We start from the raw sequence: 50,376 nt of genomic DNA, 5'->3' as shown, positions 1-50,376 counted from the left end.
CAACATCGGAAGGTACAGAGGAACCGGGAACCGCCAGAGAAACAGAGGTGATCCGCATTCCTCCTCTGTTCCTCTGGCTGTTCTCTGTTCCTCTGTACCCTGACCTCTGTTTTCGGTAGCCCGACGTGAGGTGAGGTGGTTTGCCGGATTTGGTATGAGATGTAGTTGTAAAGGCCAGAATGCACAGAGAATTAGCAGAAAAAATATGACTCTGCGTACCTTCCGCCGCGCCGGGTTGTGGAGACTAAATGGCACGCCAGTGGGTTGCGCTGGCGTGCCATTCTCGCGTTCCCGCCGGCTGGCATTGCCCGGCGGCTCAGATCGATTGCCGCCAGACGCGGACGCGGTAGGTCGCGGCGGGCGGATCGGCGCTGGCGGCGCTGATGTTCTGCACCCGCACGCGCACCGTGTTCGCCGCGCTGACGCTCGCCGACACTTCGAACGCCTGGCCCAGGTCGGTGCCCCCTGCGGTAGCGGCAGAGACGCTCTCCACGTAGTCACCCGCCGTCACGCCGGTGACCGTGATGTCGAAGTGGCCGGACGCGCCGGCGGCGAGGGTGCCAACATCCGACGACGCGCTCCCTTCCAGGACCGACTCCGACACATTGTGGAAAACGGCCCTTCCATCAAGGAACTTGCCGCCCTGATTCGTGTGGTCGTAGAAGATGTTGCCGGCCGTAAACAACCAGTAGACATTCGCCACGCCCTGGATGAGTGCGGCGGACGAGCCCATGTTCGAGAAGCCGTTGGCGATGAGCGTCAGCCCGGCGCAGTAGGATTGCACCTGGATGGCCGCCGTTCCCCCAGGCTGCGTGAAGTCGTTGCCCTGCAAGCAGATCGACCCGGGCTGGCCTACGCCGCGCCCGGAGAGTGTCAGGTACGTGGTGATGACGTTGATCGGTGCCGCTTCCCACTCGCCTCCCTGTACCAGCAGCTTCGTGACGCCCGCGACCCGAAGGTGGGCAACGCTCGCGTAGTTGTAGTTGTTGTCACGGATCACGTGATCGACGCCGCCGTCGTCCAGAATCGAGTACTGGCCGCAGCCGTTGAACTGGCATTCGCGGATTGTGATCCGGTTGGTGTAGCCTCCGCCGGCGGTCGAGTTCAGGTCCGGTCCGTTCACCAGCCAGATGCCCGCCGTGATGCACGTCGTGATGTCGCAATTCGCGACGGTGATGATCTCGGACTGGTCCATGACGACCCCATACTTCCAGCCGTCGATGAAGCAGTCGCGCAGAACCCACTCGGTGCCTCCCTGGTCGTAGACGCCGAAGCCCGTTGAGCCGGACCCTGGCCCTGAGACGCGCAGCCCCTCAATTCGGCAGAATGTCTGCGTGCTCGAGTTGATGGGATGAATCATCGTGATCCCGTGCGTGCCGGCTCCCCCGGTAAACACGAGCCGCGTGTTCACCATCCCATCCCCCTTGATGTCCACCGCTCTTGGCAAGGGAAGCGCCTGCGAAAGCTTGTACGTCCCGTGCGGAACGTACAGGGTTCCTCCGCCAAGGGTGGATGTGACGCGCGACGCCAGGTAGTTGAACGCGCTGGTAAACGCGGCGGTGTCGTCCGTCACTCCGTCGCCGACGGCTCCGTAATCCTTGACGGAAACCGTTTCACGCAGCCGGCTTTCTACCGTACGTGTCACTGCTCCGTTGCCGGCCTGGATGTACGTAGACATGGTTCCCTCCTTGCTTTGGAGTACCGTTCCGCGGTGAATCGTACCACGATCCCCGTTTTCAATCTCATGTCCTGAAACAAACGCGTCAACGGAAATTTTGTGCTAATTATCCGCTCTATAAGAGATCTTTCATGTGCCGAAAAGGTCTCTGCAGGTGTCGAGGAGTGGGGATCGACCCGTCGAAGGGCGGATATTCTTCGCTCTCCCTTGCGCCGGCCCAGCCCGGCGGCGTAGTTCTCGCGATGAGAACGTCCGGCACCCATCCCCCTGCGCCGCGCGCCGTGAGCGACGAGATCAAGGTCCCTGTAGACGAGCCGGTGCCCGACTGGGCGTCGAGCTACAACGCCAAGGAGTATCCGCGGCAGTCCGTTACGGGCGACGCGGTGGCGCTGGCGCTGGATACCTGCGGCGCGCGCGGTACCGTGCGCGCGCTGCTGGTGGAGCGCGGCGGCGTGCCGTACCAGGGGCTGGACGCGTGGCCCGGCGGCTTTATGGACTGGGATGGCGACGAGGACACGCGCCAGGCCGCCATCCGCGAGCTGCACGAGGAAACGGGGCTGCAGGCGCCGGAGTTCGTGGAGGCGCTGGGCAGCTACAGCCGCAACGGCCGCGACCCGCGCCAGTTCGCCGGCTACCGCGACGAGGCGACGGGGGAGTGGATTGCCCGCGGCGCGCGTGTGACCACGGCGGCGTACCTGATGCTCACCGCCCGCGCCGTGGAGCCCCAGCCCGCCGACGACGCGGCCCGCGCGCACTGGGCCGACGTCTACGACTACCTGCCGTGGGAAGACCTGCGCGACGAGCGCCGCCAGGCGAGCCTCGGGTCCATCGTACAGGCGCTGGACGGCTGGGCGCACACGGCGCCGGACGGCGTGGAGCGCGTACGCGAGCTGTTTGGCCTGCGCGACTGGAACGAGGAGCGCACGGCGGAGCGGTGGGCGCTGCTGATGGAAGCGGAGCTGGTGCCCGAAGCGCGGCGCGACGTGTGGGGCAGGGCCCAGCGGCGCGAGGACGACGGGCTCTTTGGGCGCGAGATGGCGTTCGACCACCGGCAGATCCTGGCCGACGCGCTGGGCCGGGTGCGCGGCAAGATCAAGTACACGCCCGCCGCACTGATGGCGCTTACCGGACCGGAGGCCACGCTTGACGAGCTGCAGGCCGCCTGCGAGGCCGTCGCCGGGCGGCCGCTGCACCGGTCGAATTTCCGCCGTGCGGTGGCGCCCGCGGAGCACGGCAAGTCGCGCGCGCCCCGCATCGTTGCGCGCACGGGCCGGCGGCGCCCGCGCGAAGGAAAGGGGCCCGGCGTGGCGCCGGAGCTGTACGCCTTTCTTCCCGACGCCGTCCGCGCGCGGCTGGACACGTCGATTCGCTTTCCCTGGCTGCACCTGGCGCCGGAAGACGAGGGGAGTGCGTGAGAAGTGCGAAAGTACGAAAGTACGAAAGTACGAAAGTACGAAAGTACGTGAGCATGTGATGGCCTGCATCCGTGCAGGCTGTTCCCTATTCCCTGTTCCCTGATCCCCATGACCGGGACTCCCAGCGACCCGACGCAGCGTAGCCAGCAGCTGCACCAGGGCCTTCGCGGCTATCCGTGCGAGATCTTTCAGTTCGATCCGCGGATCAAGACCGGGTGGCTCTCGGACCGCTACTTTGTGCGTACGGCAAACACGCTGCGCCACGCGGGGCGTGACCCCGTCATCACCATGCAGGTGTTCGCCAAGCACCGCGGCGTGCTGGCCGGCGTGTACGAGGCGCTGCGCTTGCTGCAGACGCAGCTGGCGCCCGGCTTCGACTTCGCCGAGCTGCGGGTGGAGACGCTGCTGGAGGGCGACGACATCAATACGGGCGGCGAGGACGACTGGGAGCCGGTGATGCACGTCACCGGGCGCTACGGCGGCTTTGCGCACCTGGAAACGCCGCTGCTGGGCGTCCTGGCGCGGCGCAGCCTGGTCGCCAGCAACACGCGCACGGTGGTGGACGCGGCGCGCGGCAAGCCCATCATCTTCATGGCGCCGCGGCACGACGACTGGCGCGTGCAGACGCCGGACGGCTACGCGGCGCAGGTGGGCGGCGCCGCCAGTGTGAGCAGCGACGCGGCGGGTGCGTGGTGGGGACAGCGCGGTGTGGGCACCATGCCGCACGCCATGATCGCCGCCTTTGCGGGCGACACGGTTGAGGCGACGCTCGCCTTTGCGCGCTACCTGCGCGACGAGGAGCCCGACGTGCAGGTGATGAGCCTGGTGGATTACGACAACAACGCCGTCGAAACCTCGCTGGCCGTCGCGCGGGCCATGCGCGCGGAGTTTGGCGACGGCGTGCTGACCGGTGTGCGCGTGGACACCAGCGAGCGGCTGATCGACGATTCGCTCATCGGCGACCCGGAGGTGTGGGGGCGCGCCAAGCTCACGGGCGTCAACGCTTACCTTGTGCGGAAGATGCGGGCGGCGCTGGACGCGGAGGGCTTCACCTACGTCGGCATCGTGGTCAGCGGCGGATTCACGCCCGACAAGATCGGCCACTTCGAAAAGGAAGGCGTCCCCACCGCGGCGTACGGCGTAGGGAGCAGCCTTCTGGGCCACAGCCGCGGCGACCACGGCCTGCTCACCGACTTCGACTTTACCGCCGACCTCGTCCAGGTCGACGGCAAGCCCGAGGGCAAAGTCGGCCGGACGATGCGTGACAACCCGCGGTTCGTGACGCTGGATTGGGGGCAGGTGGATGGGGAGGGAAGTGCGTGAGTGCGGAAGTGCGAAAGGTACGAAGGTACGAAGGTACGAAAGTACGAAAGTACGAAAGTACGAAAGTACGAAAGTACGAAAGTGACCTGTAATCTCGTCGTTTGCAGGCTATTCCCTATTCCCTGTTCCCTATTCCCTCAAGGGTTCAGCACATGACCGACCGAACCGCGAGGACGTCCGCCCCCGCCGCCCCCGCCCGCATCGGCTGGATCGTCGACGTGCAGAACGACTTCATGCTGCCGCCGGAGCAGGGCGGACGGCTGTACGTGCACGACCTGTTCGACGGCGGCGTGGACCGCGGCGCAATCCAGATCGTGCCCCAGCTGGTCCACGCCGCCGATTGGATGCGCGCCCACTGCGCCGCCGTCGTCTACACGGGCGACTGGCACGCGCACGACGACGCGGAGATCGATCCCGTGGCGCCGGACGCGTCCAGGGGTACCTATCCGCCGCACTGCATGGGGCTTTCGGAAGATGCGGACGAGCGCGAGGGCGCCCTCATCATCCCCCAGATCCGCCCTACCGATCCCGTCATCCTTCCGCGCGACGCGACGGACGAGGACGCAGATGACGCCGCCCGCGCCGCCGTGGACGAGCGGCGGCCGGTGTTCATCCAGAAAAGCCGGTTCAGCGTCTTCGAAGGCAATCCCGCGACGGATGCGCTGCTCGGCGCGTTCCGCGACAGGCTCGATGCCCCGCTGGAGGTGTGGATGATCGGCGTGGCGCGCGACGTGTGTGTGAAGGGCGCGATGGAGGGGATGCTGGATCGCCGCATCCCCGTCACCCTGGTCACCGACGCCACCTGGGGGCTGGGCCTCGAAAGCGAGGCCGAAAGCCTGGCGCGGTGGATGGACGGCGGTGCCGCGCTGGTCACCACGCGCGGGCTGGAACTGCGGCGCTGAGGATGCGGAGCGGCGGGTGCGTGGCCGTGGCCGAAATCCGCCCTCGTGGGCGGCAAAGCCGCGGCTCGAAGGGCCATAAACGCCGTCTTTGCTCGTTCCTCGCAAACGGGGCTTCAACCGGGCTACGCGTACCAGAGAATCGGACTCGGCCAAGCGCTCATGGGATTGAAGCCCGGTCTGGCGACGCTTCCGGCGAGCCAGGACCGGGCTTGTGGCCGTTGGAGCCGCGGCTTTAGCCGCCCACGAGCAGGCGTGCACATCCATCCACCCCACTCCGTCCTTGTCCCATGACTACACCGCTCTCCCACCGCATCGAGGTCGTGCAGGGTGACATCACGAAGCTGGACGTGGACGCCATCGTGAACGCGGCCAACTCGTCGCTGCTGGGCGGCGGCGGGGTTGACGGGGCCATTCACCGCGCCGCCGGCCCGGAGCTGGTGATGGAGTGCCGGATGCTGAACGGATGCAAGACCGGACAGGCCAAGATCACCGGCGGCTACCGGCTCCCCGCGCGATGGGTAATCCATACCGTGGGACCGGTATGGCAGGGCGGACAAGAAGGGGAGGACGCCCTGCTGGAAAGCTGCTATCGCGAGTCGCTCAAGATCGCCCGCGACAAGGGGTTGCGCACGGTCGCCATACCGGCGATCAGCACGGGAGTTTACCGGTTTCCGGTGCATCGCGCCGCGCGCATTGCGGCCCGCCAGACGGCGGACTTTCTTGGCGCAAACGCCCTTCCGGAGCGGGTGATCCTCGTCTGCTTCGGCACCGACTCTTACACAGAATACTTGACGGCGGTGCAAGAAGCCGTTTAAATGTCTCCCACACGGCAACATTGCACACCCTCCGGCCCTCGACGCCCGTCGCACGGCCATGCTCGCCGGGTATATCCGCTCGCCAGGGAGACACCAGATGGAAGACCTCAGCGGGGTCAAAGAGCTGCTGGACGAGATCAACGCCGCAATATCGAGCTACGACCCGGTGCTCAAGGAGCGGGCGCGCGACATCCTGCTGGAGCGAGCCTTCGGCACCGCTTCCGGCCCGCGCCCCCGCCGCGCCGCCGCGGCCCCGGCCTCCGCCGGCCGCGACGAAGCTGAGGCGGAGGGCGAGGAGAGCGGTGAAGAAGCGCCGCGCCGCCGTCCCGGCCGCCCCAAGGGGAGCGGCACCGGGCGCCGCGGCCCGCGCGGCGGGATGGCCATGCCGGCCCTGCTGGGGCAGTGGACGCCGGAAACCATGGCCGAGCGCGCGCTGATGGGCGCGTACACGCTGTCGCGCGGCAAGGCCGACAAGACGGTCACCAGCCAGGCCATCAACGCCGAGCTCAAGCGCGCCGGCATCCCCGTGCCCAACATCACCCGCGCCATCGAATCCAACCTGCGCGCCAAGCCGCCGCTGATGGTGCAGAAAAAGAAGATGGGCACCACCCGCCAGGCCCGTAAACAGTACGCCATCACCCCCGAAGGCGTGGAGTTCGTGGAGAACAAGCTGCAGGGCGCCGGCGGCGAAGCGTAGCAGCGCGCCTTCTTGCGACGTACTTTGTGCGCCCCCGCCGGAGCCTCCGGCGGGGGCGCGTCACGTCCCGTTGAGTACGAAGTTTGCTTGTACGGGTCTTCATGGTCCCCCCTATCCCGCCGCACCCGCGACCGGGTGACGTCGGCTTGACATTGTAGAATGTTTGCATAAACTGCCCGGGTTTTTCCCGATCCGGACGCTTTTGCCGTGTACCCAGTTTCTTCCGTCGGAGGGGGATGAGCAGTTCCGCCGTGTCGGGCCGGTCCGGCCGCTTTCTGTTTACCTTCGCCATCCTGCTGGCCCTGGTGGTGGTGCTGGTGGTGCTGGCGCAGTCTGCCTTTCGGGGGCTGTCCAGCGCCAACCGCTGGAGCCTGCACACCTACGAGGTGCTCACCAGCACGGGCGCCGTGCGCGAGGGACTCGCCGAGATGGAGTCGGGGTTCCGCGGCTACGCGCTCACCCGCGATCCCCGCTTTCTGCAGCAGTGGCGTCACGGCGTCACCATGCTGCGCCGCGAGGAATCCGTCATCCGCCGCCTTACGCGCGACCATCCCCTCCAGCAGGCGCGCCTGGACACCGCCGAGGCCGCGGTCCGCGCGTGGATGACGCTGCAGGTGCGTTCCGGCGTGCTTCGGCCGCAGACCACGCGCGAGGCGGCGCTGGCGGCCGGGGCCGACCCGGCGGGCACCGCCGCGCGCAGCCAGGCGGTGGAGCGGGCGCGCCGTGCGCTGGACGCGCTGCAGGACACCGAGAGCGCCCTGCTGCGGGAGCGCGCCGCCCGCGCCCGCGCGCTGGAGCGGCGCAGCAGCGTGCTGCTGCTGTCGGGCTCCCTGCTGGCCGTGGTTCTGGCCCTGTCCACCGCGGGGATGGTGCAGCGCCGCACCCGCCGCCTGGCCGAGGTGAACCGCGAACTGGAGGCGCAGGTGCACGAGCGGGCGCTGGCCCGCGACGCCCTGGCCCGGCTGAGCCGCCAGAACGAGCTGATCCTTGAATCCGCGGCCGAGGGGATCTACGGTGTCGATCCCCACGGCTACACGCTGTTCCTGAACCCCGCCGCCGCACGGATGCTGGGCACCGACGCGTCCGAGGTCATCGGGCGGCCGTTCGAGGCGGTGCTGGGGATGGGCGCGGGCGAGGCCGGGGGCGAAGGGGTGAACGCCGTGCGCGCCACCCTGTCCACCGGCACCCCGCGCGAGGTCAAGGACGCCCACTTTCGCCGCACGGACGGCTCATCGTTCCCGGTGGAGTACGCCAGCACGCCGATCGTGGAGGACGGGCAGATCACCGGCGCCGTGGTGACTTTCCGCGACGTGACGGAGCGGCGCGAGGTGGACCGGCTCAAGGACGAGTTCGTTTCCATCGTCAGCCACGAGCTGCGCACGCCGCTCACCTCCATCCGTGGCTCACTGGGGCTGCTGGCCGCCGGCAAGCTGGGCGAGGTGCCGGAGAAGGGGAGGCGGATGCTGGAGATCGCCGTGCAGAACACCGACCGGCTGGTGCGGCTGATCAACGACATTCTGGACATCGAGCGCATCGAGTCCGGCCGGGTGACGATGGAGCTGGGCCGCACCGACGCGGCTGAGCTGGCGCACCAGGCCGTGGACGTGATGGGGGCGATGGCCGAAAAGGCGGGGGTGCAGCTGTACGCCTGGGCCGACCGCCAGCCCATGGAGGCCGACGCCGACCGCATCCTGCAGGTGCTCACCAACCTGCTTTCCAACGCCATCAAGTTCTCACCGCCGGGGGGCGAGGTGAGCGTGAGCGTGCAGCGCGAGGGGCCCGAGGTGGTGTTCCGCGTGCGCGACCAGGGGCGCGGCATCCCCCAGGACCGGCTGGAAAGCATCTTCGAGCGCTTTCAGCAGGTGGACAGCTCCGACGCGCGCGAAAAGGGCGGCACGGGGCTGGGGCTGGCCATCTGCCGCAGCATCGTCCAGCAGCACGGCGGGCGCATCTGGGTGGAAAGCGTGCCGGGGGAGGGAAGCACCTTCACCTTTACCCTTCCCGGCGCCGTGGAGCCGCTGGCCGTGACGGCCGCGGCGGGCGGTGACGGGCCGCTGGTGCTGGTGTGCGATGACGATCCGTCCATCGTGATCGTCGTAGAAGAGATCCTCCAGGGGTGGGGATATCGTACCGTGGGGGTGACGGACGGAGACAGCGCCGTGCGCGAGGCCACCCGCCTGCACCCCGACGCCATCCTGCTGGACATGATGATGCCGGGGATGACGGGAAGCGATACGCTCAAGGCGCTGCGGCAGCGGGCCGACACCCGCTCCATCCCCGTCGTCATCCTCAGCGCGCTCAAACCCATGCCGCGGGTGCAGGCCACGCGCGAGGTGGTGGACTGGGTGGAGAAGCCGTTCCAGGAGGAGTCGCTGCTCCATGCGCTGGAAGAGGCGGTGAGCGTGCGCTGGAAGCCGCGCCGGGTGCTGCTGGTGGAGGACGACCCGGACCTGGCGCGGGTGCTGATGGAGGTGTTTTCGCGCCACGGCATCGAGGCGCTGCACGCGTCCACGGGGGTGGAGGCGGTGGACGCCGGCCGCCGCGCCTCGCCGGACCTGATCGTGCTGGACCTGGGGCTTCCGCACGGCGACGGATACTGGGTGGTAGAGGCGCTCAAGGGCGAGAACGGCCTGGGCGCCATTCCGCTCGTGGTCTACACGGCGCGCGAGCTGGACGAGCAGGACCGCGAGCGGCTGCGGCTGGGGCACACGGAGTTTCTTACCAAGGGGCGGGTTTCGCCGGACGAGTTCGAGAAGCGCGTGGTTTCTCTGCTCAACCGCATCGCGCCCGCGCGGCACACGACGAACGCATCATGAGCCGAAAGATCCTGCTGGTGGACGACGAGGACGACATCCGCGAGGTCGCGCAGATGTCGCTGGAGATGACGGCGGGGTGGGACGTGGCCACCGCCTCGTCCGGTGCCGACGCGCTGCGGATGGTGGCGGAGGACCGCCCCGACGCCATCCTGCTGGACGTGATGATGCCGGGGATGGACGGCCCCGCCACCGCCCGCGCGCTCAAGGCGTTGGAGGACACGGCCGACATCCCCATCATCCTGCTCACCGCCAAGGTGCAGGCGGCCGACCGGCGCCGCTTCGACGACCTGGGGATCGCCGGGATGCTCTCCAAGCCGTTCGATCCCATGGAGCTGGCGGCACAGGTGTCCGGCGTGCTGGGGTGGACGGAATGACGGTGGGCGTGCGAAACGTGCTGGTGGCCGGCCTGCCCCCCGACGTCCCCGGCTGGCTGGCCCGCCGGCTTCCCGGGGCCACGGTCGAGGAGCAGGCCTCGCCCGCCGACACGGCGGAGGCGCTGCGCACGGGCGACTGGGCGCTGGCGGTGCTGGACGCGTCGTGGCTGGAGCCGTCCGTCATCGAGGCGCTGGAGGCGGGGCGCGAGTCCGGCTCGGCGCCCCCCGTGCTGCTGTCCGCCCCGGCGGACCGCCGCGGGGGCGATGCGCCGCCGGTGGAGGTGGTGCGCGTGTTCGTGCAGCCGCTGGACCGCGAGGCGCTGGTGCGCGAGGCGGCGGAGCGGCTGGGGATCGGCGGCGACGCGGCCGCTTCGCCGGCGCCTTCCGCCGCCCCCGCCGCATCCGGCCGCGGCGCGGCGGCGGGGCTGCCGGCGGCGGTGACGGCGGTGTGGCTCAAGTACCGCGACCAGGTGCTGGCGCGGGTGGACGTGCTGGAGGCGGCCGCGCTGCGGATCATGGAGGGGCGGCTGGACCGCGAGGGGCGCCGCGAAGCGGAGCGCGAGGCGCACAAGCTGGCCGGCTCGGTGGGCACCTTCGGCTTTGCGGAAGGCTCCCGGCTGGCGCGCGAGGCGGAGACGATGCTGGCCGGGCCCCATGCGCCCGGGCAGGGGGACGCGCTGCGCCTTGCGGACCTTGCGGTGGCCCTGCGCCGCGAGCTGACCGCCCCCCCGTCGCCGGCCCCCGCGTCGTACGTGCCGGCGCCGCCGGTGGACGGGGCGGGCGCGCCCGGCGGGACCGGTTCGCCTTCGGCTGCGGGCCGCTCCGCCGCGTCGGCGCCGTCGGACGGCGACGGGCCCACGCTGCTGATCGTGGACGAGGACGGCGACACGGCGGAGCGGCTGGCGATGGAAGCGTCGGCGCGGGGGATGAACCCCGTGCTGGCGCGCGGGGTGGAGGACGCGCGCGCCGCGCTGGAGCGCACCCGGCCCGACGCGGCGCTGCTGGACATCTCCGTGCCGGGGGGAATGGAGCTGCTGCGCGCGCTCTCGCTGCGCTTTCCCCCCGTTCCCGCCGTCGTCTTTACCCGCAGCGACGCCTTTACCGACCGGGTAGAGGTGGCGCGCCTGGGCGGGCGCGGGTTTCTGCGCAAGCCGCTGGCGCCCGCGCGGGCCGTCGACGCGGTAGAGCCGCTGCTGCGCTCCGACACGCGGCGCGAGGCCGTGGTGCTGGCGGTGGACGACGATGCCGCGGTGCTCGAGGCCGTGCGCTTTGTCCTGGAGCCGCACGGGGTGCGGGTGGACACGGTGAACGACACCGAGGCCTTCTGGACGGCGCTGGAGGCATCGGCGCCCGACGTGGTGCTGCTGGACGTGGACATGCCCAGCGTGAACGGCCTGGAGCTGTGCCGCGTGCTGCGCAACGACCCGCGCTGGAAGTCCGTCCCCATCATCTTCCTCACCTCGCGGGTGGACCCCAGCACGGTGCAGGAGGTGTTCGCCGCCGGGGCCGACGACTTTGTGGGCAAGCCGTTCGTGGGGCCCGAGCTGGGGGCGCGCATCCAGAACCGGCTGGAGCGGGTGCGGATGCAGCGCTCGCTGGCCGAGACCGACGCGCTTACCGGCGTGCTGAACCGCCGCGGCAGCGAGGAGGTGCTGGAGCGCTTCCTTCGCCTGGCGGCGGGGCAGGGGGACCCGCTGGCCATGGGCGTCGTCGACATCGACTCCTTCAAGGGCGTCAACGACCGCTGCGGCCACGCGGTGGGCGACGAGGTGCTGGCGCGCGTAGCCCGGGTGCTGCACAAGCGCTTCCGGGCGGAGGACGTGGTGGCGCGCTGGGGGGGCGAGGAGTTCGTGGTGGGGATGTACGGGATGGACAAGTCCGACGGCGTGCAGCGGCTGGCCGAGGCGCTGGAGGTGCTGCGCGACGAGGCGTTCACCGCGCCGGACGGAGAAACCTTCCACGTCACCTTCAGCGCCGGCGTGTCGGAGTTCGACACGGACGGGCGCGACCTGCAGTCGCTGTACCGGGCCGCGGACGCGGCGATGTACGCGGCCAAGGAGGCCGGCCGCGACCGCGTGCTCCCCGCCGGGTGGACCACCGCGCACGGCGAAGGCCCGCGCACCGTGGACGTGCTGGTGGTGGAGGACGACCCCGCCATCGCCCGGCTGCTGCAGCACGCGCTGGAAACGCGCGGTCTGCGCCACGAGTGGGTGAGCAGCGGCGAGCGCGCCGCGTCGCTGCTGACGGGCGCCGCGCCGGAGCTGCGCGCGCGGGTGGTGCTGCTGGACGTGGACCTTCCCGGGCTGGACGGGCTGGGCGTGCTGCAGCTGATGGCGCGCGAGCGGATGCTGGAGCGCACGCGGGTGATCATGCTCACGGTGCGCACGCACGAGGCCGAGGTGGTGCGCGCGCTGGAGATGGGCGCCTTTGACCACGTCTCCAAGCCGTTCAGCGTCCCCGTGCTCCTGCAGCGCATCCGCCGCGCGCTCAAGGTCTGATGATTCTTCTGATGATGAAGATGAACGGCAACTGCATTGTCTCACGCAGAGTTACCAGAGTTAGCAGAGTTAGCAGAGTTTGTTCTGCGCGATTTCCTCTGCTTTCACTGCGTAGCCCATTCTTCGTCGATCTGGATGGACGCAAAGGGTTTCGGGTGGCGGTAGAAACAACTCTGCTAACTCTGGTAACTCTGCGTGAGACCATTCTGGTAAAGGCGGCCCACGCATGACACCCCGCGACGTGGTGGAGGCCGCGCTGATCGGCGAAGGGGTGATCCTGTTTCTTTCGCTGCTGATCCTGTTTGGCCACGCGTGGACCGCGGCGCGCCGTGAAGAGCGGTGGCGGGTGCCGCTGGAGCGTGGGCGGATGGCGATTCTGGACGTGGTGCGCACCGGCCGGCCCACCAAGGCCGACGAGCAGCTGCTGCGCGGCCTTCCCGTGCGGCTGCAGGTGCGGTTGTTCACCGAGATCGTACCCAGCATCACCGGGCAGAGCCGCGACCACCTGGCCCGGCTGGCGCAGCAGATCGGGCTGGTGCCCGTGGCGGAGCGGATGGCGGCGGCGCGCGACTGGCGCGACCGGCTGCACGGCGTGCGCCTGCTGGCCGCGGTGGGCGGCGGCGCGCACGTGGTCCCCGCGCTGCTGGACGATCCCGACCCCGCCGTCCGCGCCGAAGCGGTGGAGTGGGCGGGTTCGCACCCCACCCCCGAGCTGATCGAGCGGCTGGTGCGGCTGCTGCCGCGCACCGACCGCTACGGCAGCTTCGTGGTGCGCGACTCGCTGCTGCGGGTGGGGGTGGAGGTGGTGCCGCCGCTGGCGCGCTACCTGGAAAAGCACAACGGCCGCAACGCCGAGCCCGCGCTGGACGTGGCCGCCGGCATCCCCGACGTGCGCTTTGCCCCCGCCGCGCTGCGCCTGTGCCGCGACCCGCTGCCGCACGTGCGCGCCCGCGCCGCCGCCCTGGCCGGCGCCGTGGGGAGCGAAGAGGCCGTGGGCGTGCTGCAGACGCTGGTGGCCGACGACGACGCCGAGGTGCGCGCCGCCGCCGCCGCCGCGCTGGGGCGGCTGGGGCACTGGCCCTCCGCCACCGTCATCGCGCCGCTGCTGCGCGACCGTGCCTGGATCGTCCGCAGCCAGAGCGCGCTGGCGCTGCGGGCGCTGGGAAGCCCCGGGCTGCTGTACCTGCGCAAGGGCCTGTCGGACGAGGACGCCTTTGCCGCCGACATTGCGCGGCAGGTGCTGGACCTTCCCGACACGTCCGCCGAACGGGAGCGGTGGACGTGAGCACCGTGGAGATCGCGTCGCTCATCCTGGTGCGCCTGGAGTGGGCGATCCTCGTCTACTTTCTGGTGGTGAACGGCTGGTACGCCCTGCTGCTGATGAGCGCGGGGATCGAGATGCGCGAGTACGTGATGCTGGCCCGCGGCCGCGCCCGCTGGCGGCTGATGGGCTCGCGCGTGGCGCCCAGCATCAGCATGCTGGCCCCCGCGTACAACGAAGCCGCCACCATCGCCGAGAGCGTGCGGGCGCTGCTGGCGCTGTTCTATCCCAACCTCGAGGTGGTGGTCGTCAACGACGGGTCCAAGGACGAGACCATGCGCGTCCTGGTGGAAACCTTCGACCTGTCGCCGATCCACCCCATCTACCAGAAGCGCATCCCGTCCAAGGACGTGGTGGGCCTGTACCGCTCGCGCCTGTACCCCAACCTGGTCGTCATCGACAAGGCCAACGGGGGCAAGGCCGATGCGCTGAACGCGGGGCTCAACTTCGCCACGGGCGAGCTGGTGTGCGCCATCGACGCCGACACGCTGATCGAGCCGGACTCGCTGCAGCGCATGGTGCGCCCGTTCCTGGAGCGCGACGACGTGGTGGCGGCCGGCGGCACCATCCGCATCGCCAACGGCTCCATCGTGGAGAACGGCAAGGTGAAGCGGGCGCGCGCACCGCGCCAGCTGCTGCCGGGGTGCCAGGTGGTGGAATACCTGCGCGCGTTCCTGTTCGGCCGGCTGGGGTGGAACCGGATGGGCGGCAACCTGATCATCTCCGGCGCATTCGGCCTCTTTCGCCGCGCGTCCATGCTTGCGGCGGGCGGCTACGAGCACTCCACGGTGGGCGAAGACATGGAGCTGGCGCTGCGGCTGCGGCGCCTGGGCTACGAGCAGAAGGGTCCGCACGTGATCGCCTTCGTTCCCGACCCCGTGGCGTGGACGGAGGCGCCCGAGACCGCGCGCGTGCTGGGCCGCCAGCGTGATCGCTGGCACCGCGGCCTGGCCGACGTGCTGTGGCGCCACAAGAAGGTGATGTTCAACCCGCGCTACGGGGCCATGGGGATGGTCGTGTTCCCCTACTTCGTGATCGTGGAGCTGCTGGCGCCGGTGGTGGAGATCGTGGGGCTGCTGGGACTGGTGCTGGGGATGATGATCGGCGCCATCGACATCCCCTTCGCCATCCTGTTCTTCCTCATGGCGTACGGCCTGGGCTCGGTGCTCACGGTGATGACGCTGGTGATGGAAGAAGCGTCGTTCCACCGCTACGACAGCTTTCGCGACCGGCTGATCCTGGTGCTGTGGGCGTTCGTGGAAAACCTGGGATACCGCCAGCTCACGGTGATCTGGCGGCTGCAGGGGATCTGGAAGTACCTGCGCGGCAGCAAGAGCTGGGGCGCCATGGAGCGGAAGGGCTTTACCGTGCAGCCCGCCGCGGGCTCGGGCGAGGCGGTGGGGAAGGGGCGGTAGCGATTCGGAGGGTTCGAGGCGGGCGCCCCCTCCGGGCGGGCACCACCCGCCCACCTCCCCCAAAAAAGACTGGGGGAGGTTGGGGTGTGGGGCAGGGGCTGGGGTGTCTTCGGAGAGGGTGGTGCGGGATGGTGGGCCGCCCCCCTCCCCCGCAAACTGCGCGGGGGAGGGCGGTGCGACGCACCTTTTGGAAACGGGATCGAAGTTCTCCTCTCCCCCCTGCAGTTCGGGGGGGAGAGGCCGGGAGAGGGGGGGGCGCCCGCGGACGAAGTTCGATGCCGGTCGTCGCTCACTGAAGTTCTCCCCTCTCCGTGAGGAACGAACGGGGAGGGGCCGGGGGAGGGGCACCCCGGCGGGCGCCAGCGTAATGCTTTCGCAGCGCCGAGGTCTCCGCCTCACCCCAACCTCCCCCAGGGTTTTTTGGGGGAGGTGGGCGAGGTTTACGAGCCCGGAGGGGGCGCCGGCGGACGCAGCTGGATGCTCTTCGCCGAGCTTCGAACCGGGACGCAATCGGACGCAGCGTGATGCCAGTGGAAGTACGCGTGAACGTGAAGGGAATGGGAATGCAAGGGATGGGGATGAACCGCAGGACGAAGCTCGCGACGCTCGCCTTTGTGCTCGGCGGCGCGCTGATGGCCGCGACGATGGACCCGCGAGGCGCGGAGGCGGCGCCGTCCGGGGCGCAGGAGTGCCCGGCCGCCGGGAATCCCGCGGCGGACCGCGGCTGGACGGCGTACCGCGCCGGCGACATGGCCGCCGCGCGCACCGCCTTCGAGGCCGCCCTGCGCGCCTGCCCGCGCCACGAGGGCGCCCGCACCGGCCTGGGCTACGTTGCGCTGCGCCAGGACCGCACCGCCGAGGCCCGCGGCCTGTTCGACGCCGTGGTGGCGGACGCGCCGCGCAACGTGGACGCGCTGGTAGGGCTGGGCATCGCCGCGTGGCGGGCGCAGGACCGCGAGGCGGCCCGCTCCGCGTTCACCCGCGCGCAGGCGATCGACCCGGCCAACGCCGAGGCGCGCGACTTCCTCGCCCGCCTGGGGGCTGCGCCGCCGGCGCGGCCCGACCGCCCGCCGCTGGTGCTGCCCAGCGAGCTGGCGTATCCCGCGCGGACGGTCCGCGACCGTTTCGAGGTGCGCACGGCGCGGGGGTGGGAGCCGTTCTACATCAAGGGCGTGAACCTGGGCGCCGCGCTCCCCGGCAAGCACCCCAGCCAGTTTCCCGATTCGGCCACGTACGTCCGCTGGATCGAGCAGATGGCGGGGATGGGGACCAACACCATCCGCGTCTACACCATCCATCCGCCCCACTTCTACGGCGCCCTGTACGACTGGAACCGCCGCCATCCCGACGCGCCGCTGTGGATCATCCACGGCGTGTGGGCGGAGCTGCCGCCGGAGAACGATTTCGCCAACCCGCAGTGGGAGGGCGAGTTCTTCGCCGACATGCGGCGCGTGGTGGACCTTCTGCACGGCCGCGCCGACATCCCCGAGGGCGCGGGGCACGCGGGCGGCGCCTATACGGCCAACGTGTCGCCGTGGGTGCTGGCGTACATCGTCGGGCGCGAGTGGGAATCGTACTCGGTGGTCACCTTCAACCGGCTGCACCCGGAGCTGCAGGGGTTTCGCGGCCGCTTCCTTACGGTGCGGGGCGGCACGCCGATGGATGCGTGGCTGGGCAAGGCCAGCGAGCACATCGTGGCGTACGAAACGGACACCTACCGCGCCCAGCGGCCCGTCGCCTACACCAACTGGCCCACGCTGGACCCGCTGAGGCATCCCACCGAATCCACCGTGGCGGAGGAGTCGGAGATCCGCCGGTCGCTGGGCGAGCAGGTGCCCGCGCAGCCCGCGGCCGAGGACAACGACGACGCGGGGCTGGACGCCAACCTGGTCACGCCCACGGACGCGTTCCCGGCCGGCTACTTTGCCTCGTATCACGCGTATCCGTACTACCCGGACTTCATGGTGCTGGACCCGGGCTACAACCGGGCCGCGTCGTCGGAGGGGCCGTCCAACTACTTCGGCTACCTGGTGGAGCTCAAGCGGCACCACGACCACATGCCGGTGGTGATCAGCGAGTACGGGGTGCCGGCCAGCATCGGCAGCGCGCACCTGCAGCCGCAGGGGTGGCACCACGGCGGCCACACCGAGCCGCGGATGGCGGCGATCAACGCCCGCATGACGCGCGAGATCGCCGAGGCCGGGATGGCGGGCGGGGTCATCTTTGCCTGGATCGACGAGTGGTTCAAGAAGAACTGGATCGTCATGGACTTCGAGATCCCGCTGGAGCGCACCCGCCTGTGGCACAACCGCCTGGACGCGGAGCAGCACTACGGGATGCTGGCGATGGATCCGGGCGAGGTGGTGGCCGGCGCCACGCTGCGCGACCGCATCGGGTCGTGGCGGGCCAGGCCGGCGCTGTACCGCACGCCGCAGGGGACGCTGCGCGCCGCGGCGGACGAGTCGTACCTCTGGCTCTTCTTTGAAGGATCGGGCGGCCGGCTGCCGGAGGAGCTGATGCTGGGCTTCGACGTCGTGAAGCCGCAGGCGGGCGACTTCCGCTGGCCGGGGCGCGTGGGCAACCGCCTCCCCGTGGGGCTGGAGTTCGCGCTGCGCGTGGACGGGGACGAGGTGCGGCTGATGGCGGACCCTTCGTCCAACCCGCTCCGGACGGACGAGAACCAGTCCATCCCGGGCCGGCCTTCCGCGGCGCCGCCGATCGCCGATCCGCTTCCGGGATACTTCGAGGGGCGCTTTCAGCGGCGCTTCAACCGGCCGTACCGCAGCCAGGCCAACGAGGACGGCGTCTACGATTCGCTGCGCGTGGTCACCAACAACCGCCGCTTTGCGCGCGACCGCACGGAATTTCCGGGGTTGGGCTACGACCGCGGCATCCTGCGCGGCGGCGGCCCGCCCGACGGCCTGTGGGAGCGGCTGGACGACGCGGGGGTGATGGAGATCCGCATCCCCTGGATGCTGCTCAACGTTACCGATCCCAGCCAGCGCCGCGTGCTGCAGGACCCCGACGGCGCCATCCCCCAGCAGTTCGGGACGGTGACGGTGGACGGCATCCGCATCCTGGCGGCGGCGCGCACGGGGCCGGCGTGGCGCCAGTGGCCCGCGTCCGGCAGGGAAGCCGACGTCGCGTTCTTTACCTGGGACACGTGGGAGCAGCCGCGCTGGCGCGAGCGCGTGCGCCCCGTCTACGACGCCATGCGCGAAGTGTATCGCACTGTACAGCCCGCCGTCCTGCGCGGAGGAAACCGATGATCCGGGCGCTGGTGATCTCCATCCTCCTCCTGTTCGCCGCCCTCCCCGCGGCGGCGCAGGACGAGGCCGACCGCGCTTGGGCCGCGGGCGACATCCCCGCCGCGGAAAGGCTGTACGAGGCGCGCCTGGCGGCCAACCAGGCCGACGCCACGGCGCTGCACCGCCTGGGGCTGATCCGCGCCTGGGCCGAGCGCTACGACGAGGCGCTGGCGCTGTTCGACCGGGCGCTGGCGGCGGATCCGAAGAACCGTGAGGCGCGGGTGGACCGGGCGCGGGTGCTGGCGTGGCGCGGCGACCCGGTGGCGGCGTCGGCGGCGCTGGACCCGCTGCTGGCGGAGGACCCCGGCTTTCTGCCCGCGCTGCAGGCGCGGGCGCAGTTCGAGTCCTGGGCCGGCAACTACGACGAGTCGCTGGCCACCTACGGCCGCCTGCAGGAGATCACGCCCGACGACCGCAGCATCGGGCTTAGCCGGGCGCGCGTGCTGTCGTGGGCGTCGCGCTTTGACGCGGCGGTGGCGGCGTACGACAGCCTGCTGCGCGAGAACCCGCGCGACGTGGAGGCGCTGGTGGGGCTGGGGACGGTGCTGGCCTGGGCGTCGGAGCTGGATTCGGCGGAGGCGGTGTACGCGCGGGTGCTGGAGCTGGAGCCCACCAACGCCGAGGCGCAGCGGGGGCTGGCGCGGGCGGCGGGGTGGGGCGGGCGGCTGGTGCCCGCCGAGCGCCGCTGGCGCGCCGTGATCGCGCAGAACCCCAACGACGCGGCGGCGTGGGTGGGCCTTTCGCAGACGCTGCGCTGGCAGGGGCGCGACGCGGCGGCGCTGGAGGCCGCGCGCCGCGCGCTCGCCATCACCCCCACGGACAAGGACGCGCGCGAGGCGCTGCGCTGGGCGCGCATGGCGGTGGCCCCGCGCACCAGCGCCAGCTACGTGAACGAGTGGGATTCCGACGGCAGCGACATCCACACCACCTCGGCCAGCGCCGGCGTGCGCCCGCTGCCCAGCGTGGACGTGCGGATGGACCTGTACCACCGCATCGCCGGCTACGCCCCCGAGGGCGGCACGGACAGCGAGAGCGCGTCCAGCGGCGGCGCGTTGACGCTGTGGACGCTGCTGGAGCCCGGCTGGGCACTCAGCGGCACCCTGGGCGCCAGCGTCCCCGACGTGGACGGCGCCGAGGCCATCCCCACCTGGCGCGCGGGGCTCTCCTCGCCCGGACGGTACCCGGTGCGGGCGAGCGTGTCGTACGCGCACTACGCGCTGGACTACACCACGCTGCTCATCGACCGCGAGGTGTACCTGGACGAGTTTGCCGCCTCGGCCAACTGGATTCCGGCGCGCGGGTGGACAGTGGGCGGAACCGGGGGGACGGCGCTGTTCACCGGCCGCGTGTCGGGCGAGGAGAACCGCCGCGTGAACGGCACGCTTAACGTGGCGCGCCGCATCAGCCGGCCCATTACGCTGGGCGTGGGGGCCCGCTTCTTCGGCTTTGACCGCGACCTGAACGACGGCTACTTCGATCCCGACTTCTACGGCCTGGCGGAGGTGACGGCGCGCTGGCTGCGCGAGTGGCGGCACTGGAGCCTGGACGCGGAACTCGCGCCCGGGATGCAGCAGGTGCGCAGCGACGGCGAGCCCGCCGGCTCGTTCCGTGGGCAGGGAAGCGTGGCGTACATGCTGTCGCCGGGCCGGCGCATCGTGCTCACCGGCACCTTTGCCAACACGGGGCTGAACCAGATCGCCCCCGGCGCCGGCGCGGACTACCGCTACCGCGCCGTGGCCATCGCGGGGCAGTGGACGTTCTGACTTTGGTGTAACTGCCGATCCTTCAGCTCAGCTGTACGGCAAACAGAGGTCAGGGTACAGAGGAACAGAGAACAGCCAGAGGAACAGAGGAGGAATGCGGATCACCTCTGTTCCTCTGGCTATTCTCGGTCCCTCTGTACCTTCCGATGTTGTTTTCCCGGATTCGGTATGATCATGATGGGAACGGGGAGCCGCTCCCGTACGTAATCTTCGCGAACCACGCTCGATTTCTCCGCTGTCCGCCGTGGTTTGCCGGGTGTGGGGAAGCGACGGGGTATCGCGGCCGCGAGGGAAACTGATATACTCCCTCGCTCCGCCGCGCCCGGCGCCCTTTCTCGCCCTCGCTTGCACGCTCCCGCATGGCTGACCAGGAACACGACGCGCAGATTCACCTGGAACGCGCCGCCGAGATGGTCTGGGACGCCATCCAGCGGCTGGAAGAAGCACAGCGCGTGCTGTTCAAGGCCGGCGACTGCTACGTGGGCCAGGTCTATGGCGACGGCGTGCGCGCGGTGATCGAGGTCACCGAAGACATGGCCGACGCCGTGGGCGACCTTACCCAGGCCCACATCGAGATCGGCAAGATCGGCAAGCGCGACAAGGGCCGCCCCGCTGGCGGCGGCTGGAAAGACTCGTAGCCAGGACGCGGATCAACGAGAAAGGGCGGGCACCTGCGCAAGGTGCCCGCCCTTTTTCCATCTCGGCGTCCTGTCGTTGACTTTTTGAAGGAGGCGCCGCGCTACACCCTCGGCTGGCTGGATCCATGCGCGCCGACTGAAGGACCTGTCTGCCTGGCTGAGGGACTTGAACGGCTCCTGAGGGCTGGGTCTCTAGCAACCCGACAGAGATCCTTCGGTCGCGCGCAAGCGTTTGTGGTGATGAGAATTACGGGGTGCGCTCCCTCAGGATGACAGTGGGGCCCCTTCGGAGCAGGTGTGGTGGCAGAGATACTGTGGGCTCAGGTAATCCACACTTCCTGGGGCGATCTACCCGTCGCCACCGCCATCGAACCAGATGGAGATCTCGTCCAGTGGTTTGCGTTGCAGGTCGGGGACGCGCGCGTCGGGGGCGGGGTAGCCGACGGGCATCAGCAAGAACGGCTTTTCGTTCTCGGGACGCTGCAGCAGCTTCGTAAGGAAGCCCATCGGCGAGGGCGTATGGGTGAGCGTCGCCAGCCCCATCTGGTGGATGGCGGCGATGAACAGCCCCGCCGCGATGCCGCAGCTTTCCGTGGTGTAGTAGTGCGTGCGGCGGCTGCCGTCCGGACGCAGGCCGTACACCTGCCGGAAGAGAATCACCACGTACGGCGCCGTGGTGATGTGCTCCTTGACCGCGTCCGTTCCGAGCGGCGCCAGCGCCTCCAGCCACTCCGGCGGCATCCGCCCGTCGTAGTTCACCCGCTCCTCCTCTTCGGCCGCCTCGCGCATCAGCCGCTTGATGCGCGGATCGCTGATGACGACGAACGTCCACGGCTGCTGGTGCGCGCCGGACGGCGCCGTCCCCGCGGTGCGGATGGCGTGCTCGATCAACTCGCGCGGCACCGGCGTATCGGAGAAGTGCCGCGTCGTCCGCCGCCGCTCCATCTCCGCGTAGAACCGCTGGGCGCGCCGCAGCATCTCGTCTTCCGGAAGATGCTGAAAGGCGAGGGGGACGAACGGCCTGGCGGTGGTGCTCATCGGCGGCGGCGGCAGAGGGGAATGCGGGTTCGGTGGATGGGTAACACGCATGGCCGCGGCGGCGCAACCGGGAATCCTCCGGCCTATCGGCGGCGATGCCGATCCGCTTACCTTGCACACGCTCGCCGATCTCTCCCTACTCCGTTCTGCCCGCGTGATGGAAGCACTCTCCGTACGGTTCACGAATCGTGGCTGGACCCCGTCGTACGAGGGGTCGATCACCGTTCACGGCGTGCTGCGCACGGAGGCGGACGGCCTGGTGCTGGAGTTCAGCGCGACGGAGAACTACTGGGGCGTAAAACCGACGGTGGAGACCGGCATCCGCACGAATAGCATTCCGTGGACGGACCTGCAGTCGATCACCTACCAGCCGCGGCTCCTGGGGTGGGGTGGATCGCTGTTCCTGCGCACGCGCAGCCTGCGCGCGCTGGACGGCCTTCCCACCGCGCGCGGCAGCGAAATCCGGCTGTCCATCCCCCGTGCCGAACGCCTGGACGCCCGTGACCTTGCCGCGACGGTGGAGATGGTGCTCGCCGACCGCCGCCTGGCCGCCCTGGAAGCCCCGTACTCCCCGCCCGCGCTCCCGCCGTCCTGAAAAATCCCACCGTTCAACGTTCTTTGCCGGCACATCCATGGAATTGCTCACCATCCCGTATACGAACACGTCTCGCAACGTCAACGAGGCTGGGTACGTCCAGGTCCGTGGCGTGTTGCGCACCGAGGGGGAGGGGGTGGTGCTGGAGTTCACCCGGGCCCGGCACCTCTACGGCCAGTCAGAGCTGCTGGACGACATCCGCACGGCCGTCATTCCGTGGTTCGACATCCAGTCGCTGGAGTTTCGCCGCCGGTTTCCGCTTCGCGGCGTGCTGATCCTGCGTACGCGCAGCCTGCGGACGCTGCGGGACGTGCCGCACACGCGCGGAAACGAGGCGGTGCTGTACGTTGCCCGCGGCGACCGCCTGGCCGCGCGCGAGCTGGCCGCCAGCGTGGAGCTTGCCCTGGCCGACCATCGCCTGGCAGCGCTCCAGGCTCCGTACTCCCCGCCCGCGCTCCCGCCCCGTTGATCCCCGGCCGAGCTTCAGCCGTCTTCCCGCTATTCCCTATTCCTTATTCCCTGCCGTTTTCCCTGCTGTTCTTTGACACGCCCCGCCGCCCCGTCTAGATTGCCCGCCTCTTTTTCCCGGCAAGGGGCACGACACGGATGGAGCGTCTGACACGCGCGCGGCTGGACGAGATTCTGGAGCGGTGCAGGGGGCTGCGCGTGGCGGTGGTGGGCGACCTGATGCTGGACGTCTACCTGGTGGGCGCCGTATCGCGCATCTCGCCCGAGGCGCCGGTGCCCGTGGTGGCGGTCGCGGAGGAGCGGGTCGCGCTGGGCGGCGCCGCCAACGTGGCCGCCAACGTGGTCGCCCTTGGCGCCGACTGCGAGCTGGTGGGGTGCGTGGGGGCAGATGCCGCCGGCGCGCAGATCCGCGACGCACTGGCGAAGCTGGACGGCGGCTCGGTGCACGCGCGGCTGGTGGAGGATGCCGGCCGGCCCACGACGACCAAGACGCGCGTGGTGGCCCGCCACCAGCAGGTGGTGCGCTTTGACCGCGAGCGCGACGACGACGTGGCCGCGGCGTGCGCGGCGGAGCTGGTGGAGGCGGTGCGCGCGGCGGTTGCGGCGTCGGACGCGCTGGTGCTGGAGGACTACAACAAGGGCGTGCTGGTGCCAGCCGTGATCCGCGCCGCCATCGACGCGGCGCGGGAGGCCGGCATCCCCAGCGTGGTGGATCCCAAGTTCCGCAACTTCTTCGAGTTCGCGGGCGCAACCGTCTTTAAGCCCAACGCCGCGGAGCTGAGCGCCGCGCTGGGCCAGCCGCTGGCCGCGGACGACGACGGATGGCTGGAGGATGCGCGCCGCCGCGTGGACGCCAGCTATCTTCTGCTGACGCTGGGGGAGAACGGGATGGCGCTCAAGGGCGCGGACGGCCCCGCCTTTCGCATCCCCACCGTGGCGCGCGAGGTCTACGACGTCAGCGGCGCCGGCGACACCGTAACCGCCTACGTCGCTGTGGCGCTGGCCGCCGGCGCCACGATGGAGGAGGCCGCGGTGGTGGCGAACCTGGCCGCGGGGATCGAGGTGGGCAAACCCGGCGTCGCCACCGTCACGCCGGACGAGCTGCGGGCGATGGTGGGGCCCGCCGTTGGGCCCTCCCCCGGCGGCGCCTGAGAGCGCGCCACCCCCTCCCGCAAACAGCGCGAGAGGGGGGATACACGGCACGGGTTTCGGAGCGCTTAGGTTGGGGTGGCGCGAGGGGCAGGCGCCCCCCTCCCCGGCCCTCCCCCGCAAACTGCGCGGGGGAGGGAGGTGCGACGCACCTTGTCGAAGCGGCATCGAAGTTCTCCCCTCTCCGTGAGGAACGAACGGGGTGGGGCGGGGGGAGGGGCACCGCGTCGGACGCAGCCGAATCCGTTCGAAGCATCCCGATCTGTCGGCCACACCCAACCTCCCCCGGGGGGTTTTTGGGGGAGGTGGGCGAGGTTTACGAGCCCGGAGGGGGCGCTCCGCGGAGCTGTCCGGAGCGCACAGAGCGTCAACGCAACCCGGAAACCGCGATGAAGCGCACCGCCATCGCCACCATCGTGACGGCCGCCGTGATGCTGGCCACGACGACGTCCTGTACTTTTCGCCAGGTGAGACCGACCATGCAGACCGTGCACACGCAGAACGCCCCCGCCGCCATCGGCCCGTACAGCCAGGCCATCGTGGCCAACGGCTTTGTCTTTACCGCCGGCCAGGTGCCGTTCAACCCCCAGACCATGGAGCTGGTGGAGGGCGACATCGCCGCGCAGACGGAGCAGGTGATGCAGAACGTGGCCGCCATCCTGCGGCAGGCCGGCGCCGACCTGTCCACCGTGGTCAAGACCACCGTGTTCCTGCGCGACATGAACGACTTTGCGGGGATGAACGAGGTGTACGCGCGCCACTTTGGCGAGCACAAGCCGGCGCGCAGCACGGTGCAGGTGGCCCGTCTGCCGCGCGACGTGGCGGTGGAGATCGAGGCCGTGGCGGTTCTGCTGGACCGCTAATTGTAGCAGGGCCCGGGCGCCTTCCGCGCGGTGCGGGGGGCGCCCGTTCTTTTCTGTCAACCGACGACGATCTGGCGCGAGCGAGCGATGCTGAATCCGCACATCTTCCGGCAGTACGACATCCGCGGCGTGGTGGGCCCCGACGTGACGGCAGAGGTGGCCGAGGGCATCGGCCGCGCCTACGCCTCGCTGGCCCGCCGCCGGCTCAAGAAGGACGCGCCCGTGCTGGCGCTGGGGCGCGACAACCGCCTTACCAGCGACGAGCTGGCCGACGGCGTGCGCCGCGGAATGATGGCCGCCGGCGCGCGCGTCGTCGACGTGGGGCTCGTCCCCACGCCGGCGCACAGCTTCGCCGTCTCGCACTTCAAGCTCGATGGCGGGCTGCAGGTGACCGGGTCGCACAACCCGCCGCAGTACAACGGGTTCAAGATGACGCTGGCCGGCCGCTCCATCTACGGCGACTCCATCCAGGAGATCCGCCGGATGATGCAGGAGCAGGACTTCGAGAGCGGTGAGGGCGCGGTGGAGAACCGCGAGGTGCTGGAGACCTACATCAAGGTCCTCGCCGGCAAATTCGACATCAACCGGCCCATCAAGGTGGTCGTCGACTGCGGCAACGGCACCGGCAGCATCGTGGCGGTGGAGCTGATTCGCGCGCTGGGGCCCAACGTGGAAGTAACGCCCATCTTCTGCGAGTCCGACGGAACCTTCCCCAACCACCACCCGGACCCGGTGGTGGACAAGAACCTGGTCGACATCATCGCCAAGGTAAAGGAGATCGGCGCGGATCTGGGCGTGGCGTTCGATGGCGACGCCGACCGCATCGGCGCCATCGACGACCAGGGCGGCATCGTCCGGGGCGACACGCTGCTCCTTCTTTACGGGCTGGACCTGATCCAGAAGCACGGGCCGGGGCAGAAGGTGGTGCTGGACGTAAAGTGCTCGCAGCAGCTTACGGACGTGCTCGAGGCCAACGGCGGCGTGCCGATCATGAACGCCACCGGCCACTCGCTCATCAAGGAGCGGATGAAGGAGGAGCACGCGCTGCTGGCCGGCGAGCTGAGCGGCCACATCATGTTCGGCGACAACTACTACGGCTTCGACGACGCGCTGTACGGCGCCATGCTGCTGATCGACATCGTGGCGCGCAGCGGGCGGCCGCTGAGCGAGTGGCTGGCCGAGTTCCCGCAGTTCGTCTCCACCGCCGAGCTGCGCTACCCGGCCACGGAAGAGACCAAGTTCGAGATCGTGGGCCGCGCCACCGAGCACTTTCGCGAGGACCACGAGGTGATCGACGTGGACGGCGCCCGCGTGCTCTTTGGCGACGGCTGGGGGCTGATCCGCGCGTCGAACACCGAGCCGGTGCTGGTCGCGCGCTACGAGGCGCGCACGCCCGAGCGCCTGGCGGAGATCCGCGGGCTGATGGAGGGGTGGCTGAGGGGTGAGGGGATCGGCGGGGCCAGCGACGGGCACTGAGGGGGGAAAGTTGGGGAAGTGCGTGAGTGCGGAAGGAGTGGGGCAGTGTGCGGTGTGCTTCGGATGACTCCGCGCAGGCCCCCTCCGGGCCGGCACCACCGGCCCACCTCCCCCGAAACTGCCGGGGGAGGTTGGGGTGGGGCAGGGGGACGGAGGTTCGGCGGATAAGGTGGTGCGGGATGGTGGGCCGCCCCCCTCCCCGGCCCTCCCCCGCAACCTGCGCGGGGGAGGGAGGTGCGACGCACCTAGTCGAAGCGGGATCGAAGTCCACCTCCCCCAGGGGTTTTTGGGGGAGGTGCGAGCCTAAGCGAGCAAGGGGGCGCCCCGCCGGTGCAGTCCGAAGCTGTTCGAAGCGCCCCTGAAGTTCTCCCCTCTCCGTAAGGAACGAACGGGGAGGGGCCGGGGGCGGGGCCGGGGGAGGGGCACCCCGCGGGCGCCGTTCGATGCTTTCGAAGCGCCTTGCCGCCCGAAGTCGTTGACGCGGAACGCGCTTGCCGCCCCTGTGCGGCCCGCGTAGAATGTCGCCCGCAACAGAGGGTTTGTGCAGAGCAAGACCGTCGTGATCGCGCTGGGGGGCAACGCCCTGGCGCAACCGGGTGAAGAAGGCACCATCACCCAGCAGTTCAAGCACACGCGGGAGTCGCTGGGCGCGGTGGTGGAGCTGGCGCGCGAGGGGTGGCAGATCGCCATCGTGCACGGCAACGGGCCGCAGGTGGGGAACGAGCTCATCCGCAACGAGCAGTCGCGGCATCTGCTTCCCCCGCTTCCGCTGGGCGTGCTGGTCGCGTCGACGGAGGGGTGGATCGGGTACATGATCCAGCAGTCGCTGCAGAACGCCCTGCGCAGGGGCGGCGTGCGGCGGCAGGTGGTGACGATGGTCACCCAGGTGCTGGTGGATCCGGACGACCCCGAGCTGCAGCGGCCCACCAAGCCGATCGGCCGCACGATGGACGAGGAAACCGCGCGCTCGCTGGCGGCCGAGCTGGGCGGATCGATCGCGGAGACCAAGGGCGGCTGGCGGCGCGTGGTCCCCAGTCCGCGCCCCACGCGCATCGTGGAGTGCGAGATGATCCGCTCCCTGGTCCGCGAAGGCCACCTGGTCGTGGCGGCGGGCGGCGGCGGATGCCCCGTCTACGAGCACGAGCGGTGGGGGCTGGAGGGGATCGACGCCGTCATCGACAAGGACCGCGCCGCCGCCATCCTGGGCCGCGACATCGGTGCCGACGTGCTGGTGATCCTGACGGACGTGGACCGCGTCTACACGGACTTCGGCACGCCCGCGCAGCGCGCCATCGAGCGGCTGACGCTGGCGGAGGCCGACGCGCTGCTGGCGTCCGGGCAGCTGGGCACCGGCAGCATGGCGCCCAAGGTGGAAGCCGCGGCCGACTTTGTGCGCGGCGGCGGCACCCGCGCCATCATCGCGCGGCTGGAGCAGGGGAGGGAAGCCGTCGCGGGTACGGCGGGCACCGAGATCGTCAGGGAGTAGCGGCCGCGACGGCGGTACGAAGGTACGAAGGTACGAAGGTACGAAGGTACGAAGGTACGAAGGTACGAAGGGCTTCCGCGGGATCACCGGTTGCGGACGCGCAGGTGCGTGGGACACTGCACGCACCCGGGCCGCCGAGTCCGCGCAGGCGGACTTCGTGCCGTTGTAGCGGCGAATGTATTCGCTCCCGCGGGCGGAACGGCACGTTGCAGGAGGGTCCGGAACGTACCTTCGTACCCCGTACCTTCGTACGTTTTCGCAGGGCAGGACAATCACTCGAACCGGAATCGTCCGTGAACATCCACGAATACCAGGCGAAAGAGCTGCTCGCCGCGCAGGGGATCCCGGTCCCCATGGGCGAGGTGGCGACGACGCCCGAGCAGGCCGAAGCGATCGCCCGCAAGCTGGGCGGCGCCGTGGTGGTAAAGGCGCAGGTGCACGCCGGCGGCCGCGGCAAGGCCGGCGGCGTAAAGCTGGCCAGCACGCCCGAAGAGGCCCGCGAAAAGGCCCAGGCCATCCTGGGGCTGCAGATCAAGGGCCTGACGGTGGAGAAGGTGCTCATCGCCCCGGCCGAGGACATCGCCAGCGAGGCGTACGTGGGCATCATCATGGACCGCGCGAGCAAGGCGCCGGTCTGGATGGTGAGCGCCGCCGGCGGCATCGACATCGAGGAAGTGGCCCACACCAACCCCGAAAAGATCACCAAGCTCCCCGTCGACACGCGCTACGGGTTTCTGCCGCACCAGGCGTACTTCCTGGCCACGAAGCTGTACAGCGACGTGAAGCAGCAGCGCGCGGCGGCGAAGATCCTGGAGCAGCTGTACAGGGCGTTCGTGGAAGCCGGCGCGTCGCTGGCGGAGATCAATCCGCTCATCACCACGCCCGACGGCGCGGTCAAGGCGATCGACGCCAAGTTCAACATCGACGACAACGAGCTGTTCCGCCGCCCGGCCATCGAGGGCCTGCGCGACACGTCGTCGGAGGAGCCGGCCGAGGTCACGGCGCGCGAGGCCAACCTCACCTTCATCAAGCTGGACGGCGACGTGGGCTGCGTCGTCAACGGCGCCGGGCTGGCGATGGCCACGATGGACCTGGTGAAGTACTACGGGGGCGAGCCCGCCAACTTCCTGGACATCGGCGGCTCGTCCAATCCCGAAAAGGTGGTGAACGCGCTCAAGATCATCACGAGCGACGAGAACGTAAAGGCGATCCTGTTCAACATCTTCGGCGGCATCACCCGCACCGACGACGTGGCGAACGGCATCGTGACGGCGACCAAGCAGATCGACATCCAGGTGCCCATCGTCATCCGCCTGACCGGTACCAACGAAGAGATCGCGGTGAAGATCCTGGCCGATGCCGGCTTCAGCGCCATGACCGACATGGACGAGGCCGTAAAGAAGGCCGTCGCGCTGGCAAAGGGGGAGGCCCAGTGAGCATCTTCATCGATCAGAGCACCAAGCTCATCGTGCAGGGGATCACGGGCCGCGACGGCTCGTTCCACGCAAAGCAGATGATGGAGTACGGCACGAACGTCGTCGCCGGCGTGACCCCGGGGAAGGGCGGGCAGACGTTCGAAGGCTCCGTGCCCATCTTCAACACGGTGCAGGAGGCGATGGACGCCACCGGCGCCAACTCGTCCGTCATCTACGTGCCGCCCGCGTTCGCCGCGGACGCCATGTTCGAGGCGGCCGATGCCGGCGTGGGCTTCATCGTCTGCATCACCGAAGGCGTGCCGGTGCTGGACATGACCCGCGTCTATCCGTACGTCAAGGAAAAGGGCGCCCGTCTCCTCGGCGCCAACTGCCCCGGCCTCCTTTCCGCGGGCAAGAGCAAGGTCGGCATCATTCCCGGCCACATCACGCAGCCCGGCAACGTGGGCCTCGTCTCCAAGTCCGGCACGCTGACGTACGAGGTGGTCTACAAGCTCAAGGGCGCGGGGATCGGCACCACGACGTGCGTGGGGATCGGCGGCGACCCGGTGAGCGGCACCAGCTTCATCGACTGCCTGGCCGCGTTCGAGGCCGATCCGGAGACCAAGGCGATCGTGATGCTGGGCGAGATCGGCGGCACGGACGAGCAGGAGGCGGCCGAATACATCAAGGCCAACGTCACCAAGCCCGTCGTCGGCTTTATCGCCGGCCAGACGGCGCCTCCGGGGCGGCGGATGGGGCACGCGGGCGCCATCATCAGCGGCAGCGCGGGCACGGCCGAGGAGAAGATCCAGGCGTTCCGCGACAACGGCATCGGCGTGGCGCAGCGCCCGCTGGACGTGGTGGGCCTGATCCAGGAAGCGCTTTGACCGAGAGCAGTCGCGCGGGCCGCGAGGTGCGCCTGACGGAGATCCTTCGTCCGGAGCACGTCGTGGCCCCGCTCTCCGCGGCCTCGGTGTACGAGGCCGTGATGCACCTGGCGCAGACGCTGGTGGGCACCGGCGACATCGCCGATCCCGATACGCTGCGCCGCAAGTTCAGCGAAAGCCGGGTGCGCGACCTGATTCACGTGGGCGACCGCGTGCTGCTGCCGCACCTGCGGACGGACGCGGTGGATACGCTGCAGGTGGCGCTGGGCATTGCCCCCGCGCCGCTGCGCGAGTCGGCGGACCACGTGGGCGCGGTGGCGCAGGTCGTCGTCCTGGTCCTGGCGCCGCTTTCCGCCGCGGACCTGTACCTGCAGACGGTGGCGGCGCTGGCGCGCGTGCTTCGGCACGACCGCGTGGTGGACCGGCTGGTGGCGGCCCGCTCGCCCGCGGACGTAATGGCGATCCCCGAGATCCGGGAGATCATCATCGAGCCGCGGCTGCGGGTGCGCGACGTGATGACGCAGCGCGTCTTTCGCACCACGCCCGATTCGCCGGTGCAGGAGGTGCTGGACCTGATCGCCGAGCACCGGCTGCGCGCCATCCCCGTGGTGGGCGAAGACCGGCAGGTGCTGGGGATGGTGACGGACCGCGACCTGCTGCGCCACTTTCTTCCGGGCGTGCAGCGCCCGGCCGATGCCAGCGCCGCGGCCTGGAGCGAGACGCGGGTGCGCGACGTGATGTCGCGCAGCGTGATCTGCGTGTCCGAGGACCAGGCGCTGGCCGAAGTGACTTCCATGCTGGTGAGCAAGGACATCGAGCGCCTGCCGGTGGTGCACGAAGGGCTGCTTACCGGCTTTCTTACCCGCGGCGACATCCTGCGCAAGGTGTTCGGGTTCGCCGCCTCCCCCGTAGAACCCGTTGACGAGGAATAGATCCCGATGAGCCGTACCTTTGCCATGATCAAGCCCGACGCCGTGCAGAGCGGCCACGCCGGAAAGATCATCGCCCACATCCAGCAGGCCGGCTTCCGCATCCTGGGGATGAAGCTGACGCAGATCAGCCTTCCGCAGGCGCAGAAGTTCTACGAGGTTCACAAGGAGCGCGGCTTCTACGGCGAGCTGGTGGAGTTCATGTCCAGCGGCCCCTCGGTCGTGCTGGCGCTGGAGGCCGAGAACGCCGTCAGCCTGTGGCGCGAGACCATCGGCAGCACCGACCCGGCCGAGGCCGCCGAGGGCACCATCCGCAAGCTGTACGCGGAGAACAAGGGCCGCAACGCCGTCCACGGCAGCGACGCCGACGAGACCGCCGCGCAGGAGATCGCCTTCTTCTTCAGCGGCACCGAACTGGTGGGCTGAGCCGAAGCGGGTTTTGGTGGATGGATGACGAAGGGCCGCCCTCGCGGTGAGGGCGGCCCTTCGTGCATCGATGGCCGGCATCGTTCCGGGGCGGGTAAACCTGCGGCTATGACGGCCATAAGCCCGCCCAGGGGCTCGCAACAACATCGGAAGGTACAGAGGGACCGAGAACAGCCAGAGGAACAGAGGTGATCCGCATTCCGTCCTCTGTTCCTCTGGCTGTTGCCTGTTCCTCTGTACCCTGACGTCTGTTTCCCATAGGCCGACGTGAGGTAAGGTGTTTCTCCGGATTTGGTATTAAGATTACTCCTCGCGATAAGTGCGGCCCTTCGCGCATTGGTGGCCGACTTCGTCCGGGGCGGGTAAACCCGCGGCTACGAAGGCCACAAGCCCCGCCCAAGGCTCGCAAAGCTCGCCAGGCGGGGCTTCACCTGCTCGTGTCCCACGCTCCACATTGTTGTTTCGAGCGAGCGCCGCGCGGAACCATCTGCCCCACCGCACCTGGGCGCGGCCGAGAAATCTACCGTCAGGATTTCTGGGGGCTTGACCACCGGACGATGCCAGCGGAACGGACCGGCGGGACGCCGCCGGACAGGGTAGGTCGCCGTAAAGCGCGCGGTAGCCGATCGTGGATTTCTCGGTCGCGCCAGAGTGCGGCGCAATCAGCGGAAGTCGATGCGGCGCTCCTCGAACAACAGACGGGGCTGCGATCGCGGTCCTGCCACGCCCACCAAACCCTCTCCCTCACCGACGCCGCCAGTCCGCGAAGGCGGACTTCGTGTAGTTGTTGCCGCGAATTGATTCGCCCTTCCCGGCCTTGCCTCACACCTCGACTGGCTCTCGCGCAGCCTTAAGCCAGGGCTGCCGCACCAGGGTGATGGCGGCGGCCAGGCTAAGCGGCGGGCCGGCCAGGCTGATGATGGGCCGGGCCACGTTCCCCCCGCCCGCCATGGCGTACACTCCCAGCGCCAGCGCCACCCCCGCCGCCGCGAACGCGGAGATCACCCACTCGCGCGGCAGCCGCCGCAGGCTCCACGCGCCCAGAGGCAGCAGCCACACCAGCCCGTACCAGAAGTCCGGATCCAGCAGGTGAAAGCCGATCCGCGCCAGCACCCCGGACGACGCGGCGGCGAAACCAACCGCGAACGCCACCGGTCCTACCAGCGCGCCCGTCACCATCAGCCGCACCAGGACGACGGTCGCCAGCCCCGCGGCCACCATCGCGACGATCCACAGCGCTCCGCGAAGCGCGGCGGGTGAGCGGCGCCACACCATCCACCACCACACCGCCGCGATCACCCCGCCGAACACCACGAACGTCTCCTTTCCCAGCGCCGCCGCCACGCCAATGGGCACCAGCGCCCACCACCGCCCTTCGCGCAGCGCCCACGCCAGCAGCACGGCGGCGCACAGCTCCGCGGAATCCACCATCCCCGTGAGGTGCGCGTTCACCACCGTGTGGTTTACCGCCAGCAGCAGCCCCGCCAGGATCCCCACCGGGTGCTCCAGCCCCAGCCCCCCGGCGATGACGGCCAGCATGAGCGCCGCCGTGGCCACAAGCGCCGCGTTCACGGCCAGCAGGCCCAGGAACACCGGGCTCCACGTCCCCACGCGCCCGTTCGCCAGGTGGTAGACGGGCCGCGCCATGAACGGCACCAGCACCCGCAATGACCGGTGGTAGCGGATGTCCGGCCCCGGATTCTCGACGACCAGCTGTGCGTACTGCCGCGCATCAGCGAGGGCGAGCGTGCGGGCGGGGTCGAAGCGGTTCAGGGTGCCGTACCCCAGCCCCGCGCAGATCGCGAAGAAGAGCGCCCACACGATGATGGCCGAGCGCCACGGAAGTGCGGACGCGCGGCCGCCGGTGGAGAGAAAGGTCATGATCGGCTGATGGAGTCGGCGGGCTGCCCACGGGGCGGGGCAGGGAGGACGAGACGCGGCCAAGATGCACGCGAGCCGTCCCATCGTGCAATCTTGCCACGAGGATTCCGGCCGGGGAGTTCCGCTCAGGATGCGGCGCTCCCCGTGATTTCCGGGGCGGGATCGAAAGCTCTGCGCGTTTCTTGCAGCGGGGGCAGGATGAACGAAGATTGAACAGCGGCGGCGCGCGCGGAGCGGGATTCCGGCGTGCGCCGCACGGACCGGTCACGATCCACCCATCCAGACGAAGCCATGCGCAGAACCAGCGGCGTGCTCGCCGTAACCATCCTCGCGTCCGCCGTGCTGGCGGGCTGCACGCCCAAGAACGGGGAGTCGGCCGAGGCCGCGCCCGTGCAGGCCGGAACCGATCAGCCCGCGGCGGGCGGAAGCGCGTCGCAGCCGTGCACCCCGCTGGAGACGCGCAACGCCAACGGCGCCGACCAGCGCCCGGCGTTCGTGGGGCAGACGCGCACCTGCGGCGTGCGCTCCAACGTGGCGTTCGACGTACAGGTGGTGGCGCGCGGGCTGGCGAAGCCGTGGGCCGTGGAGCCGCTCCCCGACGGCGCGCTTCTGGTGAGCGAAAAGGGCGGCAACCTGCGCATCGTTTCCGCCAACGGGCAGATCGGCCAGCCGATCGCCGGCGTGACGCCGGTGGACGCGCGCGGGCAGGGCGGGCTGCTGGACGTGGCGCTCAGCCCCAGCTTCGCCACGGACCGAACCGTCTTCTGGAGCTTTACCGAGCCGCGCGACGGCGGCAACGGCACCAGCGTCGCGCGCGGCGTGCTGTCGGCGGACCGCTCGCGGCTGGAGCAGGTGCGGGTGATCCTGCACACGCGGCCCACGTACAACAACAACATGCACTTTGGCTCGCGGCTGGCGTTTGGGCCGGACGGCATGCTGTACGTGACGATGGGCGAGCGCTCGGCGCGCGAGACGCGGCCGCAGGCGCAGGAGCCGGGAAGCCACCTGGGCAAAACGCTGCGCATCAACCCCGCCGACGGATCGGCGCCGCGCGACAACCCCATGGTGGGCACGGCCGGCGCGCTTCCGGAAATCTGGTCCACGGGCCACCGCAACATCCAGGCGGCCGCGTTCGACGCGCAGGGGCGGTTCTGGACCATCGAGCACGGCACGCGCGGCGGTGACGAGCTGAACCTGGTGCAGCCGGGGAAGAACTACGGCTGGCCGATCGTGGCGTACGGCGTGGAGTACCAGGGTGGGCAGATCACCTCGGCGCTGGGCGCCGCGACCACGGCGCGCGCGGGGACGGAGCAGCCGGTGTACTACTGGGACCCGGTGATCGCCCCGTCGGGCGCGCAGTTCTACACGGGGAGCGCGTTCCCGGCGTGGCGCAACAGCCTGTTCATCGGCGGGCTGGCGTCCATGCGGCTGGTGCGGCTGACCATCGAGAACGACCGCGTAACCGGCGAGGAGCACCTGCTCACCGACCGCAACAAGCGCATCCGCGACGTGCGCCAGGGCCCCGACGGCGCCCTGTACCTGGTCACCGACGAGGACAACGCCGAACTCTGGCGGATCGCGCCGCGCCGGTAACGGCAGGTTTCACGCGGAGACGCGGAGGTCGCGGAGACGCAGAGGGGTGTCGCCCTCTGCGTCTCCGCGTTTCCAGGGGTAGAGGTGCGCTGTCATCCTGAGGGAACGCACACCACAGCTTGCATAACCACAGAAGCCTGGGCGCGACCGAAGGATCTTTGTCGGGTCGCGCGAGGCCCAGCCATCGGGGAGCCGTTCAAGTCCCTGAGCCGGGCTGCGCGTCCCGCGCGCCGGGGATGAAGCCGAAGAAGACGTCGATGGAGCGGATGCGGCCGTCCTGAAAGCGGAAGAGCTCAGCGTTGTGGAAGGTGCCGCCGGGCTTGCCCTCCGTCTCGTAGACGATGACGGCTTCATCGCCCTGGACAAAGATCTTGAGCGGAAAGCGGAAGCGGAACTCGCCGGCGTGCGGAAAGCAGTGGCTGAAGTACCGGGCCCGGTCAATGTGGTCGTCCCACGGGCTGGTAAAGACGAAGTCGTCCGCGAGCAGCGCTTCCAGCGCCTCACGGTCCGCCTCCTGGTAGACCTCGAAGTAGCGGCGCGCCAGCTCCGCGTTCTGCGTTTCAGGCATCGGTAGCTTTCGGATGGGAGTGGCGGGAGAGAAAATCCTTGACCAGCGCCCAAAAGATGGGCTTTTCGCCAGCGCCGTGGCCGGCTTTGGGGACCACGGCCAGCTCGCCCCTGGGCAGCAGGCGGTACAGCCGCAGTGAATCGTCCAGCGACGGGTCGTCGCGGTCGCCCGCGATCACCAGCGCGGGTTCGGTGATGGAGGACAGCTGCGCGTCAGTGTAGTCCGGCACGCTGTACCACAGCTCCGAGATCGCCTCGAGGTACGCGCGAAACGCATCGTCGCCCTGGGCGTGGTGATGCGCGGCGCGCAGGGTGAGCCACCAGTCCCCCATCGCGCGCTCCACCTCGTCCAGGTCCGCCTTGCCGCGCTGGGGAAAGCCCAGCTCGCCCACCATCCGCAGGTACGCCTCGCTGGGGCTGATGACCACGCCGCCGATGACCATGGCGCGCGCGAGGCCGGGATGCCGCAGCCCCAACTCCAGCGCGATCTGCGCCCCGTCGCTGTAGCCAAGCACCAGCGGCCGCTCCAGCCCCAGCGCCGCGGCTAAGGCGGCCACGTCGTCGGCCATCTGGCCGTAAGCCAGGGTGCCCGCGGGGTTAGCTGTGCGCCCGTGGCCGCGCGAGTCGGGGAGCAGCACCCGGTAGTCGCGCGCCAGGTCCTCCACCGCGGGCTCGCTCCACATCCCGCCCGTCGCCAGGCCGCCGTGCAGCAGAATGAGTGGCGGTCCCTGGCCCCGCTCCGTGTACCAGACGTGCAGCCCGCCCGCGTCCACGTACGCGCCGCCGGCGGCGATCCCCTCCGCAAGCTCCGTCATACGCCTTCCTTGCGTGGTGCGCAGGAAAGGACGACGATGCCCGAGGCAAACGTCCGCGTTCCCAACAGCTCCAGGTCCAGCCGTGCTTCGCCGGGTGCGAAAAAGGGTCGCCCGACGCCCAGGAACACCGGGTTGATGCCGAGCAGGTACTCGTCGATCAGCCGCTCGCGGGTGAGGGTGGCGGCGAAGTCCGCACTGCCGAAGATCAGCAGGTTCTTTCCATCCTCCGCCTTCATCCGCGCGACCTCTTCGGCCGCGTTCTGGCGCACCAGCCGCGAGTTGTTCCACTCCGCCCGCTCCAGCGTGGTGGAAAAGACGACTTTGGGAATGTCGTTCAGCAGGCGGGCCAGCTCGCCGGTCTGCGCGGACCAGAACTCGGCGAATCCCTCGTACGTCCGGCGCCCCAGCAGCAGCGCGTCGGCGGCGCGGAGCAGTTCGATGCCGTACGCCTCCCACGCGTCGTCGGCGCGATGCCAGTCCAGCGCCTGCCATCCCTCGCCCGGCCCCTCGTAGCAGCCATCCAGCGAGATCATGTCGCAGAGCACGACCTTTCTCATCCATCCCCCTTCGTCAGGTGGACATCCATCCACGGGAGCCATTCGTCGCCCTCGCGCCGCTCCCAGCGTCCGGTGAGCGTGTCCCCACCGTCGCTGAACACGCCGGTGAAGCGCTCCGTGTCGCCCGCGAACCGCCAGGTCCCGTCGGCGTGCACGCGCGCCTGCATCTCGCCCGCGTTGCCCTGGTCGTCGAACGAGCGCATGAAGTACGTCCCGCGCCCGGCATCCCAGCCGATGATCTCCAGCGCCCGCGCCGGCTCTCCGCCGATGCGCACGTCCACACGGTGCAGCAGAAAGAAGCCGCCGGGAAGCCATTCGTACTCGTCCACGCCCGCGATCTCCAGCGCCGGGGCGGATCCGCTCGCCAGCACCTGGCCCGACGTGCGCCACCTCCCGATGAACGGCGCCAGCGCGGCGTGCTCCGGACCGGGCCGCGGCGGCTGCGCTGCGTTCAAATCGCTCTCCATGTCGTCAGCTTTCCCGGGTGATCGTGCGGATGCGGTTGGCGATCTCCGCGCTGGACATGACCGCCGCATCCAGCGCCAGATACTCGCTCAGGGCCGCGGGCAGCGCTACGGGTGCCGCGATCACCGGAACCAGGGTGGCGCCTTCTCGTGCACGCGCGAGGGCGGCTCCCATCTCGACCATGGACCAGTTGGAGGTGAGATAGTCCGGCGAGACGACGAGCACGAACACCTTCGCCTCGGCGAGCGCGGCACTTACCTGTTCTTCCCACACCTGGCCAAATCGGAGCTCCCGATCGCTCCAGACATCCACGCCCGCGCGGTCCAGCTCGAAAACGAGGGCTTCCGCAAAGGAGCGGTCCGGCTGCGCGTAGGATACGAACACCTTCGTCGGCTCAGCCATGGTTCGCCTCCCAGGCGGCAACCCGGCCGCGCAACTGCGTGAAGTACGAGTCCAGGTCGTCGATCAGCACCGAATCGAGGCCCTTGATCGTAACGGGCGTAAGGCGGTCCGTCGCCAGCTCGTCAGGCGTTACGCCGTAGAGGACGGCAACGATCCGCTTCTCGGCCACCATGAACATCCCGATCTCTGTCCAGATGTATCTCCGCTCGCGCGCCGCCGGCGTGAACAGCACCAGCATCTCCGTCGAATCACGGGCTGCCTCGATGATCCTGGCATCAAAGGCGTCGCCGTGGTGGATGTGAACCGCATCCAGAAAGGTTTCGGCGCCGCAGCGCTGGATGTGGCCCTCGATCTGCGCCGCGACCCAGGTGTCCGTGCTCGCGTGCGAGATGAAGACTTTGGGTCGGCGCTCCATGTGCGTCATCCAGCCGCCCGGGATCCATGCGAATCGTCGTGCGCTCCGGGGGCCGCGCGGCCGTTCCACGCCTCGCGCAGCTCACCGGCGTAGCGCACCAGCAGGTACTCGGTGTGCGGCTGCACGCGGCACGCTTCGTTGCCGCAGGCCACGCGGACGCTCTCCGCCAGCCAGGGTGACGGCTCCACGGTGGCCGCTTCGCCACAGAAGGGGCAGGGGCGCAGCGTTCCGACCACGGCCCGCTGCAGGGGAACGGTGCTCTCGTCCACCATCATGCGCGTTCACTCCGGTTGTGGGGCACCGTCTCAGCTGGCAAAGTCGGGCGTGGCGCCGCGAACGGCATGGGCGCGGCCCTTCGGCTCCTCCCACTCCTCCTGCCGGCCCAGCGCGGTTTCGTCGAGCATGTAGTACGACCCGCCGATGGTTTCCAGGCCACGGGCGTAGATCGAGTAGGTGTGGTACACGTCGTCGCCCACGCGAAGAAAGCTGCTGCGCCCGGGGCGCTCCAGCGCCTCGCCGCTGTCGGGCCAGGGCTGGCCCATGGCCTCGTATTCCTCCTTCGTGCGGAAGTTGTAGACGATGGGCTTTACCGACTCGTCCAGCGTGACGCCGAAGTCGTAGTTGAAGTCGCTTCCGAACGACGAGTACCAGGGAAACGTCCACCCTTTCTTGGCCTTGTACGGCTGGATCTTCTCGATCGGGGCGCGGGACACGTAGACGAAGGTGGTGTCGCGCGTGTTCACGTGCCGCAGGTGCCCATCCGACATCTCGTCGGCGCCGGCGGAGCAGCTGGGGCAGCCGTCTTCCCAGTCGGGATGGAACATGAAGTGGCCCACCATCAGCTGGCTGCGGCCATGGAACAGGTCCAGCAGCGAGGCCTTTCCGTCCGGCCCGTGAAAGACGTACTCCTTGTCGATGCGCACCATCGGCAGCCGGCGGCGGTCGGCGACCAGGGCGTCCCGCTGGCGCGTAAGCTCCTTTTCCCGCGCCAGAAGCTCCTTGCGCGCGGCCAGCCACTCCTCGCGCGACACCACCCGCGGCAGGTTTTCGGCAATCTCCGTCATCGTACAGAACGCTCCGTGCGGGAGTGGGCCAGCCTTCAACGATCTTCGGTGTTTCTTCGCGCCGACATGTATACGTTCGCGGTGTCGTCCACGCAACAAAACATCTGGCGGGGAGGTGGATCAGGCGACGACGGTGCGCAGAGGCGTGGCGCGGCGGGTCCCGCGGGACCGCGCGATCACGCCGTCCAGGCTCCACGCGCCCGGTCCGGCGGCGACCAGGTACAGGTAGAAGAAGCAGTAGAGCACGGCGGGAGTGCCGCCGTTGGTGGCCGGCCAGAACGCCGACGGCTGATGGAACTGGAAGTACGCCACGGCCATCATCCCCGCGAGGATGAACGCGGTGGGCCGGGTGAGCAGGCCCAGGACGATCAGCATGCCGCCCACCAGCTCCAGCACCCCGCCGATCCCCACCTGCGACCACAGCTCGATCGGCGGCTGGTTCGGCATGGGGTTGGCGGGGTAGCCGAACAGCTTCATGGTGCCAAAGGTGATGAACATTCCGCCGGCGACGATGCGGAAGATGGCCAGCATGCGGGCGGCCCAGGGCGACGGGGCGGGATCGTAGATGGACATGGTTCGCTCCTCGATTGGGTGGTCGGTCGTGGCGCGCGACGGGTCAGCGCTTTTCCTGCTTCTACCCGTGCGACGAACGGCGCGCGGGGAAATCGACATCTCCGGCGGAGTCGGCGTTTTGGAACGTGAGGGCGTGAAGGATGCGGTTGGGGTGATCGATTGTCCAGACTGGATCCTGCGCGCCGGGGGCGTCCTCCGCTCGCATGACTCGCCCACCTCCCCAAAAAACCCCTGGGGGAGGTGGGGTTGCCGCGAGATCGGGGCGCTTCGAACAGCATCGGGCTGCGCCCGACCCGGTGCCCCTCCCCCGGCCCCTCCCCGTTCGTTCCTCACGGAGAGGGGAGAACTTCGGTCCCGCTTCGAACGGCTTCGGAGGGGCGTCCGCGCGGATTACATCGTCTGAAGGTGGGCGGCCAGCTTGTCCAGCGTCTGCTTGCCCAGCTCCACGGCGCCAAACTGCTCCACGCCCTGCTTCTGCGCGGCGGTGGCGAACAGCATGCGCTGCGTGACGCGCGTGCGGCCGTGTACGTCGTCGAGGGTCACGGTTACGTGAAAGGCGCCGGGATCGTCGTCCACGTCGTCGCCGTGCAGGTACACCAGGCGCTCGGGCTGCACGACCTCGTGGTAGACGATGCGGTTGGGCCAGTCCTTCCCGTCAGGTCCGTGCATGGTGAACCGCCACCGCCCGCCCGCGCGCACGTCAATCTCGTGCACGGTGTTGGTAAAGCCGTTGGGGCCCCACCAGACGGGCAGGTGCGCGGGATCGGTGTACGCGCGCCACACCAGCTCCCGCGGCGCGTCGTACTCGCGGCTCAGCACGATCTCGCGGTCGGCCGTGGAGGTGGCGGCGGGGGCGTCAGCGGTGGTCATCGTCGTTCTCCTGGTCTGCGGATGATGATGGACGGACGGCTGCTTGCCGCCCGCGCTCTCGTAGGTCGATCAGGGCTGCGCGAGGTGCCCGGCCAGACGGTCCATCGTCTCCCTCCAGCCCTGGACCTCGCCCTGGTCGGAGATCAGGCCGGTTTGGCGGACGGTGACCCGCGTGCCGTCCGCGTGCTCGGTGAAGCTGACGCGGATGGTGGATTCCAGGTTGAAGCCGGGGCGGTCGACGCGGGCGCCGGTGTCGTCGGAGAACCAGGTGCCAAAGACCAGGCGCTCCGGCGGCGCGACCTCGTGAAACTGGCCGCCCACCCACACGTCCAAGCCGTTTGCGTGACGGTGGAGAAAGTGCAGCGAGCCGCCGGGGCGCGCGTCCAGGGTGCACACGGGCAGCGAAGTGCCGTGCGGGCCAAACCACTGCGCAAAGTGCTCGGCCTGGGTCCAGGCGCGGAACACCAGCGCCCGCGGCGCCGGGTACACGCGGGTCATCATCAGCTCGCCGCCGTCCCAGTCCACGGACGTGGCGGTGGCCGTTTCACTGCTCGCTGCTGTCGTCATCGCTCTTCTCCCGGGTCTGCAGTTCACGAAGGTAGTCGCCCAGCCGGTCCAGCCTCTCCTCCCAGTGGATGCGGTACTGCTCCACCCATCCCTCCACGTCCCTTAGCGGGCCCGCCTGCAGCCTGCAGGGCCGCCACTGCGCCTCACGCCCCCGCTCGATCAGGCCGGCGCGCTCCAGCACCTTGAGGTGCTTGGAAATGGCGGGCATGCTCATGTCGAAGGGCTCCGCCAGTTCGGTAACCGTGGTCTCGCCCCGTGACAGGCGCGCCAGGATCGCCCGCCGCGTGGGGTCGGCAAGTGCGGCGAAGGTGACGCTGAGAGGATCGTTTGCCATGGCTCGGTTAACCACATGGTTATTTAACTTAACGGTAAAGTAAAGTGCGTGAGGCCGTCCGTCAAGCCTCTCGCCGCCGGGTGGGCTCTGGGGATGAACAACGAACGGGTGACTTGCTGACGCGATCACCCCAACCCGAAGCGTTTGCTCCTGTGGGAGCGCCCCAGTCATCCTGGGCCTGAGCTTGAGAGTGTGTTTAACAATCGACCAAGGGCTTGATTTCCTGAGGGGTCGCTCCCTCAGGAAATCAAACGTTGGGTTGTCTGAAGATCAGATTCTTATGCACACTCTGAAGTAGGCGCCGCGTCGCATCCTGCTCGTACGAAGAGCTTTGACGCCGGCCGAGGGATCTTGCCAGCGGAACCGTCACGCTGGATGGGTAGCGCGAAAGCCTGTCCCTCACGTTGGGAAATAAGGTTCTTCGGTTGCACGCAGGTTTTCGTGTGACTTCGGGTTACAGGTGGTGCGCTCCCTCAGGATGACTGGCGTGTGGTTTCGAAGATCACGAGAGCCCCGGTGCCGTGCTGGCGCCGGGGCTCTCTGCGCTCACGCGAAGCGGCGTTCGCCGCGCGGGCCAGGGGGCGGCGGATGCGGCGGGCCGCCGATGGCGACGGCGGAACCCACGAACGGGATCACGCTCGCATAGCCGGGCACCTGCGCGACCGGCGTGGCGGCCGCCGTGCCCCACTGGGTGATACCATTCGGCATCAGCTGGCGAAAGTCGTAGCGCCGGCCGCCCAGTTCGAACGGGCGGCTGCCGACCAGGCGCGCGGAAAAGACGTTCAGCGAAAAGACGGGCCGGTTCTCCGCACCCACGCCCACCGTGGTGCCGGTCACCACGCCCGTCCGCCGGAAGCGCGCGACCTCCTCGCCCGCGCCGAACGAGGCGGGGGCGTCGAACGTGGCCGCCGGCTGGCGGTTCAGGTACACGGCAAAGTCACCCACGGCGTCCAGCCCCAGCGACAGGCCGCCGTTGGTCAGCGGCTGCGCGGTGAACGGCTCGGCCAGAAAGGTCAGGTACGCCGTCCCTTCGCCCCGCTCGCCGCTGAACAGATCGGCGTCGACACCCTGCAGGTGCAGAAAGTAGCCGGCGTCCAGCAGCGGCCCGTCGTTCGGGGCCGCGTAAAAGCGGCCGGTGACGTACCAGGCGACCTCGCCCGGAAGTATCGTTTCCATCGTCCCTCCATGTGGGTGGCCAGGGACCCGCGTGACGCGCACCAACTTTGTCCGCGCCCGCGCCGCGTGCAACGCCGCCGCGTAGGGGAGGGAAGAACAAGAGCCCCGGCGCGTGGTAGCGCCAGGGCTCTCAGGCGTTCAGCGGATGGCCTTGCGCCGGCCCGCCGGGCTTACAGGCAGTTGACTTCGCTGATGTAGATGCAGTTGTCCGGACAGCCCGTGTCGCGCGAGCAGCCGTACGTGCAGTCGAAGTTGGGGTCCGTCGGGTAGCAGGGGCCAATCAGGGTCGGCGGTGCGGGCTGCGGCTTGCCGTGTCCATCCACCGTTCCGCGCACCTGCGGCGCGTTGGGAGCGGTCTCGAACGAGGTAACGGTCAGCTCTTCCAGCTTCAGCTTCTTCATGGGAGTGCTCCAGCGGAATGGGGGATCGGCGCGCCTGCATTCGCAGGCGGCTTGCAAGAAATATGATTTTACGTCGTGAATCGTGCAACTGGTGCGACCGGCCCGTTTTCTGTTTTGACCGAAACGAGTCATCCTGAGGGAGCGCCGCGCCAAACCGTAACTGCACCGCCGTATGCGCCCGACCGAAGGACCTTGCTTGCCTGACTGAGGGACTTGAACGGCTCGTGAGGCTGGGCCTTGCGCGACCCGACAAAGATCCTTCGGTCGCGCGCAAGCTTCTGTGGTTATGAACGTTACGGGCGTGCGCTCCCTCAGGATGACAGTGGGCGTCAGGGGAGTAGAACACTGGCCGTTGCGTCCGGCCGTGCCGCTCGCCATCGTGCCGCACCGTTCATCCACCGATTCTCACCAGGAGGCGCATGATCACCGCGGAGCTTTCCAAGTCGCTGACCACCCTGCTTTCGGAGCTGGTGGACGGCCCGCCGAAGTACGCGTACATGCTCAACCAGGGAGACGTCGGCCTGCTGCGGTCGCTGGACCGGCTTTCGGCGGAGGCGGCGTCGGCGTCCACGCAGGGCGGGGGAACCATCGCGGGGCACGTGGAGCACCTGCGCTACGGGGTTTCGCTGATGAACCGCTGGGCCGGGGGCGAGGAGAACCCGTTCGCGACCGCGGACTGGAGCGCCAGCTGGAAGCGCACGGCCGTGACCGACGCCGAGTGGGCGAAGCTGCGCGCCGGCTTTCGCGACGCGGCGCACCACTGGCTGGCGGCGCTGGAGACGCCGCGCGAGGTGAACGCCATCGAGCTGAACGGGGTGATCGGGAGCATCGCGCACCTGGCGTATCATCTGGGCGCCATCCGGCAGATCGACCGCACCACCCGCGGCCCCACGGCCGACGACTGACGGGCAATGCGAGAGCCCCGGCGTCGTGAAGGCGCCGGGGCTCTTTCCGTCCGCGTCACGCGGACTCATATCATCCCGCTGGCAAGAGCGTGCGCATAAGGCTGTGTCCAATGTCGGTTAACGGAGCCTTCATGGGATCGGCGTAGCTCCATCTCGGCCGGACCGCTATTCTAACCCGCGTGCCGGAGCCCTCGGTTCAGACCCGCCACACGCCGACTCGATGGTCCCCCGATCCCGGACGGGACAGGGGAGTCGAATCATCCAGCATTCCATGTCCCGGCATCCCCTGGCGGCGTCGATTGGCCTTCCGTACCCGCCCTACCTGTGGAACGTGGTCCGCCGCAGCGCCGGGATGTGGCTGCTCGCCCGGATCGCGTACGTCGTGGTCTTCATGGCCGGGGCGGCCTTCCTGGGCGCCCTCTCGCCTGCCGAGGTGATCGCCCTGGTGCTGCATCCGCTCTGGACGATGAGGGTCGTGCTGGTGGTGCTTGCGGCCATCGCGGTGTGGTGGGACCGGCGGCGCGCTCACGAGCTGCTGCTGCACGCCAACCTGGGCACCTGGCCGGGCTGGTTCTGGACCGCCTCGCTGCTCACCGCCCTGGTGCTGGACGTGGTGCTCCAGGCCCCGCTCGCGGCGCTGTGAAATGCGCGCGCAGCCCCTTTTCGCGGCCGATTCGATCGGCAAGTCGTTTGGATCGCGGACGATCCTGAAGGCCGCCTCCGTATGGGGCCGAGAGGGAACGATCTCGGTCCTGTTCGGGCGCAACGGGTGCGGAAAGAGCACCCTGCTCAAGATCGGGGCGGGACAGCTGCGGGCGGACCACGGCGTGGTGCAGTTCGCCGGCCGTGCCTACCTGCGCCCCCGGCTCTGCGAGCTTGCGTCGCGGGGCCTCTTTTATCTCCCCGATCGGGATCTCCTTTCCAGGCGTCTTACCCTGGCGGAGCAGATCCGCGCCGTGGAGTGGCGCTTTGGCGCATCGCGCACCGCCGAGGTACTGGAGCGGCTGGAAATCGGCGGCCTGCTGGATCAAACGCCTCTCCGGCTTTCGGGAGGGGAGCGGCGGCGGGCCGAGATCGCCGTGGCATGGATCCGCGCGCCGCGCTGCCTGCTCGCGGATGAGCCGTTCGCCGGCATCGACCCCGCCGACGCCGAGGTGGTCGCGGAGGCGTTCCGGCGGATGGCCCGGCAGGGGTGCGCCATCGTGATCACCGGCCACGAGGTGCGCCAGCTTCTGGCCACGGCCGACGACATCGTCTGGATGTCGGCCGGGACCACCCACGGGATGGGTACTCCGGAGCAGGCGGTCCGGCATGAGCAGTTCCGCCGGGAATACCTGGGACCCGTGCGCCTGGGCTGAAGGGCAGCGGCCTCCATTTCCTCCGAGCCGCGAAACGCGAAAAGCCCCGGCGCCGTTTCTGGCGCCGGGGCTTTCTTCCATGCCGTCACGCGCGAGGCGTCAGGGCGTGTACGCGGAGTTCTGCGCCTTGGGTGTGCCGCGCCCGCCGTCGCCGTACACCGACGTAACCGAGGCGGAACCCCAGTTGCTGCCGTCCATGTTGCTGTTGTCCAGCGCCGGGTTCTTGAGCTCGCGGCTGATGCCATCCTGGGCCGAGACGGACGCCTGCGAGTACTGCGTACGGTCCAGGGTCAGCGTGTCGCTTCCCACCACGCGGGCGACCTTGAATGCGTCAAGGCTGCTGGCAAGGGCTACCGAGCTGCCCCAGGCATAGTCCACCGGAACGCCGCCGTTGGTGGTGGTATTGGTGGTGGTTCCCAGCACCACGTAGCCGCCCGACGGAACGATGACGGACGAACTGATCTTGTGGTACGGGCGCCGTCCCGACGCCGCCGAATCGGCGACGACCAGGTTCTCAAGGTCCACCGGCAGCGAGCCAGCGTTGAAGATCTCTACCCAGTCGCCGTCCGTCTCCCGCGTGTTGCCGGCGGGGTTCACCAGCACCTCGTTGATGACCAGCTTGTACTGCACCTCGGTGCTTACCAGCACCCGGAACTTGAAGCTCGACACCCCGGCGGGCACGTTGAACTTCCACGGCTGGGGCTGGGAAATCTCGTCCTTGTGCAGGATCTCGTTGTACGTCTGGTACCCCTGGTTGGCGTTGGTGAAGAACGCGTTACCGTCCTGCTCGATCACGTCAACCGAGCCGCCGGCGCCCACCGGCTCTTCGAGAAAGAAGACCATGATCCCTCCGGCGGCCGGCGTTACGCCATCCGGGGTGCCCATGGCCTCGTTCATCAGGTTCTGCACCGTGACGTCCATCGAAAACACGTCGGTGCCGGCGTCGTAGTTCAGGTTGGTAGACGTGAGCGTGACCAGGATGTTCTGGCCGCCGATGATGGTGCCCTGGGCCTGGCCGGCGCCGGGGGTGGCGGGGCTGCAGCGTACCGACGGGGTGCCCAAAACCACCGCGCGGCAGTCCAATGCCTGCAGGCCGTCCGCCGGCTGCGGCGACACGCGCGGTGCGACCGGCTGGTCGGAGCAGGCAACCAGCACGCCCGCGGCAACAAGCATGGGTACCACAAGCCTGCCCCAACGGGCGGCCTCACGGCTGAAGCTGTGCATGGTAAGTCGATCGCGTGGCAGGGGAAAGCGGAGGGACGCGGTCTTGAACCGGTGCTCTGATTCCGCTCGCGCGCCGTCGAATCCAGGTCGGAGAGAGAGGGAACCCATCCCCCTTCCTAATCTGTTCAGCCCGTGGACACCTGAGAAGTAGGGTCCACACCTGAACATTAGATAAAGATGGTATAAAACCCTCGTTCAGACAAGTACCCACCCATAATGTGAGACACATTTTGTAGCAGATGATCTGGGTCGAGCTTTTTGGACTGGCCGGGCGTATGCGCCGCAGGCTGATGACCGCTATCGATGGCCTTGACAATAAAAATTGTCAAAGCTACTGTTGGGCCATGCTCGACCTACAGGTGATCGACGATCCGGCCGCCGCGGCGGTCGCGCTTGAGCCGGTGCGCAGCCGGCTGCTGGCGGAGCTGGCCCAGCCGGCTTCCGCCGCTTCGCTGGCGTCGCGGGTGGGGCTGGCGCGGCAGAAGGTGAACTCCCACCTGCGCGCGCTGGAGACGTACGGGCTGGTGCAGGTGGCCGAAACGCGCCAGTGGGGCGGGATTACCGAGCGGCTGCTGGTGGCCAGCGCCGCCTCGTACATGGTTTCGCCCAGCGCGCTGGGCCCGTCCGCCGCGGATCCGGAGCGCCGTGCGGACCGCCTGTCCGCCAGCTACCTGATCTCGCTGGCCGCCCGCATCGTCCGCGAGGTCAGCGGCCTGGTGCGGCGGTCGGAAGAGGCGGACAAGCGGCTGGCCACGCTTTCCATCGACACCGAGATCCGTTTTCGCTCGCCCGCGGAGCGCGCCGCGTTCACCCGCGAGCTCGCGAACGCCGTGACCGCGCTCGCCGCGCGCTACCACGACGAATCGGCGCCCGGCGGCCGGCCGCACCGGCTGGTGATGGTGGCGCATCCGCTTCCCGTTGAACCTCAGACCCAGGAGTAGCCCCCCCATGCCCGTGCACAGAGACGAATCCGGACACCGCTACGTGCAGGCGGAGGTCGAGGTACCCGGCACGCCCGAGGAGGTGTGGGACGCCATCGCCACCGGGCCGGGCATCTCGTCCTGGTTCGTTCCCGCCCGCGTGGACGAGTGCGTGGGCGGCGACGTGGTCTGCAGCTTTGGCCCGGGGATGGACTCTCTGGCCACCATCACCGCGTGGGACCCGCCGCGCCGCTTCGTGGCCGACAGCCGCGACGACATGGGGCCGGACGCGCCCGCGGTCGCCACCGAGTGGATCGTGGAGGCCAAAGCGGGCGGCACCTGCGTGGTGCGCGTGGTGCACCGCTGGTTCACCGACGCCGACACGTGGGACAACCAGTTCGAGGGCCACACTTACGGCTGGCAGTCGTTCTTTCGCGTGCTGCGGGTGTACCTGGCCCACTTCAGCGGCCGGCACGGCACGCTGGTGCAGGTGATGGGCGTGGCCCAGCCACCCAAGGAAGAGGCATGGGCCGCGTGGACGGGTCCGCTGGGCCTGTTGGGCGCGCAGGTGGGCCAGCGGGTGAGCACGCCGGACGGCGCGCCGCGGCTGGGGGGGACGGTGGAGTGGGCGGGGCAGCCCGCCTGGCCCGAGGACCTGCTGATCCGCCTGGACCAGCCCGCGCCCGGCATTGCCCACCTTGTGCCGCACCCCATGGGCGGCCAGGTTTTCCTCACGTTGCGCATGTACCTGTACGGCGACACCGCGCCCGCCGCCGCGGCCGAGGCAGAGGCCGCGTGGACGGCGTGGATGAACGAGAAGTTCGCGCCGGTGGAGGTGTGAGGGTGTGAGGGTGTGAGGGTGTGATGGTGTGAACGCTTCGACGGGGGGAATGATGCGAATCACGGGCGTGCTGCTGGGCGCCATGCTGTTGGGTGCGTGCGGGTCGGAAGGGGAGGATGGCGATCGCCAGACGACGCCCGATTCCGCGGCCGGAGCCGTCGCGGCTCCGGCGGTGATGGATACGACGACCGCGGCCGCCCCGGTCCCCGCGGCGCCGGCTGCAAGCAGCGCCGTGGTGCTGGCGGCGGATGGAGTGGATGCCGGGGGCGCGGGCAAGCTCGCGTTCGGCGGTGGGCGCGAGCAGGTGCTTGCCGGCGTCACCGCCGTGCTGGGCGCGCCGGAGGAGCAGGGGACGAACGAGGAGTGCCCGGCCGGGCCGCTTGCGTTTGCGCGGTTCGGCGGCGGCCTGGAACTCGTTTTTCAGGACGGCGGCTTTGTGGGATGGTTCGCGCGGGAGGGCTCAGCGTTGCGGACGGCCAAGGGAATCGGGCCGGGCTCCACGCTGAGCCAGCTGAAGGCGGCGTATCCCGCCACGACGGTGGAGGAAACCTCGCTCGGCCACGAGTTCGCCGCCGACGGGCTGTACGGCATCGTCACCGATCCATCGGACAGCGGCAAGGTGGAGGTCATCTTCGCCGGCACCAACTGCATCTTCCGCTAACGTAGTCCATCGTGGAACACGAGAGCCCCGGCGCCGTCCTGGCACCGGGGCTCTTGCTGGATTAGCTGCACCTGGGGAAGCAGATGCTTACGGACGCGAAGGTAAATGTCCTTCGTGCGGAGTGAACGGGCGTTTCGGCCGCGGCGCACGGTGCGGGCACCACGTCTAATCTCACGATCAGGAAAAACGGCAGGGTCACCCGGAGCGACGGAGGAAGCGGAGAACTGCAGTCCTCCGTTTCCTTCCGTTTGCTCCGTGGCCGTGTGAGAATCGCAGTTGAGTGCGCCGGGAACGAAAAACGGGGCGGGCCACCGGAAGCGTTCGCCTCCGGTGGCCCGCGGTTCTTCGTCCCGCCACCGTCCAGGCTCAGATGCAGCGGCAGGTGTCCGGGATGGTGCAGTCGCACGTGCCCCCGCAGGAGTGGACGCAGGTCGACACGCAGGTGGAGCCGTCGTCGGACCACTGCATCGGCGGGCACCCGGCGGTTTCGCAGTCGATGCACACGGTGTCGCAGCTCCCGTAGCAGCTCGGGTTGTTATAGGAGCAGAAATACTCGCAGCTGTTGCCACTGCAGAGTCCCCAGCCGGTTTCGCGGCCGACGACCGTTCCTCGGCGTGGTCCATCGTTCGCCGTGGGGTCAAAGCTGTCGACCTTCAGATCGGTGAGCTCCAGCTTCAGCTTGGCCATGCGTCGTCTCCGGGAGGATGGGGAGGGGCGGGTGCGATCGGCGGGAGGGATCGCACGCCGTCGCGGACGGCGCAACGCGCGCGGCGCCCGTGATGCCGCAATATACGCCGCTTGAACAGTGTCGCGTAGGATGTTGATCTTCATACCCGGAACCTCGTTCAGGAACCCTGGGTTCACCCTTCCAGGTTCCCATCTCAGCCCGGCGTGAGGCAGACGAGGTCCTTCGGTTGCGCGCCAGCGGTTGTGTGGGTTGAAGTTCTGCGTGGCGCTCCCTCAGAGTGTGTTTAAGAATTGTACAAAGTGAACTAGCTCTACCTATATTGTGGGCTCATGGACAGACGAGCCTACCAAACCGACATAACAGACGCGCAGTGGGACGTGGTGAAGCCACTCCTGCCTCACGTG

The 50,376-nt window shown here is 69.2% G+C and carries 49 protein-coding genes; 31 read left to right on the top strand and 18 right to left on the bottom strand.

Annotation, left to right across the window (positions count from 1 at the left end; genetic code table 11):
• Positions 1-316: 316 nt before the first annotated feature.
• Positions 317-1,678, bottom strand: a complete 1,362-nt coding sequence (locus tag ACOJUJ_RS16910; protein ID WP_420128075.1) for a glycosyl hydrolase family 28-related protein — start codon at positions 1,676-1,678, stop codon at positions 317-319.
• A 281-nt stretch (positions 1,679-1,959) separates the two neighbouring features.
• On the opposite strand from ACOJUJ_RS16910, the gene ACOJUJ_RS16905 reads away from it, so the two are divergent.
• The 13 genes from ACOJUJ_RS16905 to ACOJUJ_RS16845 all read left to right on the top strand — a co-directional run bounded on the left by ACOJUJ_RS16905 (position 1,960) and on the right by ACOJUJ_RS16845 (position 20,963).
• Positions 1,960-3,093, top strand: a complete 1,134-nt coding sequence (locus ACOJUJ_RS16905; RefSeq protein WP_420128074.1) for an NUDIX domain-containing protein — start codon at positions 1,960-1,962, stop codon at positions 3,091-3,093.
• Between the two features lie 108 nt (positions 3,094-3,201).
• Positions 3,202-4,416 carry a quinolinate phosphoribosyl transferase gene (locus ACOJUJ_RS16900; RefSeq protein ID WP_420128073.1) on the top strand — a complete coding sequence of 405 codons (1,215 nt, stop codon included), beginning with the start codon at positions 3,202-3,204 and terminating at the stop codon, positions 4,414-4,416.
• 152 nt (positions 4,417-4,568) lie between these two features.
• Positions 4,569-5,318, top strand: coding sequence for a cysteine hydrolase family protein (locus ACOJUJ_RS16895; RefSeq protein WP_420128072.1), 750 nt, complete (start codon positions 4,569-4,571; stop codon positions 5,316-5,318).
• 287 nt (positions 5,319-5,605) lie between these two features.
• Positions 5,606-6,133 carry an O-acetyl-ADP-ribose deacetylase gene (locus tag ACOJUJ_RS16890; RefSeq protein ID WP_420128071.1) on the top strand — a complete coding sequence of 176 codons (528 nt, stop codon included), beginning with the start codon at positions 5,606-5,608 and terminating at the stop codon, positions 6,131-6,133.
• Between the two features lie 97 nt (positions 6,134-6,230).
• Entirely contained in the window at positions 6,231-6,830 is a 600-nt protein-coding gene (locus ACOJUJ_RS16885; RefSeq protein ID WP_420128070.1) for a hypothetical protein, read from the top strand.
• Between the two features lie 236 nt (positions 6,831-7,066).
• Positions 7,067-9,646, top strand: a complete 2,580-nt coding sequence (locus tag ACOJUJ_RS16880) for a response regulator (protein ID WP_420128069.1) — start codon at positions 7,067-7,069, stop codon at positions 9,644-9,646.
• The gene (locus tag ACOJUJ_RS16875) at positions 9,643-10,020 is read left to right on the top strand and encodes a response regulator (RefSeq protein WP_420128068.1); all 378 of its coding nucleotides are present in this window, start codon (positions 9,643-9,645) and stop codon (positions 10,018-10,020) included. Before ACOJUJ_RS16880 ends, ACOJUJ_RS16875 begins: the two co-directional genes overlap by 4 nt.
• Entirely contained in the window at positions 10,017-12,518 is a 2,502-nt protein-coding gene (locus ACOJUJ_RS16870; RefSeq protein ID WP_420128077.1) for a response regulator, read from the top strand. The genes ACOJUJ_RS16875 and ACOJUJ_RS16870 overlap by 4 nt, the downstream gene beginning before the upstream one ends.
• A 226-nt stretch (positions 12,519-12,744) precedes the next feature.
• Positions 12,745-13,803 carry a HEAT repeat domain-containing protein gene (locus tag ACOJUJ_RS16865; protein ID WP_420128067.1) on the top strand — a complete coding sequence of 353 codons (1,059 nt, stop codon included), beginning with the start codon at positions 12,745-12,747 and terminating at the stop codon, positions 13,801-13,803.
• On the top strand, positions 13,800-15,254 hold the full coding sequence (locus ACOJUJ_RS16860; RefSeq protein ID WP_420128066.1) for a glycosyltransferase: 1,455 nt from the start codon (positions 13,800-13,802) through the stop codon (positions 15,252-15,254). The genes ACOJUJ_RS16865 and ACOJUJ_RS16860 overlap by 4 nt, the downstream gene beginning before the upstream one ends.
• Positions 15,255-15,832: 578 nt before the next feature.
• Entirely contained in the window at positions 15,833-18,523 is a 2,691-nt protein-coding gene (locus ACOJUJ_RS16855) for a tetratricopeptide repeat protein (RefSeq protein ID WP_420128065.1), read from the top strand.
• Positions 18,520-20,325 (top strand): tetratricopeptide repeat protein, encoded by a 1,806-nt coding sequence (locus ACOJUJ_RS16850; RefSeq protein ID WP_420128064.1) that lies wholly within the window; start codon positions 18,520-18,522, stop codon positions 20,323-20,325. The genes ACOJUJ_RS16855 and ACOJUJ_RS16850 overlap by 4 nt, the downstream gene beginning before the upstream one ends.
• Before the next feature lie 359 nt (positions 20,326-20,684).
• Positions 20,685-20,963: a hypothetical protein gene (locus tag ACOJUJ_RS16845; protein ID WP_420128063.1), complete on the top strand. Its 279-nt coding sequence runs from the start codon at positions 20,685-20,687 to the stop codon at positions 20,961-20,963.
• Positions 20,964-21,311: 348 nt separating this feature from the next.
• Here ACOJUJ_RS16845 and ACOJUJ_RS16840 read toward each other — a convergent pair whose 3' ends face one another.
• Positions 21,312-22,001, bottom strand: coding sequence for a nitroreductase family protein (locus ACOJUJ_RS16840; protein WP_420128062.1), 690 nt, complete (start codon positions 21,999-22,001; stop codon positions 21,312-21,314).
• 157 nt (positions 22,002-22,158) lie between these two features.
• Between ACOJUJ_RS16840 and ACOJUJ_RS16835 the strand changes: the two genes are divergently transcribed.
• From ACOJUJ_RS16835 to ndk, 10 genes are all read left to right on the top strand, one after another.
• On the top strand, positions 22,159-22,596 hold the full coding sequence (locus ACOJUJ_RS16835; protein ID WP_420128061.1) for a hypothetical protein: 438 nt from the start codon (positions 22,159-22,161) through the stop codon (positions 22,594-22,596).
• A 37-nt stretch (positions 22,597-22,633) separates the two neighbouring features.
• A complete protein-coding gene (locus tag ACOJUJ_RS16830; RefSeq protein WP_420128060.1) occupies positions 22,634-23,065 on the top strand; it encodes a hypothetical protein in 432 nt (143 codons plus the stop codon).
• 137 nt (positions 23,066-23,202) lie between these two features.
• Entirely contained in the window at positions 23,203-24,216 is a 1,014-nt protein-coding gene (locus ACOJUJ_RS16825) for a bifunctional heptose 7-phosphate kinase/heptose 1-phosphate adenyltransferase (protein WP_420128059.1), read from the top strand.
• Positions 24,217-24,692: 476 nt separating this feature from the next.
• A complete protein-coding gene (locus ACOJUJ_RS16820) occupies positions 24,693-25,076 on the top strand; it encodes a RidA family protein (protein ID WP_420128076.1) in 384 nt (127 codons plus the stop codon).
• Positions 25,077-25,163: 87 nt separating this feature from the next.
• The gene (locus ACOJUJ_RS16815) at positions 25,164-26,552 is read left to right on the top strand and encodes a phosphomannomutase/phosphoglucomutase (RefSeq protein WP_420128058.1); all 1,389 of its coding nucleotides are present in this window, start codon (positions 25,164-25,166) and stop codon (positions 26,550-26,552) included.
• Positions 26,553-27,093: 541 nt separating this feature from the next.
• On the top strand, positions 27,094-28,038 hold the full coding sequence (gene arcC / locus ACOJUJ_RS16810) for a carbamate kinase (RefSeq protein ID WP_420128057.1): 945 nt from the start codon (positions 27,094-27,096) through the stop codon (positions 28,036-28,038).
• A 293-nt stretch (positions 28,039-28,331) separates the two neighbouring features.
• On the top strand, positions 28,332-29,474 hold the full coding sequence (gene sucC / locus ACOJUJ_RS16805) for an ADP-forming succinate--CoA ligase subunit beta (RefSeq protein WP_420128056.1): 1,143 nt from the start codon (positions 28,332-28,334) through the stop codon (positions 29,472-29,474).
• Entirely contained in the window at positions 29,471-30,340 is an 870-nt protein-coding gene (gene sucD / locus ACOJUJ_RS16800; protein ID WP_420128055.1) for a succinate--CoA ligase subunit alpha, read from the top strand. Before sucC ends, sucD begins: the two co-directional genes overlap by 4 nt.
• The gene (locus ACOJUJ_RS16795; RefSeq protein WP_420128054.1) at positions 30,337-31,272 is read left to right on the top strand and encodes a CBS domain-containing protein; all 936 of its coding nucleotides are present in this window, start codon (positions 30,337-30,339) and stop codon (positions 31,270-31,272) included. Before sucD ends, ACOJUJ_RS16795 begins: the two co-directional genes overlap by 4 nt.
• 6 nt (positions 31,273-31,278) lie before the next feature.
• Positions 31,279-31,695 (top strand): nucleoside-diphosphate kinase, encoded by a 417-nt coding sequence (gene ndk, locus ACOJUJ_RS16790; protein WP_420128053.1) that lies wholly within the window; start codon positions 31,279-31,281, stop codon positions 31,693-31,695.
• 822 nt (positions 31,696-32,517) lie between these two features.
• Here the strand turns inward: ndk and ACOJUJ_RS16785 are convergent.
• On the bottom strand, positions 32,518-33,576 hold the full coding sequence (locus ACOJUJ_RS16785; RefSeq protein ID WP_420128052.1) for a hypothetical protein: 1,059 nt from the start codon (positions 33,574-33,576) through the stop codon (positions 32,518-32,520).
• Between the two features lie 291 nt (positions 33,577-33,867).
• On the opposite strand from ACOJUJ_RS16785, the gene ACOJUJ_RS16780 reads away from it, so the two are divergent.
• Complete coding sequence (locus tag ACOJUJ_RS16780; protein WP_420128051.1) at positions 33,868-35,169, top strand: PQQ-dependent sugar dehydrogenase; 1,302 nt, start codon at positions 33,868-33,870, stop codon at positions 35,167-35,169.
• A gap of 196 nt (positions 35,170-35,365) precedes the next feature.
• Here the strand turns inward: ACOJUJ_RS16780 and ACOJUJ_RS16775 are convergent, their stop codons facing one another.
• The 14 genes from ACOJUJ_RS16775 to ACOJUJ_RS16710 form a co-directional block, all read right to left on the bottom strand.
• Complete coding sequence (locus tag ACOJUJ_RS16775) at positions 35,366-35,737, bottom strand: nuclear transport factor 2 family protein (RefSeq protein ID WP_420128050.1); 372 nt, start codon at positions 35,735-35,737, stop codon at positions 35,366-35,368.
• Entirely contained in the window at positions 35,730-36,551 is an 822-nt protein-coding gene (locus ACOJUJ_RS16770) for an alpha/beta fold hydrolase (RefSeq protein WP_420128049.1), read from the bottom strand. The genes ACOJUJ_RS16775 and ACOJUJ_RS16770 overlap by 8 nt, the downstream gene beginning before the upstream one ends.
• Positions 36,548-37,108, bottom strand: a complete 561-nt coding sequence (locus ACOJUJ_RS16765) for a dihydrofolate reductase family protein (RefSeq protein ID WP_420128048.1) — start codon at positions 37,106-37,108, stop codon at positions 36,548-36,550. The genes ACOJUJ_RS16770 and ACOJUJ_RS16765 overlap by 4 nt, the downstream gene beginning before the upstream one ends.
• Positions 37,105-37,575 carry a DUF1579 family protein gene (locus ACOJUJ_RS16760; protein WP_420128047.1) on the bottom strand — a complete coding sequence of 157 codons (471 nt, stop codon included), beginning with the start codon at positions 37,573-37,575 and terminating at the stop codon, positions 37,105-37,107. The genes ACOJUJ_RS16765 and ACOJUJ_RS16760 overlap by 4 nt, the downstream gene beginning before the upstream one ends.
• Before the next feature lie 4 nt (positions 37,576-37,579).
• Positions 37,580-37,975: a toll/interleukin-1 receptor domain-containing protein gene (locus ACOJUJ_RS16755; protein ID WP_420128046.1), complete on the bottom strand. Its 396-nt coding sequence runs from the start codon at positions 37,973-37,975 to the stop codon at positions 37,580-37,582.
• Positions 37,968-38,399 carry a toll/interleukin-1 receptor domain-containing protein gene (locus ACOJUJ_RS16750; protein ID WP_420128045.1) on the bottom strand — a complete coding sequence of 144 codons (432 nt, stop codon included), beginning with the start codon at positions 38,397-38,399 and terminating at the stop codon, positions 37,968-37,970. Before ACOJUJ_RS16750 ends, ACOJUJ_RS16755 begins: the two co-directional genes overlap by 8 nt.
• Positions 38,396-38,665, bottom strand: a complete 270-nt coding sequence (locus ACOJUJ_RS16745; protein ID WP_420128044.1) for a hypothetical protein — start codon at positions 38,663-38,665, stop codon at positions 38,396-38,398. The genes ACOJUJ_RS16750 and ACOJUJ_RS16745 overlap by 4 nt, the downstream gene beginning before the upstream one ends.
• Before the next feature lie 30 nt (positions 38,666-38,695).
• Positions 38,696-39,454 carry a DUF899 domain-containing protein gene (locus tag ACOJUJ_RS16740; RefSeq protein WP_420128043.1) on the bottom strand — a complete coding sequence of 253 codons (759 nt, stop codon included), beginning with the start codon at positions 39,452-39,454 and terminating at the stop codon, positions 38,696-38,698.
• Between the two features lie 120 nt (positions 39,455-39,574).
• Entirely contained in the window at positions 39,575-40,027 is a 453-nt protein-coding gene (locus ACOJUJ_RS16735; RefSeq protein WP_420128042.1) for a DoxX family protein, read from the bottom strand.
• Positions 40,028-40,417: 390 nt separating this feature from the next.
• Positions 40,418-40,897, bottom strand: coding sequence for an SRPBCC family protein (locus ACOJUJ_RS16730; protein WP_420128041.1), 480 nt, complete (start codon positions 40,895-40,897; stop codon positions 40,418-40,420).
• Positions 40,898-40,966: 69 nt separating this feature from the next.
• Complete coding sequence (locus tag ACOJUJ_RS16725) at positions 40,967-41,464, bottom strand: SRPBCC family protein (protein ID WP_420128040.1); 498 nt, start codon at positions 41,462-41,464, stop codon at positions 40,967-40,969.
• Positions 41,442-41,798: an ArsR/SmtB family transcription factor gene (locus tag ACOJUJ_RS16720; protein WP_420128039.1), complete on the bottom strand. Its 357-nt coding sequence runs from the start codon at positions 41,796-41,798 to the stop codon at positions 41,442-41,444. Before ACOJUJ_RS16720 ends, ACOJUJ_RS16725 begins: the two co-directional genes overlap by 23 nt.
• A 546-nt stretch (positions 41,799-42,344) precedes the next feature.
• The gene (locus ACOJUJ_RS16715; protein WP_420128038.1) at positions 42,345-42,974 is read right to left on the bottom strand and encodes a hypothetical protein; all 630 of its coding nucleotides are present in this window, start codon (positions 42,972-42,974) and stop codon (positions 42,345-42,347) included.
• A 170-nt stretch (positions 42,975-43,144) separates the two neighbouring features.
• Positions 43,145-43,375 (bottom strand): pinensin family lanthipeptide, encoded by a 231-nt coding sequence (locus tag ACOJUJ_RS16710; RefSeq protein ID WP_420128037.1) that lies wholly within the window; start codon positions 43,373-43,375, stop codon positions 43,145-43,147.
• Between the two features lie 419 nt (positions 43,376-43,794).
• On the opposite strand from ACOJUJ_RS16710, the gene ACOJUJ_RS16705 reads away from it, so the two are divergent.
• The 3 genes from ACOJUJ_RS16705 (at position 43,795) to ACOJUJ_RS16695 (ending at position 45,638) form a co-directional block, all read left to right on the top strand.
• Positions 43,795-44,280 carry a hypothetical protein gene (locus ACOJUJ_RS16705; RefSeq protein ID WP_420128036.1) on the top strand — a complete coding sequence of 162 codons (486 nt, stop codon included), beginning with the start codon at positions 43,795-43,797 and terminating at the stop codon, positions 44,278-44,280.
• Between the two features lie 271 nt (positions 44,281-44,551).
• Positions 44,552-44,923: a hypothetical protein gene (locus tag ACOJUJ_RS16700; RefSeq protein ID WP_420128035.1), complete on the top strand. Its 372-nt coding sequence runs from the start codon at positions 44,552-44,554 to the stop codon at positions 44,921-44,923.
• A gap of 1 nt (position 44,924) precedes the next feature.
• Positions 44,925-45,638 carry an ATP-binding cassette domain-containing protein gene (locus ACOJUJ_RS16695; protein ID WP_420128034.1) on the top strand — a complete coding sequence of 238 codons (714 nt, stop codon included), beginning with the start codon at positions 44,925-44,927 and terminating at the stop codon, positions 45,636-45,638.
• A 99-nt stretch (positions 45,639-45,737) separates the two neighbouring features.
• Here the strand turns inward: ACOJUJ_RS16695 and ACOJUJ_RS16690 are convergent, their stop codons facing one another.
• Complete coding sequence (locus tag ACOJUJ_RS16690) at positions 45,738-46,811, bottom strand: lamin tail domain-containing protein (RefSeq protein WP_420128033.1); 1,074 nt, start codon at positions 46,809-46,811, stop codon at positions 45,738-45,740.
• Between the two features lie 395 nt (positions 46,812-47,206).
• Here ACOJUJ_RS16690 and ACOJUJ_RS16685 point away from each other — a divergent pair, with 395 nt between their 5' ends.
• From ACOJUJ_RS16685 to ACOJUJ_RS16670, 4 genes are all read left to right on the top strand, one after another.
• Positions 47,207-47,803, top strand: coding sequence for a helix-turn-helix domain-containing protein (locus ACOJUJ_RS16685; protein ID WP_420128032.1), 597 nt, complete (start codon positions 47,207-47,209; stop codon positions 47,801-47,803).
• A gap of 7 nt (positions 47,804-47,810) precedes the next feature.
• A complete protein-coding gene (locus ACOJUJ_RS16680) occupies positions 47,811-48,623 on the top strand; it encodes an SRPBCC family protein (RefSeq protein WP_420128031.1) in 813 nt (270 codons plus the stop codon).
• A 49-nt stretch (positions 48,624-48,672) separates the two neighbouring features.
• The gene (locus ACOJUJ_RS16675) at positions 48,673-49,284 is read left to right on the top strand and encodes a hypothetical protein (protein WP_420128030.1); all 612 of its coding nucleotides are present in this window, start codon (positions 48,673-48,675) and stop codon (positions 49,282-49,284) included.
• Between the two features lie 370 nt (positions 49,285-49,654).
• Complete coding sequence (locus ACOJUJ_RS16670; RefSeq protein ID WP_420128029.1) at positions 49,655-49,807, top strand: hypothetical protein; 153 nt, start codon at positions 49,655-49,657, stop codon at positions 49,805-49,807.
• Positions 49,808-50,376: the final 569 nt, after the last annotated feature.

The sequence above is a fragment of the Longimicrobium sp. genome (genome assembly GCF_048594345.1).
Classification (GTDB): Bacteria; Gemmatimonadota; Gemmatimonadetes; order Longimicrobiales; family Longimicrobiaceae; genus Longimicrobium.
This window is presented reverse-complemented; position numbering and strand designations above follow the sequence as displayed.

Excerpts from the sequence above, each read along its gene's own strand:
- ACOJUJ_RS16685 (WP_420128032.1), top strand. The coding sequence starts at position 47,207 with ATGCTCGACCTACAGGTGATCGACGATCCGGCCGCCGCGGCGGTCGCG.
- ACOJUJ_RS16895 (WP_420128072.1), top strand. The coding sequence starts at position 4,569 with ATGACCGACCGAACCGCGAGGACGTCCGCCCCCGCCGCCCCCGCCCGC.
- ACOJUJ_RS16770 (WP_420128049.1), bottom strand. The coding sequence starts at position 36,551 with ATGACGGAGCTTGCGGAGGGGATCGCCGCCGGCGGCGCGTACGTGGAC.
- ACOJUJ_RS16720 (WP_420128039.1), bottom strand. The coding sequence starts at position 41,798 with ATGGCAAACGATCCTCTCAGCGTCACCTTCGCCGCACTTGCCGACCCC.
- ACOJUJ_RS16735 (WP_420128042.1), bottom strand. The coding sequence starts at position 40,027 with ATGTCCATCTACGATCCCGCCCCGTCGCCCTGGGCCGCCCGCATGCTG.
- ACOJUJ_RS16885 (WP_420128070.1), top strand. The coding sequence starts at position 6,231 with ATGGAAGACCTCAGCGGGGTCAAAGAGCTGCTGGACGAGATCAACGCC.
- ACOJUJ_RS16880 (WP_420128069.1), top strand. The coding sequence starts at position 7,067 with ATGAGCAGTTCCGCCGTGTCGGGCCGGTCCGGCCGCTTTCTGTTTACC.
- ACOJUJ_RS16690 (WP_420128033.1), bottom strand. The coding sequence starts at position 46,811 with ATGCTTGTTGCCGCGGGCGTGCTGGTTGCCTGCTCCGACCAGCCGGTC.
- ACOJUJ_RS16785 (WP_420128052.1), bottom strand. The coding sequence starts at position 33,576 with ATGACCTTTCTCTCCACCGGCGGCCGCGCGTCCGCACTTCCGTGGCGC.
- ACOJUJ_RS16825 (WP_420128059.1), top strand. The coding sequence starts at position 23,203 with ATGGAGCGTCTGACACGCGCGCGGCTGGACGAGATTCTGGAGCGGTGC.
- ACOJUJ_RS16675 (WP_420128030.1), top strand. The coding sequence starts at position 48,673 with ATGATGCGAATCACGGGCGTGCTGCTGGGCGCCATGCTGTTGGGTGCG.
- ACOJUJ_RS16755 (WP_420128046.1), bottom strand. The coding sequence starts at position 37,975 with ATGGCTGAGCCGACGAAGGTGTTCGTATCCTACGCGCAGCCGGACCGC.
- ACOJUJ_RS16910 (WP_420128075.1), bottom strand. The coding sequence starts at position 1,678 with ATGTCTACGTACATCCAGGCCGGCAACGGAGCAGTGACACGTACGGTA.
- ACOJUJ_RS16835 (WP_420128061.1), top strand. The coding sequence starts at position 22,159 with ATGGAAGCACTCTCCGTACGGTTCACGAATCGTGGCTGGACCCCGTCG.
- ACOJUJ_RS16695 (WP_420128034.1), top strand. The coding sequence starts at position 44,925 with ATGCGCGCGCAGCCCCTTTTCGCGGCCGATTCGATCGGCAAGTCGTTT.
- ACOJUJ_RS16865 (WP_420128067.1), top strand. The coding sequence starts at position 12,745 with ATGACACCCCGCGACGTGGTGGAGGCCGCGCTGATCGGCGAAGGGGTG.
- ACOJUJ_RS16780 (WP_420128051.1), top strand. The coding sequence starts at position 33,868 with ATGCGCAGAACCAGCGGCGTGCTCGCCGTAACCATCCTCGCGTCCGCC.
- ACOJUJ_RS16845 (WP_420128063.1), top strand. The coding sequence starts at position 20,685 with ATGGCTGACCAGGAACACGACGCGCAGATTCACCTGGAACGCGCCGCC.
- ndk (WP_420128053.1), top strand. The coding sequence starts at position 31,279 with ATGAGCCGTACCTTTGCCATGATCAAGCCCGACGCCGTGCAGAGCGGC.
- ACOJUJ_RS16775 (WP_420128050.1), bottom strand. The coding sequence starts at position 35,737 with ATGCCTGAAACGCAGAACGCGGAGCTGGCGCGCCGCTACTTCGAGGTC.
- ACOJUJ_RS16700 (WP_420128035.1), top strand. The coding sequence starts at position 44,552 with ATGTCCCGGCATCCCCTGGCGGCGTCGATTGGCCTTCCGTACCCGCCC.
- ACOJUJ_RS16750 (WP_420128045.1), bottom strand. The coding sequence starts at position 38,399 with ATGACGCACATGGAGCGCCGACCCAAAGTCTTCATCTCGCACGCGAGC.
- ACOJUJ_RS16815 (WP_420128058.1), top strand. The coding sequence starts at position 25,164 with ATGCTGAATCCGCACATCTTCCGGCAGTACGACATCCGCGGCGTGGTG.
- ACOJUJ_RS16680 (WP_420128031.1), top strand. The coding sequence starts at position 47,811 with ATGCCCGTGCACAGAGACGAATCCGGACACCGCTACGTGCAGGCGGAG.
- ACOJUJ_RS16760 (WP_420128047.1), bottom strand. The coding sequence starts at position 37,575 with ATGGAGAGCGATTTGAACGCAGCGCAGCCGCCGCGGCCCGGTCCGGAG.
- ACOJUJ_RS16730 (WP_420128041.1), bottom strand. The coding sequence starts at position 40,897 with ATGACCACCGCTGACGCCCCCGCCGCCACCTCCACGGCCGACCGCGAG.
- ACOJUJ_RS16670 (WP_420128029.1), top strand. The coding sequence starts at position 49,655 with ATGCAGCGGCAGGTGTCCGGGATGGTGCAGTCGCACGTGCCCCCGCAG.
- ACOJUJ_RS16875 (WP_420128068.1), top strand. The coding sequence starts at position 9,643 with ATGAGCCGAAAGATCCTGCTGGTGGACGACGAGGACGACATCCGCGAG.
- ACOJUJ_RS16900 (WP_420128073.1), top strand. The coding sequence starts at position 3,202 with ATGACCGGGACTCCCAGCGACCCGACGCAGCGTAGCCAGCAGCTGCAC.
- ACOJUJ_RS16870 (WP_420128077.1), top strand. The coding sequence starts at position 10,017 with ATGACGGTGGGCGTGCGAAACGTGCTGGTGGCCGGCCTGCCCCCCGAC.
- ACOJUJ_RS16745 (WP_420128044.1), bottom strand. The coding sequence starts at position 38,665 with ATGATGGTGGACGAGAGCACCGTTCCCCTGCAGCGGGCCGTGGTCGGA.
- ACOJUJ_RS16765 (WP_420128048.1), bottom strand. The coding sequence starts at position 37,108 with ATGAGAAAGGTCGTGCTCTGCGACATGATCTCGCTGGATGGCTGCTAC.
- ACOJUJ_RS16890 (WP_420128071.1), top strand. The coding sequence starts at position 5,606 with ATGACTACACCGCTCTCCCACCGCATCGAGGTCGTGCAGGGTGACATC.
- ACOJUJ_RS16710 (WP_420128037.1), bottom strand. The coding sequence starts at position 43,375 with ATGAAGAAGCTGAAGCTGGAAGAGCTGACCGTTACCTCGTTCGAGACC.
- ACOJUJ_RS16715 (WP_420128038.1), bottom strand. The coding sequence starts at position 42,974 with ATGGAAACGATACTTCCGGGCGAGGTCGCCTGGTACGTCACCGGCCGC.
- ACOJUJ_RS16830 (WP_420128060.1), top strand. The coding sequence starts at position 22,634 with ATGGAATTGCTCACCATCCCGTATACGAACACGTCTCGCAACGTCAAC.
- ACOJUJ_RS16855 (WP_420128065.1), top strand. The coding sequence starts at position 15,833 with ATGAACCGCAGGACGAAGCTCGCGACGCTCGCCTTTGTGCTCGGCGGC.
- ACOJUJ_RS16705 (WP_420128036.1), top strand. The coding sequence starts at position 43,795 with ATGATCACCGCGGAGCTTTCCAAGTCGCTGACCACCCTGCTTTCGGAG.
- ACOJUJ_RS16840 (WP_420128062.1), bottom strand. The coding sequence starts at position 22,001 with ATGAGCACCACCGCCAGGCCGTTCGTCCCCCTCGCCTTTCAGCATCTT.
- ACOJUJ_RS16850 (WP_420128064.1), top strand. The coding sequence starts at position 18,520 with ATGATCCGGGCGCTGGTGATCTCCATCCTCCTCCTGTTCGCCGCCCTC.
- ACOJUJ_RS16725 (WP_420128040.1), bottom strand. The coding sequence starts at position 41,464 with ATGACGACAGCAGCGAGCAGTGAAACGGCCACCGCCACGTCCGTGGAC.
- ACOJUJ_RS16740 (WP_420128043.1), bottom strand. The coding sequence starts at position 39,454 with ATGACGGAGATTGCCGAAAACCTGCCGCGGGTGGTGTCGCGCGAGGAG.
- ACOJUJ_RS16820 (WP_420128076.1), top strand. The coding sequence starts at position 24,693 with ATGCAGACCGTGCACACGCAGAACGCCCCCGCCGCCATCGGCCCGTAC.